Origin of the sequence: Agrobacterium tumefaciens, assembly GCA_025560025.1 — a bacterium.
Taxonomy (GTDB): domain Bacteria; phylum Pseudomonadota; class Alphaproteobacteria; order Rhizobiales; family Rhizobiaceae; genus Agrobacterium.
Genome location: CP048485.1, coordinates 2,647,501 through 2,705,171 on the forward strand (window position 1 = coordinate 2,647,501; position 57,671 = coordinate 2,705,171).

General features: G+C 58.9%; 49 protein-coding genes, 1 tRNA gene, 2 rRNA genes, 1 other RNA gene and 1 riboswitch (2 of these 54 only partly in view). Of the genes, 27 read left to right on the top strand and 26 right to left on the bottom strand.

The genetic code is table 11. The annotated features are described in order from the left end of the window. The 4 genes from FY152_12765 to recQ form a co-directional block, all read left to right on the top strand. Window positions 1-1,024 (top strand): 23S ribosomal RNA (locus FY152_12765) (it extends 1,779 nt beyond the left edge of the window). Between the two features lie 247 nt (window positions 1,025-1,271). Continuing rightward, window positions 1,272-1,386, top strand: a 5S ribosomal RNA gene (gene rrf / locus FY152_12770). 225 nt (window positions 1,387-1,611) lie between these two features. Continuing rightward, a tRNA-Met gene (locus FY152_12775) sits at window positions 1,612-1,688 on the top strand. Window positions 1,689-1,886: 198 nt separating this feature from the next. After that, window positions 1,887-3,695 carry a DNA helicase RecQ gene (gene recQ, locus FY152_12780; GenBank protein ID UXS33282.1) on the top strand — a complete coding sequence of 603 codons (1,809 nt, stop codon included), beginning with the start codon at window positions 1,887-1,889 and terminating at the stop codon, window positions 3,693-3,695. Between the two features lie 52 nt (window positions 3,696-3,747). On the opposite strand, the gene FY152_12785 is transcribed toward recQ, so the two are convergent. Next, window positions 3,748-4,980: an ROK family transcriptional regulator gene (locus tag FY152_12785; protein ID UXS32925.1), complete on the bottom strand. Its 1,233-nt coding sequence runs from the start codon at window positions 4,978-4,980 to the stop codon at window positions 3,748-3,750. 263 nt (window positions 4,981-5,243) lie between these two features. Here FY152_12785 and FY152_12790 point away from each other — a divergent pair, with 263 nt between their 5' ends. The 8 genes from FY152_12790 (at window position 5,244) to nrdF (ending at window position 13,392) form a co-directional block, all read left to right on the top strand. Continuing rightward, entirely contained in the window at window positions 5,244-6,266 is a 1,023-nt protein-coding gene (locus tag FY152_12790) for a sugar ABC transporter substrate-binding protein (GenBank protein UXS32926.1), read from the top strand. Window positions 6,267-6,490: 224 nt separating this feature from the next. Then, a complete protein-coding gene (locus tag FY152_12795) occupies window positions 6,491-7,573 on the top strand; it encodes an ABC transporter permease (GenBank protein UXS32927.1) in 1,083 nt (360 codons plus the stop codon). Beyond that, window positions 7,573-8,355 (top strand): sugar ABC transporter ATP-binding protein, encoded by a 783-nt coding sequence (locus FY152_12800; protein UXS32928.1) that lies wholly within the window; start codon window positions 7,573-7,575, stop codon window positions 8,353-8,355. The genes FY152_12795 and FY152_12800 overlap by 1 nt, the downstream gene beginning before the upstream one ends. After that, a complete protein-coding gene (locus tag FY152_12805) occupies window positions 8,352-8,981 on the top strand; it encodes a nucleoside triphosphate hydrolase (GenBank protein ID UXS32929.1) in 630 nt (209 codons plus the stop codon). Before FY152_12800 ends, FY152_12805 begins: the two co-directional genes overlap by 4 nt. Before the next feature lie 133 nt (window positions 8,982-9,114). After that, a riboswitch (cobalamin riboswitch) is annotated at window positions 9,115-9,339 on the top strand. Window positions 9,340-9,594: 255 nt separating this feature from the next. After that, entirely contained in the window at window positions 9,595-9,816 is a 222-nt protein-coding gene (gene nrdH, locus FY152_12810; protein ID UXS32930.1) for a glutaredoxin-like protein NrdH, read from the top strand. A 12-nt stretch (window positions 9,817-9,828) separates the two neighbouring features. After that, window positions 9,829-10,227 (top strand): class Ib ribonucleoside-diphosphate reductase assembly flavoprotein NrdI, encoded by a 399-nt coding sequence (gene nrdI, locus FY152_12815; GenBank protein UXS32931.1) that lies wholly within the window; start codon window positions 9,829-9,831, stop codon window positions 10,225-10,227. Next, the gene (gene nrdE, locus FY152_12820; protein UXS32932.1) at window positions 10,215-12,401 is read left to right on the top strand and encodes a class 1b ribonucleoside-diphosphate reductase subunit alpha; all 2,187 of its coding nucleotides are present in this window, start codon (window positions 10,215-10,217) and stop codon (window positions 12,399-12,401) included. Before nrdI ends, nrdE begins: the two co-directional genes overlap by 13 nt. Before the next feature lie 16 nt (window positions 12,402-12,417). Continuing rightward, entirely contained in the window at window positions 12,418-13,392 is a 975-nt protein-coding gene (gene nrdF / locus FY152_12825) for a class 1b ribonucleoside-diphosphate reductase subunit beta (GenBank protein ID UXS32933.1), read from the top strand. Between the two features lie 29 nt (window positions 13,393-13,421). Here the strand turns inward: nrdF and FY152_12830 are convergent, their stop codons facing one another. Continuing rightward, the gene (locus FY152_12830) at window positions 13,422-14,525 is read right to left on the bottom strand and encodes an alpha/beta hydrolase (GenBank protein UXS32934.1); all 1,104 of its coding nucleotides are present in this window, start codon (window positions 14,523-14,525) and stop codon (window positions 13,422-13,424) included. Window positions 14,526-14,677: 152 nt separating this feature from the next. Between FY152_12830 and recF the strand changes: the two genes are divergently transcribed. From recF to FY152_12845, 3 genes are read left to right on the top strand one after another with little or no spacing between them, the layout of a single operon-like run. Next, the gene (gene recF, locus FY152_12835; GenBank protein UXS32935.1) at window positions 14,678-15,805 is read left to right on the top strand and encodes a DNA replication/repair protein RecF; all 1,128 of its coding nucleotides are present in this window, start codon (window positions 14,678-14,680) and stop codon (window positions 15,803-15,805) included. A gap of 22 nt (window positions 15,806-15,827) precedes the next feature. Then, on the top strand, window positions 15,828-16,595 hold the full coding sequence (locus FY152_12840; protein UXS32936.1) for a molybdopterin-synthase adenylyltransferase MoeB: 768 nt from the start codon (window positions 15,828-15,830) through the stop codon (window positions 16,593-16,595). After that, window positions 16,592-17,068 (top strand): GNAT family N-acetyltransferase, encoded by a 477-nt coding sequence (locus FY152_12845; GenBank protein UXS32937.1) that lies wholly within the window; start codon window positions 16,592-16,594, stop codon window positions 17,066-17,068. The genes FY152_12840 and FY152_12845 overlap by 4 nt, the downstream gene beginning before the upstream one ends. Window positions 17,069-17,139: 71 nt before the next feature. On the opposite strand, the gene FY152_12850 is transcribed toward FY152_12845, so the two are convergent. Both FY152_12850 and FY152_12855 read right to left on the bottom strand, forming a co-directional pair. Continuing rightward, on the bottom strand, window positions 17,140-17,829 hold the full coding sequence (locus tag FY152_12850) for a hypothetical protein (protein UXS32938.1): 690 nt from the start codon (window positions 17,827-17,829) through the stop codon (window positions 17,140-17,142). A gap of 48 nt (window positions 17,830-17,877) precedes the next feature. Next, complete coding sequence (locus tag FY152_12855; GenBank protein UXS32939.1) at window positions 17,878-18,882, bottom strand: D-glycerate dehydrogenase; 1,005 nt, start codon at window positions 18,880-18,882, stop codon at window positions 17,878-17,880. 174 nt (window positions 18,883-19,056) lie between these two features. On the opposite strand from FY152_12855, the gene FY152_12860 reads away from it, so the two are divergent. After that, on the top strand, window positions 19,057-19,596 hold the full coding sequence (locus tag FY152_12860; GenBank protein ID UXS32940.1) for an SH3 domain-containing protein: 540 nt from the start codon (window positions 19,057-19,059) through the stop codon (window positions 19,594-19,596). On the opposite strand, the gene FY152_12865 is transcribed toward FY152_12860, so the two are convergent. Beyond that, on the bottom strand, window positions 19,589-20,581 hold the full coding sequence (locus FY152_12865) for an adenosine kinase (GenBank protein UXS32941.1): 993 nt from the start codon (window positions 20,579-20,581) through the stop codon (window positions 19,589-19,591). The two genes, FY152_12860 and FY152_12865, sit on opposite strands and share 8 nt — an antisense overlap. Window positions 20,582-21,069: 488 nt before the next feature. On the opposite strand from FY152_12865, the gene FY152_12870 reads away from it, so the two are divergent. Continuing rightward, entirely contained in the window at window positions 21,070-22,014 is a 945-nt protein-coding gene (locus FY152_12870) for an AEC family transporter (GenBank protein UXS32942.1), read from the top strand. 17 nt (window positions 22,015-22,031) lie between these two features. On the opposite strand, the gene FY152_12875 is transcribed toward FY152_12870, so the two are convergent. The 9 genes from FY152_12875 to rimP form a co-directional block, all read right to left on the bottom strand. Continuing rightward, window positions 22,032-23,048 carry a class I SAM-dependent methyltransferase gene (locus tag FY152_12875; protein UXS32943.1) on the bottom strand — a complete coding sequence of 339 codons (1,017 nt, stop codon included), beginning with the start codon at window positions 23,046-23,048 and terminating at the stop codon, window positions 22,032-22,034. 176 nt (window positions 23,049-23,224) lie between these two features. After that, the gene (pnp, locus tag FY152_12880; GenBank protein ID UXS32944.1) at window positions 23,225-25,372 is read right to left on the bottom strand and encodes a polyribonucleotide nucleotidyltransferase; all 2,148 of its coding nucleotides are present in this window, start codon (window positions 25,370-25,372) and stop codon (window positions 23,225-23,227) included. Window positions 25,373-25,639: 267 nt separating this feature from the next. Continuing rightward, window positions 25,640-25,909, bottom strand: a complete 270-nt coding sequence (gene rpsO / locus FY152_12885) for a 30S ribosomal protein S15 (protein UXS32945.1) — start codon at window positions 25,907-25,909, stop codon at window positions 25,640-25,642. A gap of 224 nt (window positions 25,910-26,133) precedes the next feature. Further along, window positions 26,134-27,081, bottom strand: coding sequence for a tRNA pseudouridine(55) synthase TruB (gene truB, locus FY152_12890; protein UXS32946.1), 948 nt, complete (start codon window positions 27,079-27,081; stop codon window positions 26,134-26,136). 3 nt (window positions 27,082-27,084) lie between these two features. Continuing rightward, a complete protein-coding gene (rbfA, locus tag FY152_12895; protein ID UXS32947.1) occupies window positions 27,085-27,501 on the bottom strand; it encodes a 30S ribosome-binding factor RbfA in 417 nt (138 codons plus the stop codon). 275 nt (window positions 27,502-27,776) lie between these two features. Then, on the bottom strand, window positions 27,777-30,524 hold the full coding sequence (infB, locus tag FY152_12900) for a translation initiation factor IF-2 (protein ID UXS32948.1): 2,748 nt from the start codon (window positions 30,522-30,524) through the stop codon (window positions 27,777-27,779). Between the two features lie 102 nt (window positions 30,525-30,626). Then, on the bottom strand, window positions 30,627-31,328 hold the full coding sequence (locus FY152_12905) for an RNA-binding protein (protein UXS32949.1): 702 nt from the start codon (window positions 31,326-31,328) through the stop codon (window positions 30,627-30,629). Then, window positions 31,325-32,941 carry a transcription termination/antitermination protein NusA gene (gene nusA / locus FY152_12910; protein ID UXS32950.1) on the bottom strand — a complete coding sequence of 539 codons (1,617 nt, stop codon included), beginning with the start codon at window positions 32,939-32,941 and terminating at the stop codon, window positions 31,325-31,327. Before nusA ends, FY152_12905 begins: the two co-directional genes overlap by 4 nt. A 63-nt stretch (window positions 32,942-33,004) precedes the next feature. After that, complete coding sequence (gene rimP / locus FY152_12915) at window positions 33,005-33,601, bottom strand: ribosome maturation factor RimP (GenBank protein UXS32951.1); 597 nt, start codon at window positions 33,599-33,601, stop codon at window positions 33,005-33,007. Window positions 33,602-33,889: 288 nt separating this feature from the next. Here rimP and FY152_12920 point away from each other — a divergent pair, with 288 nt between their 5' ends. Beyond that, entirely contained in the window at window positions 33,890-35,518 is a 1,629-nt protein-coding gene (locus FY152_12920) for an MFS transporter (GenBank protein ID UXS32952.1), read from the top strand. Window positions 35,519-35,702: 184 nt separating this feature from the next. On the opposite strand, the gene FY152_12925 is transcribed toward FY152_12920, so the two are convergent. Further along, entirely contained in the window at window positions 35,703-36,968 is a 1,266-nt protein-coding gene (locus FY152_12925; GenBank protein UXS32953.1) for a lytic murein transglycosylase, read from the bottom strand. Between the two features lie 34 nt (window positions 36,969-37,002). Further along, complete coding sequence (gene recR, locus FY152_12930; protein UXS32954.1) at window positions 37,003-37,608, bottom strand: recombination protein RecR; 606 nt, start codon at window positions 37,606-37,608, stop codon at window positions 37,003-37,005. A 37-nt stretch (window positions 37,609-37,645) separates the two neighbouring features. On the opposite strand from recR, the gene FY152_12935 reads away from it, so the two are divergent. Beyond that, window positions 37,646-38,281 (top strand): MOSC domain-containing protein, encoded by a 636-nt coding sequence (locus tag FY152_12935; protein UXS32955.1) that lies wholly within the window; start codon window positions 37,646-37,648, stop codon window positions 38,279-38,281. A 57-nt stretch (window positions 38,282-38,338) separates the two neighbouring features. On the opposite strand, the gene FY152_12940 is transcribed toward FY152_12935, so the two are convergent. The 3 genes from FY152_12940 to ffs all read right to left on the bottom strand — a co-directional run bounded on the left by FY152_12940 (window position 38,339) and on the right by ffs (window position 40,738). Further along, on the bottom strand, window positions 38,339-38,662 hold the full coding sequence (locus FY152_12940) for a YbaB/EbfC family nucleoid-associated protein (protein UXS32956.1): 324 nt from the start codon (window positions 38,660-38,662) through the stop codon (window positions 38,339-38,341). Between the two features lie 24 nt (window positions 38,663-38,686). After that, window positions 38,687-40,561: a DNA polymerase III subunit gamma/tau gene (locus FY152_12945; GenBank protein ID UXS32957.1), complete on the bottom strand. Its 1,875-nt coding sequence runs from the start codon at window positions 40,559-40,561 to the stop codon at window positions 38,687-38,689. An 80-nt stretch (window positions 40,562-40,641) separates the two neighbouring features. Beyond that, window positions 40,642-40,738, bottom strand: an RNA gene (ffs, locus tag FY152_12950) — signal recognition particle sRNA small type. A gap of 65 nt (window positions 40,739-40,803) precedes the next feature. On the opposite strand from ffs, the gene FY152_12955 reads away from it, so the two are divergent. Both FY152_12955 and nudC read left to right on the top strand, forming a co-directional pair. Then, the gene (locus tag FY152_12955; GenBank protein ID UXS32958.1) at window positions 40,804-41,232 is read left to right on the top strand and encodes an HIT domain-containing protein; all 429 of its coding nucleotides are present in this window, start codon (window positions 40,804-40,806) and stop codon (window positions 41,230-41,232) included. Next, the gene (gene nudC / locus FY152_12960; protein ID UXS32959.1) at window positions 41,232-42,194 is read left to right on the top strand and encodes an NAD(+) diphosphatase; all 963 of its coding nucleotides are present in this window, start codon (window positions 41,232-41,234) and stop codon (window positions 42,192-42,194) included. Before FY152_12955 ends, nudC begins: the two co-directional genes overlap by 1 nt. 15 nt (window positions 42,195-42,209) lie before the next feature. On the opposite strand, the gene FY152_12965 is transcribed toward nudC, so the two are convergent. Beyond that, on the bottom strand, window positions 42,210-43,073 hold the full coding sequence (locus FY152_12965; GenBank protein ID UXS32960.1) for a prephenate dehydratase: 864 nt from the start codon (window positions 43,071-43,073) through the stop codon (window positions 42,210-42,212). An 11-nt stretch (window positions 43,074-43,084) separates the two neighbouring features. Further along, window positions 43,085-43,840 carry a 3-deoxy-manno-octulosonate cytidylyltransferase gene (locus FY152_12970; protein ID UXS32961.1) on the bottom strand — a complete coding sequence of 252 codons (756 nt, stop codon included), beginning with the start codon at window positions 43,838-43,840 and terminating at the stop codon, window positions 43,085-43,087. Between the two features lie 151 nt (window positions 43,841-43,991). On the opposite strand from FY152_12970, the gene FY152_12975 reads away from it, so the two are divergent. After that, window positions 43,992-44,567, top strand: coding sequence for a cytochrome c family protein (locus FY152_12975; GenBank protein UXS32962.1), 576 nt, complete (start codon window positions 43,992-43,994; stop codon window positions 44,565-44,567). Window positions 44,568-44,646: 79 nt separating this feature from the next. On the opposite strand, the gene FY152_12980 is transcribed toward FY152_12975, so the two are convergent. The 3 genes from FY152_12980 to FY152_12990 form a co-directional block, all read right to left on the bottom strand. Continuing rightward, window positions 44,647-45,375, bottom strand: a complete 729-nt coding sequence (locus FY152_12980) for a sugar transferase (GenBank protein UXS32963.1) — start codon at window positions 45,373-45,375, stop codon at window positions 44,647-44,649. Window positions 45,376-45,664: 289 nt separating this feature from the next. Next, window positions 45,665-47,965: a penicillin-binding protein gene (locus FY152_12985; GenBank protein ID UXS32964.1), complete on the bottom strand. Its 2,301-nt coding sequence runs from the start codon at window positions 47,963-47,965 to the stop codon at window positions 45,665-45,667. Window positions 47,966-48,113: 148 nt separating this feature from the next. Further along, entirely contained in the window at window positions 48,114-48,572 is a 459-nt protein-coding gene (locus tag FY152_12990; GenBank protein UXS32965.1) for a YbaK/EbsC family protein, read from the bottom strand. Window positions 48,573-49,051: 479 nt separating this feature from the next. Between FY152_12990 and FY152_12995 the strand changes: the two genes are divergently transcribed. Next, complete coding sequence (locus tag FY152_12995) at window positions 49,052-49,261, top strand: cold-shock protein (protein UXS32966.1); 210 nt, start codon at window positions 49,052-49,054, stop codon at window positions 49,259-49,261. A gap of 414 nt (window positions 49,262-49,675) precedes the next feature. Here the strand turns inward: FY152_12995 and FY152_13000 are convergent, their stop codons facing one another. Then, entirely contained in the window at window positions 49,676-51,067 is a 1,392-nt protein-coding gene (locus FY152_13000) for a dipeptidase (GenBank protein ID UXS32967.1), read from the bottom strand. Window positions 51,068-51,283: 216 nt separating this feature from the next. Continuing rightward, window positions 51,284-51,718, bottom strand: coding sequence for a MarR family transcriptional regulator (locus FY152_13005; GenBank protein UXS32968.1), 435 nt, complete (start codon window positions 51,716-51,718; stop codon window positions 51,284-51,286). A gap of 414 nt (window positions 51,719-52,132) precedes the next feature. On the opposite strand from FY152_13005, the gene polA reads away from it, so the two are divergent. The 4 genes from polA to FY152_13025 form a co-directional block, all read left to right on the top strand. Continuing rightward, a complete protein-coding gene (gene polA, locus FY152_13010; protein UXS32969.1) occupies window positions 52,133-55,132 on the top strand; it encodes a DNA polymerase I in 3,000 nt (999 codons plus the stop codon). Between the two features lie 90 nt (window positions 55,133-55,222). Beyond that, complete coding sequence (locus tag FY152_13015; protein ID UXS32970.1) at window positions 55,223-55,948, top strand: DUF1868 domain-containing protein; 726 nt, start codon at window positions 55,223-55,225, stop codon at window positions 55,946-55,948. A 186-nt stretch (window positions 55,949-56,134) separates the two neighbouring features. Next, complete coding sequence (locus FY152_13020; protein UXS32971.1) at window positions 56,135-56,320, top strand: 50S ribosomal protein L32; 186 nt, start codon at window positions 56,135-56,137, stop codon at window positions 56,318-56,320. A 181-nt stretch (window positions 56,321-56,501) separates the two neighbouring features. Continuing rightward, window positions 56,502-57,671: the 5' portion of a sensor histidine kinase gene (locus FY152_13025; protein UXS32972.1), read on the top strand. 633 nt of this gene lie beyond the right edge of the window; only the first 1,170 of its 1,803 coding nucleotides appear in the window; its start codon is at window positions 56,502-56,504; the stop codon falls past the right edge of the window.

A 57,671-nucleotide genomic window follows, 5' to 3' on the forward strand; every position in this document is an offset into this window, starting at 1 on the left:
GTGCAAGCTCTGAACTGAAGCCCCAGTAAACGGCGGCCGTAACTATAACGGTCCTAAGGTAGCGAAATTCCTTGTCGGGTAAGTTCCGACCTGCACGAATGGCGTAACGACTTCCCCGCTGTCTCCAACATAGACTCAGTGAAATTGAATTCCCCGTGAAGATGCGGGGTTCCTGCGGTCAGACGGAAAGACCCCGTGCACCTTTACTATAGCTTTACACTGGCATTCGCCAAGGCATGTGTAGGATAGGTGGTAGGCTTTGAAGCAGGGACGCCAGTCTTTGTGGAGCCATCCTTGAAATACCACCCTTATCTTCGTGGATGTCTAACCGCGGTCCGTTATCCGGATCCGGGACAGTGTATGGTGGGTAGTTTGACTGGGGCGGTCGCCTCCGAAAGAGTAACGGAGGCGCGCGATGGTGGGCTCAGACCGGTCGGAAATCGGTCGTCGAGTGCAATGGCATAAGCCCGCCTGACTGCGAGACTGACAAGTCGAGCAGAGACGAAAGTCGGTCATAGTGATCCGGTGGTCCCGTGTGGAAGGGCCATCGCTCAACGGATAAAAGGTACGCCGGGGATAACAGGCTGATGACCCCCAAGAGTCCATATCGACGGGGTTGTTTGGCACCTCGATGTCGACTCATCGCATCCTGGGGCTGGAGCAGGTCCCAAGGGTATGGCTGTTCGCCATTTAAAGCGGTACGTGAGTTGGGTTCAGAACGTCGTGAGACAGTTCGGTCCCTATCTGCCGTGGGTGTAGGAATATTGACAGGATCTGTCCCTAGTACGAGAGGACCGGGATGGACGTATCTCTGGTGGATCTGTTGTCCTGCCAAGGGCATAGCAGAGTAGCTATATACGGAATGGATAACCGCTGAAGGCATCTAAGCGGGAAACCAACCTGAAAACGAGTGTTCCCTATCAGAGCCGTGGAAGACGACCACGTTGATAGGACGGGTGTGGAAGCATGGCAACATGTGAAGCTTACCGTTACTAATAGCTCGATCGACTTCTTCGTTCCCATTGAATATGTTCATCAAGCAAAGCTTGATGACATCATCTTCTGTCCTCACGGGCCACAAGGCCCTGCGGACGGCGCGCCAAACGATTGGCGACGGACTAGCGTCCTGTATGGCTGCCAAACTCAACATCGAGCAAGGCAGGCAAGCGGACCAGTCACAGAAAGACGTGTAAATTAAAACGAAGCGCAAGCTTCCCAGCTTCTCGAAACAACACGCATGTGAAAACATGTTCAATGTTGCGTTTTGCCGACCTGGTGGTTATCGCGGGGCGGCTGCACCCGTTCCCTTTCCGAACACGGCCGTGAAACGCCCCAGCGCCAATGGTACTTCGTCTCAAGACGCGGGAGAGTAGGTCGCTGCCAGGTCTGCAAAACGCAACATTCTATCTTCTCTAAACAAACTTCGGCCCAGCCGATACATAGGGCCGCTTACGCGGCCTTTTTGCATTCCGGGACTTAAAACCATAAGGCAAACGCCTCGTGCGTCCCTAACAGGAGACAAATCGCCTTCCGCAATTTGCTCCGGCACTAGCCATCACAGCTTCCCTGTGATGCAGTCGCGATAAATCCAATAGGGATTTACGCTGGTAACGCGGGGTGGAGCAGCCCGGTAGCTCGTCAGGCTCATAACCTGAAGGCCGCAGGTTCAAATCCTGCCCCCGCAACCAAATTCAACAAAACTCCCGTAGCAATCGCTCCGGGAGTTTTTTCGTTTTAAGCTCCGCGTGCTCTGCCCCACCAACAAAGGATGAGGGTGATGGCCCAATCCCAATCGTGTTTCTGCGTCAATTCCGTCTTTCGACATTGCGATGAAACCGGATTTGGCCATGATGCGCGAACCGCCGCCAAACTCGGAAGAAATCGTCGTGACCGCAGATCCGTTGCAGATTCTCAAGACCATTTATGGCTACGATACGTTCCGTGGACGGCAGGCGGAGATCATCCGGCATGTAATGGCAGGCAATAATGCTTTCGTCTTGATGCCGACAGGCGGCGGAAAGTCGCTGTGTTACCAGATCCCGGCGCTCGCCCGTGACGGGATGGGGCTGATCGTATCGCCGTTGATCGCGCTGATGGTCGATCAGGTGGCGGCATTACGCCAGGCCGGTGTGCGGGCGAAGGCTCTTAATTCCGATCTTTCGCCGGAAGAGCGCCGGGCGCTCTGGCAGGCCATGCGGGCCGGTGAGGTAGATATTCTTTATGCCGCGCCGGAAACCCTTCTCAAACCCGATGTTCTCGACGCGCTTCAATCGATTGATCTGTCGCTGATCGCGGTCGATGAGGCTCATTGCCTGTCGCAATGGGGACATGACTTCCGCCCGCCCTATCGCCAGCTCGACATGCTGATCGAGCGTTTCCCGAATACCCCGCGCATGGCGCTGACGGCGACGGCCGACGAGCCCACCCGCACCGAGATTCTCGGCCATCTGGGCATTGATGAAAAGGATGCTTTCATTGCTGGGTTCGATCGCCCGAACATCCGCTATGCGATTATGGAGAAGGATAATCCCCGCGCACAGCTGAAGCGTTTTCTTGAGGGCCGTGAAGGCGAAAGCGGTATCGTTTATTGCCTCTCCAAACGCAAGGTCGATGAAACGGCGGCATGGCTTCGGGAAGAGGGACGTGATGCGCTGCCCTATCATGCCGGCATGGACAAATCTGCCCGCGAGGCGAACCAGACCCGTTTCCAGCACGGTGAGGCTGTCATCATCGTCGCGACGGTGGCTTTCGGCATGGGCATCGACAAGCCGGATGTTCGCTTCGTGGTTCATATCGATCTGCCCGGCAGCATCGAGGCCTATTATCAGGAAACCGGGCGTGCCGGCCGTGATGGTCTGCCGTCCGAGGTGTTGATGCTTTATGGTTATGAAGATATCGCTTTGCGTAACCGATTTATCGAAGAGTCGGACGCAGCGGACCAGCGCAAATATATGGAGCGCCAGAAGCTTGATGCGCTGCTCGGCCTGGCGGAAACCGCTGGTTGCCGGCGGCAGGTACTACTGTCCTATTTCGGCGACCGATGCGAACCCTGCGGCAATTGCGACACCTGTGCGCAACCGCCTGCCCTGTTTGATGGAGCCATCGCCGCACAGAAGTTGCTTTCCTGCATTTATCGCACCGGCGAGCGTTTTGGCCAAGCCTATGTCATCCGTGTATTGCTTGGAATGGTGGACGAGCGAATTTCCAGTTTCGGGCACGATCAAATCACGACTTACGGCATCGGCAAAGAGCATGACAATCGCGCCTGGCGAGCCATCCTGCGCCAGCTGGTTGCGCTGCGCCTGATTGAGGTTGATCTGTCGGGGCATGGCGGCTTGTCAATTTCTGAGGAGGGAAGGCGTTTCCTGCGCGAAAAGCCTTCCCTGATGTTGAGGATACCGTCTGCTCCCCGTTCGACGCGGCAACAGACGCCCCGCACTCCGGCTGCCACGGCCTTGCCGGAGGCCGATCGTAGTCTCTTTGAAGCACTGCGTGCAAAGCGTATGGAGATCGCCCGCGCGCAGAACGTTCCGCCCTATGTGATTTTCCACGATAAGACACTCATTGAACTTGCAGCAGTAAAACCAGCCTCGGTGAAGGAAATGGCACAAATCCCCGGCGTTGGAGAGACCAAGCTGGAACGCTACGGTCCCGCCTTTCTGGAGGCGATCACGGAACATGCTGCCAGCGAGTGATCGTTTGAATCCGGCAAAGAACCTCAAAAAAATATGGAGGAAGCCGGAAGCCTCAACCCGTCGTGTCCTTGAACAGAACGTTCTGATCGATGAGGTAACGGGAAAACAGGGGCAGGCTTGCTCCCCCTATGGCCCGGGCCTGGCTACCGACCGCACCTTCGATGATCTCCGGCATTGTGACACCCTGAAGATCATGATGCTTGAGGGCAAGCCGGGTGGCGGAGACTATTCTCGCTCTGACCCAGTCGGGAAAACCGCCATCGATGATGACGCTGGAAAAATCGATGATGGAGGCTGCCGCGATAACGGCTTGCGCGAGCGCCGCAGCGGTTTTACCGATCCAGCTTTCCAACGGCTCGCCAAAATCGACCCACTCGTCCGGCGAAAACCACAGGGGGCGAGGATCGATGCCCCGCTCACGCAGCATGTTTTCCAGAACGAAGATGGAGGCGATTTTCAGAAGCTGCACCGTATTGCCATCCTGCCCCTGCACGGGCAGGGGGCCAATGGCGCCAGCAGTGCCTGTCTTGCCGGAAAACAGCGCCGAATTCAAAACGACGCCGCCGCCGATGAAGGATCCGATGAAGATATAGAGAAAATCGGCATAGTTCTGGCCGGCTCCGAAAACCAGTTCGGCGCCGCAGGCACTGGTCGCATCGTTCTGCAGAAAGACCGGATAGCTGATGCTTCCCGCAATTTCCGAACGAATATCAACATCCCGCCACCGTTCCATTTCGATTTGCGGTGCGCCCACCTCCTGCGCCCAGTTCCACAATTCGAACGGAGCGGCGATGCCGACGCCCGCGATTTTTTGCCGCTCGGCCGGAGACAGTTTTGCCTCGAGTTCCGCGATGCCCTCCACCACGAAAGGCAAGATCCATTCCGGCAGCGGATAGGGATAGGTTCTGCGAAGCTTGAGCCTGATGCGGCCAACAAAATCCATCAGCACAAGATCGACGCTGCGCCGGCCGATCTTCACGCCGAAAGAAAAGACCGCGTCGGGGTTGAGGCGCATCGGTGTTGATGGCTGTCCCACCTTGCCGCGCAGTCTTTCACCCCGAATGAGAAGCCCGTCTTTTTCAAGCGAGCGCATGATGACGGAGACAGTCTGTGCCGAGAGACCGCACAGCCTGGAGATTTCCGCTTTCGACAATCCGCCATGCCGGCGAACGAGCGACAGGACCAGCCGCTCATTATAGGCGCGCACTCCGATCTGGTTGGCGCCGCCGCTCATATCCATGATTGTGGGCGGCGCAGGCGGCGCCGTCTCGACAGATTGTCTCATAATATCATCCTCCCGCCCGCCCTATCCGTCGCGACCGATACAGCAGGCTTTATGGCAATCTTGCTATCGCAACGTTAAACGACGCGGCGATATTCCTCCCTGCCGCCTATTAGAATGCCATATGGAATTAATAATTCAATCGGATTTATTTATTGACAGCCGTTTCCTTTGGTGGTTCCATCTGTGCAACGGTCGCTGTTCTCGGAGGAGACGAGATCGTCGAGTAACCGTCACGGTGCTTAAATATCCATTGGGAGGATTAAATGAAGACCACTGTTTCCGCTCTTCTGGGCGCGCTCGCGCTTGGCGTTTCTTTCGCTTCCGTCGCGTCCGCCGCCGATACGTCGGTTTGCCTCATCACCAAGACCGATACCAATCCCTTTTTCGTCAAGATGAAAGAAGGCGCGACCGCCAAGGCCAAAGAGCTTGGCGTGACGCTGAAATCCTATGCCGGCAAGATCGACGGCGATTCCGAAAGCCAGGTTGCCGCCATCGAGACCTGCATCGCCGATGGTGCCAAGGGTATTCTGATTACTGCCTCCGACACGAAGGGCATCGTTCCGGCCGTGCAGAAGGCGCGTGATGCCGGTCTTCTGGTCATCGCCCTCGATACGCCGCTCGAACCCGTCGATGCCGCTGATTCCACCTTCGCCACCGACAACCTCCTGGCCGGTGAACTGATCGGCAAATGGGCTGCCGGCAGCCTCGGCGACAAGGCCAAGGATGCGAAAATCGCCTTCCTCAACCTCACCCCCTCCCAGCCGACGGTGGATGTGCTGCGCAACCAGGGCTTCATGAAGGGCTTTGGCATTGACGTGAAGGACATCAACAAGATCGGCGATGAAAACGATCCGCGCATCGTCGGCCATGATGTCACCAATGGTAACGAGGAAGGCGGCCGCGCGGCGATGGAAAATCTGCTGCAGAAGGACCCAACCATCAATGTCGTCCACACCATCAACGAGCCTGCGGCAGCCGGCGCTTATGAGGCGCTGAAGGCGGTCGGTCGTGAAAAGGATGTTCTGATCGTTTCCGTCGATGGCGGTTGCCCCGGCGTCAAGAACGTCGCGGAAGGCGTGATCGGCGCGACCTCGCAGCAATATCCGCTGCTGATGGCGGCTCTTGGCGTGGAAGCCGTCAAGAAGTTTGCCGACACCGGTGAAAAGCCGAAGCCGACTGAAGGCAAGAACTTCGTCGATACCGGCGTGACGCTGGTAACCGACAAGCCGGTCAAGGGTCTCGACTCCATCGATACGAAGGAAGGTCTCAACAAGTGCTGGGGCTGATGCCTCACCATTGAAACCCGCGGGGGCATTCGTGCCCCCGCCCTTGGACGAGAATGATTAAAGCACGATCCGGGGGATCGGACAAAGGAACAAACGAGCGCGTCACGCGTCCTGCGGGGATGGCATAGGCCGCTTCACAACACTTTGAAATCTACGCATCATTCTCTTTTGAGATAGACCCCGGTGTCAAGGCTGGTGCGATAGAGCGATCGGGAGGAAAATCCATGAGCGATCAGCCGGTGCGGGCTCAGCCGCATAATGAATTTGAAAAAGTGCTTTCGGGAAGTTCGACTCAGGTCGCTGCTTTCGATACGCACGACAAGAGCGTGCTGGAAAAACTACAGCACTTTCTACACTCCAGCCCGGCGGCCGTTCCGCTTATCGTTCTGGTGCTGTCGCTGATTGTTTTCGGCCTGCTTCTCGGCGGCAAGTTTTTCTCGGCCTTCACGCTGACCCTTATTCTGCAGCAAGTCGCCATCGTCGGTATTGTCGGCGCGGCGCAGTCGCTGGTCATCCTGACGGCGGGCATCGATCTGTCGGTTGGCGCGATCATGGTCCTGTCCTCCGTCATCATGGGACAGTTCACCTTCCGTTACGGTCTGCCGGCGGAACTCTCCATTCTCTGTGGCCTTGCCGTCGGCGCATTTTGCGGCTTCATCAACGGTATTCTGGTCTCGCGCATGCGCCTGCCGCCCTTCATCGTCACGCTGGGCATGTGGCAGATCGTACTGGCGACCAACTTCCTTTATTCCGCAAACGAGACGATCCGAGCCCAGGATATCGCCCAGCAGGCGCCGATCCTGCAATTCTTCGGCGCCAATATCCGTGTCGGCAGCGCGGTCTTCACCTATGGCGTCATCGCCATGGTCCTTCTCGTCGCCCTGCTCTGGTATGTGCTGAACCGCACCGCCTGGGGCCGCCATCTTTATGCTGTCGGTGACGATCCGGATGCCGCCGAACTTGCCGGTGTCAACGTCAAGCGCATGCTGACCACCGTTTACACGCTGTCCGGCCTCATCTGCGCCTTCGCTGGCTGGGCCCTCATCGGCCGCATCGGCTCGGTTTCGCCGACCGCCGGTCAATTCGCCAATATCGAATCCATTACCGCAGTGGTTATCGGCGGCCTGTCGCTGTTCGGTGGACGCGGCTCCATCATGGGCATGATTTTCGGTGCCCTGATCGTCGGCGTCTTTTCGCTCGGCCTCAGGCTTATCGGAACAGACCCGCAATGGACCTATCTGTTGATCGGCGTCCTCATCATCATGGCTGTCGCAATCGACCAGTGGATCAGAAAGGTAGCAGGCTGATGGCAAAAGAACCCATTCTCACAGCACGCAATCTCGTCAAGCGCTATGGTCGTGTGACGGCCCTGGACCATGCCGATTTCGATCTCTATCCGGGCGAAATCCTGGCGGTGATCGGCGATAACGGCGCCGGCAAATCCTCTCTCATCAAGGCGATTTCCGGCGCGGTGACACCCGATGAAGGGGAAATCCGGCTGGAAGGCCAGCCCGTCCAGTTCCGCTCGCCGATAGAGGCGCGCAAGGCTGGCATCGAGACGGTCTATCAGAACCTCGCCCTGTCACCGGCGCTTTCCATAGCCGACAATATGTTTCTCGGCCGCGAAATCCGCAAACCCGGTATTCAGGGCAGCCTGTTCCGGGCGCTGGACCGTCCGGCCATGGAAAAATTCGCCCGCGAGAAACTGTCGGAACTCGGCCTGATGACGATCCAGAACATCAATCAGGCAGTGGAAACCCTCTCCGGCGGCCAGCGTCAGGGTGTGGCCGTGGCGCGTGCAGCGGCCTTCGGCTCCAAGGTCGTCATTCTTGACGAGCCGACGGCGGCGCTTGGCGTCAAGGAAAGCCGGCGTGTTCTGGAGCTTATTCTGGACGTGCGTTCGCGCGGCCTGCCCATCGTCCTCATCTCGCATAACATGCCGCATGTCTTCGAGGTCGCGGATCGCATTCATATCCACCGGCTCGGCAAGCGCCTGTGCGTCATCAATCCCAAGGACTACTCCATGTCCGACGCCGTCGCCTTCATGACCGGCGCCAAGGAAGCGCCGAAGGAAACGCTTGCCGCATGACGCTGAAGCTTGAAACGATCGCCGAAGACGTTCTTCGGCGGGCAGAAGGTAAATCCCGTTTTATCGTCGCTATTGCCGGTCCCCCTGGGGCCGGCAAATCCACGCTGGCGGATGCCCTTTGTGATGCTTTGCTGGCACGGGGCGAAACGGCCGCCGTCCTGCCCATGGATGGCTTCCATATGGACAATGGCATCCTTGAAGAGCGGGGGCTGCTGCCGCGAAAAGGCGCACCTGAAACTTTCGACGTGCGCGGTTTCCTCGATATCGTCTCCGCCGTCCGCAAGGGCGGGCAGGAGGTGCTTGTTCCGGTTTTCGACCGCTTCCGTGAAATCGCCATAGCGTCTGCCCGAGCGATTGCGCCGGAAACACGCTTTATCCTCGCTGAAGGCAATTATCTGCTGCTGGACGAGGCGCCATGGACAACTCTTTCCAAAAGCTTCGACCTCACCATTTTTGTCGGGCCGTCCGTCGAGGTGCTGGAGGAGAGGCTGCGGAAAAGGTGGCAGGGCTATGGTCTGGACGAGGCCCAGATCCACGCCAAACTTTTCGAAAACGATCTTCCGAACGGAAAAAGGGTAATCGAAAACGCCCGTCCCGCTGATATTCACATCGATATCTGGGAATAGATTAACGCTTTTCTCTGTTTGAGCGGCGGCACGCATGTGCCGTTAAGCCTTTGTTGACTATGTGTTGAATCTTTTTGATCCACAGGGTGGGGCTTTTGTGTGTCTATTCATTGACGCGAAAATTTCCTCATATACTATATGTGGTGTTCGAGGTTCTTCCGATTCGCAAGGATTGGGAGCTAAGACGGGAATTCGGTGCGTAACGCCGTTATGGCGGAGCAAGGCCGAAACTGCCCCCGCAACTGTAAGCGGTGAGCATCGTTCCGATTTGGGTCACTGGGGTCAAAAGCTCCGGGAAGGCCGGAATAGATGTTGTGACCCGTAAGTCAGGAGACCTGCCTTGAGCGCAAACGTCCACGGGCGGGGTGTCCGGAGGAAGGTGTATGACGCAAATGATTTGCGTGCGCCCTTTTCTGCCCCCTCCAGAACAAGCTTCGGGGTGAAGTCATGCCAGTGCATTTGTTTGAGTTGCTGCGCTCGTCGGCGTAGAGAGTGATTTTACGCGGCTAAAAGCCGCGCGCGCCCACCCTAATGACAGAACCATCGCCGCCCGATTGCAATTGCAATCGGCAATGTTGAGCCGTGTCCGAAACCGGTTTCGAGAGAGGAAATTATGACCGTCACCGTTTACAGCAAGCCCGCCTGCGTCCAATGCACCGCCACCTATCGCGCCCTCGACCGCATCGGCGTCCCCTATGAGATCATCGATATCTCCGAAGATACGGATGCGCTCGATCACGTCCGCGGTCTCGGTTACATGCAGGTTCCCGTGGTCGTCGCCGGTGAGCGCCATTGGGCGGGTTTCCGGCCGGATATGATCGGCTCGATCAGCTGAGGCGGCGGGGCGATGGGCCTGATCGTCTATTATTCCAGCCGCTCTGAAAACACCCATCGTTTCCTTCTGAAACTGGGACGGCGTCTGTTTCGCTTGCCGCTTGGCGTTGAGGAAGATGTTCCCCATGTGTCCGAGCCCTATGTGCTGGTCACCCCCACCTATGGGGGCGGCGGCACCAAAGGGGCCGTGCCGAAACCGGTCATCCGGTTTTTGAACGAGCCCTCCAACCGAAATCTCATTCGCGGCGTCATTGCGGCGGGAAACACGAATTTTGGCGCAGCTTTCGCATCCGCCGGAGATATCGTCTCGCGCAAATGCGCAGTGCCGTTTCTCTATCGCTTCGAGCTTCTCGGCACGGAGGAAGATGTCGCCAACGTCAAACATGGATTGGAACGATTTTGGACACGCTGACCTCAGGCGCGCTGCGCAAGGACGCCAAACAGCCGGCAGCTGCAAGCCAGAAACCGCTCGATGCGGCTCTGGACTACCACGCGCTGAACGCGATGCTGAACCTTTACGACGAGAACGGGAAGATCCAGCTCGACAAGGATCGCCTGGCCGCCCGGCAATATTTCCTCCAGCACGTCAACCAGAACACCGTCTTTTTCCATAACCTCAGGGAAAAGCTCGATTATCTGGTGACGGAGGGATATTACGAACAGGAGGTACTGGACCAGTATTCCTTCAATTTCGTCCGCGACCTTTATGACGAGGCCTATGCCCGGAAGTTCCGCTTCCCGACCTTTCTCGGCGCCTTCAAATATTACACCTCCTATACGCTGAAGACCTTCGACGGAAAACGTTATCTGGAGCGTTACGAGGACCGCGTCTGCATGGTGGCGCTGGCCCTTGCGCGTGGCGATGAGCAGCTTGCCCGCGATCTGGTCGATGAAATCATTTCAGGCCGCTTCCAGCCGGCAACCCCGACCTTCCTCAACGCCGGCAAGAAGAGCCGCGGCGAGTTGGTCTCGTGTTTTCTGCTGCGTGTGGAAGACAATATGGAAAGCATCGGCCGCTCCATCAATTCGGCCCTGCAGCTGTCCAAGCGCGGCGGCGGCGTGGCGCTGTCCCTGACCAATATTCGCGAATTCGGAGCGCCGATCAAACAGATCGAAAACCAGTCGTCCGGCGTTATTCCAGTGATGAAACTGCTGGAAGATTCGTTTTCCTATGCCAACCAGCTTGGTGCGCGACAGGGTGCCGGCGCGGTCTATCTGCATGCCCACCACCCGGATATCATGCGCTTCCTCGATACCAAGCGCGAAAATGCCGACGAGAAAATCCGCATCAAGACCCTGTCGCTCGGCGTGGTGATCCCCGATATCACCTTCGAACTCGCCCGCAACAATGAGGATATGTACCTGTTCTCGCCCTATGATGTGGAGCGTGTCTATGGCGTGCCGTTGACCGAGATTTCGGTCAGCGAAAAATATCAGGAAATGGTCGCCGATAGCCGCATCCGCAAGAAGAAGATCAAGGCGCGCGAATTCTTTCAGGTGATCGCCGAAATCCAGTTCGAGAGCGGTTACCCCTATATCATGTTCGAGGACACGGTGAACCGCGCCAATCCGGTCGCCGGCCGCATCAGCATGAGCAATCTCTGCTCGGAAATCCTGCAGGTCAGCGAGGCAAGCGAGTTCAATGCCGATCTTTCCTACAGCCATATGGGCAAGGATATCTCCTGCAATCTCGGCTCGCTGAACATCGCCTCGGCGATGGATTCGGCCGATTTCGGCAAGACGATCGAGACCTCCATCCGGGCGCTGACGGCGGTATCGGACATGAGCCACATTTCCTCCGTTCCTTCGGTGGAAAAGGGCAATGATGCCAGCCACGCCATCGGGCTTGGCCAGATGAACCTGCACGGTTATCTGGCGCGCGAACGCATCTTTTATGGTTCCGAAGAAGGCGTCGATTTCACCAATATCTATTTCTACACCGTGACCTATCACGCCATCCGCGCCAGCAATCGGCTGGCCGTGGAACGGGGCCAGAGCTTCAGGGGTTTTGAGAACTCCAAATATGCTTCCGGCGACTATTTCGACAAATATACCGACCGGGAATGGTTGCCCGCGACGGAAAAGGTCCGTGAGCTCTTCGAAAAAGCCGGTATTGCCATTCCAACGCAGGAAGACTGGACGGCGTTGAAGCAGGACGTGATGGCATCGGGTCTCTATAACCAGAACCTTCAGGCCGTACCGCCAACCGGTTCGATCTCCTATATCAACCACTCCACCTCTTCCATTCATCCGATCGTCTCGAAGATCGAAATCCGCAAAGAGGGCAAGATCGGCCGCGTTTATTACCCGGCTTCCTATCTCTCTAATGACAATCTCGAATATTATCAGGATGCCTACGAGATCGGTCCGGAAAAGATCATCGACACCTATGCGGCCGCCACCCAGCATGTCGATCAGGGCCTGTCGCTGACTTTGTTCTTCCGCGATACGGCGACGACGCGCGATATCAATCGGGCGCAGATCTACGCCTGGAAGAAGGGCATCAAGACCATCTATTACATCCGTTTGCGCCAGATGGCGCTGGAAGGCACGCAGGTTCAGGGCTGCGTTTCCTGCACGCTCTGAATCGAGGGACAAGACAATGAACATCGCCGTAAAACCCGCGTCCCGCATCCGCGCGGTCAACTGGAACCGCATCGAGGACGACAAGGATCTCGAAGTCTGGAACCGCCTGACCTCGAATTTCTGGTTGCCGGAAAAGGTGCCGCTCTCCAACGATATCCCCTCGTGGGGAACGCTGAAGCCGGAAGAACAGAAACTGACGATCCGTGTCTTCACCGGGCTGACATTGCTCGACACGATCCAGAACGGTGTCGGCGCCGTGCGCCTGATGGAGGATTCGGCAACGCCGCATGAGGAGGCGGTGCTTTCCAACATCTCCTTCATGGAGGCCGTGCACGCCCGCTCCTATTCGTCGATCTTCTCGACGCTGTGCCTCACGCCTGACGTTGACGACGCCTATCGCTGGTCTGAGGAAAACGAGTTCCTGCAGCGTAAATCCGCGCTCATCATGCGGGAATATGACAGCGGTGATCCGCTGAAGAAAAAAATCGCCAGCGTGTTTCTGGAAAGTTTCCTGTTCTATTCCGGCTTCTATCTGCCGATGTTCTGGTCAAGCCGCGCCAAACTCACCAATACGGCGGATTTGATCCGCCTCATCATCCGTGACGAGGCCGTGCATGGTTATTATATCGGCTACAAGTTCCAGCGGGCGGTGGAGCGCCTCGGCGAAACGCAGAGACAGGAGATAAAGGATTTCGCCTTCGATCTCCTGCTCGAACTTTACGATAACGAGGCGAAATATACCGAAGACCTCTATGACGGCGTCGGCCTGACAGAGGACGTCAAGCAGTTCCTGCATTACAACGCCAACAAGGCCCTGATGAATCTGGGTTATGAGGCGCTGTTTCCGGCCGAGGCCTGCCGGGTCAATCCCGCAATCCTCTCGGCGCTTTCTCCGAATGCCGACGAGAACCACGACTTCTTTTCCGGTTCCGGCTCGTCCTATGTCATCGGCAAGGCGGTTGCGACCGAAGACGAAGATTGGGATTTCTGAAACCGGTTTGTCGGCAGGACCCGCAAAAGCTATTGCGGGTTCACCACCTGGCTCGCGAGGCGGAAGGGGCTGGCGACAGTGGCGCCGATCGCATCGAAAACAAAGGCTCCGGCGCTGTTGATATCACCCCCGCGCCTGCTTGCCTCAAGTTGCGGCACCATGGAGGCCAGCGCCGCATAGCGGTCGTGGTTGAGCGGGTCCGACGCCTTCAGATTGGAGATGTCGACGAATTGCACGCCCTCCTTGAGGGCGGCTTCCTGTACCTGCGGATCGGTGACGTCAAGCGCGCCGATACGGGTAACGTCGGCACCAAGGATGGAAGAGGCTTTAAGCGCACGGTCATCCTTGGAAACGAGAACGGTAAGCGGCGGGCTGAGCCGGCCGACAACCTCGATCTGCTTGCGGAAGACATCGGCGTCAATATCGGGCGCAGCCAGCACCACCTGCAGCTTGGCGATGACATCGTTTCTGCCCTGGAAGCGCAATTGCCGCAGCGCCTCCATGACCAGCCAGCCGCCCATGCTGTGCCCGAACACGACGACGCTCTTTTTTGGGGTCTGCCGGGTGAGATCGATCAACATCGCGGCGAGCGCATCGCGTGAAAAGGTCGCGGACTCCTTGTCGGCCACATAGCCGGCGACAGATGCCTGTGAGGGCCAGGAAAAGACCAGCGGCACGCCGTTCATATTGGCATCTGCGGCCATCTGCGCCGCGCGGAACAGGGCTTCCTGATAACTGTAATTATAGCCGTGTACGAAAAGTGCGATCTGCTTGCCGGAGTGGGCTATGTCGCCAAGATCGGCATTAAAGCGCGTTTTCGTCAGCATATCGGCCCTGGTAACGACGAAATCCTTTTTTGGGTCGGGCTTGCCGCTGGCCCATTCGATTTTTCCGCTTTTATGGGTGGGCGGAATGGAAATATCGAAACTGGCGTAGTTTGGCTCCATTGCCCGCGCCGTGCCGAAGCCCTTTTTTGCGTCCGTGTTTTTCTCCCGCGTGCTCGCCACGAAGGCGGTCACGATTTTCGTGTCCTGGGTCCTGGTGTTGACGGCTTCCAGCACATCCGCCCCCGGTCGGCCTGCGCAGGAGGAGAGAAGACCGAGAGCGAGAAAGAGAGAAAAGATCAGGCGCATGAGTGGGCTACCGATGATGAGGACCGGCTCATAAATAACCGGCGACTAAAAAAGTTGCTACTGAAGAATGAATTGCACTCTAGCGGCTGTCTTCGGTGCGAACGGACGTTCCCCACCTTGCTATCCGTCCATCTTCGTTTTAGGCCGTAAACATGACGAACAAGGTGTCGCTTTTACGGCTGAAACTCACGGACTTCCGCAATTATGCGGCGGCTGCGCTCACGCTCGATGAACGCCATGTGGTGCTGACGGGCGACAACGGTTCAGGCAAGACCAATCTCCTGGAGGCCGTCTCCTTTCTCTCACCCGGAAGGGGCCTGCGCCGCGCCACCCTGTCTGACGTGACGCGGGTAGGGGCCGAAGCCACCGGTTTCTCAATCTTCGCCGATGTCGAGGGTATGGATGGCGAAGTCGCCATCGGTACGGGAATTGAAGGCGATGGCGAGGTAGTGTCGCGTCGCCTGAGACTGAACGGGACGCCGGTGAAATCCGTCGATGAATTGACCGACCATCTGCGGGTATTGTGGCTGACGCCCGCCATGGATGGCCTCTTTACTGGCTCGTCCTCGGACCGCCGGCGTTTCCTCGACCGGCTGGTGCTGTCGCTCGATCCCGCTCACGGAAGGCGCGCAAGTGATTTCGAAAAGGCCATGCGCGGCCGCAACCGCCTGCTTTCGGAAGGCCGCTTCGACCCGGTCTGGCTGGACGGTATCGAAAAGCAGATGGCGGAACTCGGCATCTCCATGGCCGTTGCGCGTTATGAAATGCTTGGCCTTTTAAAGAACCTCATCGAAGGCAGAGCCGGCGACGCGGCCTTCCCCTCGGCGGCGCTTTCGCTTTCGGGTTTCATGGACGACATGCTCAACCGGCCGGCTGTCGATCTCGAAGACGAGTATGGGCTGATGTTGCGTGAGGGCCGCTATCGTGACGCCGCAGCGGGCCGCACGCTCGATGGCCCGCATCGCGTCGATCTCTTCGTGCGCCATGCGGAAAAGAACATGGAAGCCGAACGCTGCTCGACCGGGGAGCAGAAGGCGCTGTTGGTCGGTCTGGTGCTTGCACATGCGCAGCTCACAGCCAATATGACTGGCCACGCGCCGGTTCTGCTGCTGGACGAAATCGCCGCCCATCTGGACGAAGGCAGGCGCGCCGCCCTGTTCGATCTCATCCACGCGCTTGGCGGCCAGAGTTTCATGACGGGAACGGATGCGGCGATGTTTTCCGCCCTTGGCGAGCGGGCGCAATTCTTCAATGTTTCTCACGGGAGCATCATGGCATGACGGTAGAGAGATGGAGTGCGACATGGACCCGCTGAGCCCTGAAGAAATCGAACGCTACAAGCGCCACATTCTTCTGCCGGAAATCGGCGGTGCCGGCCAGCAGCGGCTGAAGGCGGCGCGCGTTCTGGTGATCGGGGCCGGCGGACTTGGCGCGCCCGTCCTTCATTATCTTGCCGCCGCCGGTGTCGGCACGCTCGGCATGATCGATGACGATGTGGTTTCCCTCTCCAATCTCCAGCGGCAGGTGATCCACGATACCGGCACGATCGGGGAGTTGAAGACGGAAAGCGCCCGCAAAGCCATCGCCCGGCTCAACCCGCATGTCCGTACTCTTGTTTATGAAGAGCGCTTTTCTGAGGTCTGGGCGCATGATCATCTGCCATCCTTCGATCTCCTCATCGATGGCTCGGATAACTTCGATACGCGTTATGCCGCAGCCGATGCCGCAGAAGCTGCAAAAAGGCCGCTGGTGACGGGTGCCGTCGGTCGCTTCGATGGTTCTGTAACGGTGTTGAAACCCTATGAGGCAAATGCTGATGGCAGTCTTTTGCCGGGTTACCGCGATCTGTTTCCTGAGCCGCCACCGCTGGGTCTTATTCCGAATTGCGCCGAAACGGGCATTGTCGGAGCGCTGACCGGGGTGATCGGCACAATCATGGCCATGGAGGCGATCAAGGTTATCACCGGTGCCGGTGAGCCGTTGATCGGCCGTCTGCTCCTCTACGACGCCCTGTCAGCCCGTTTCGAAACCGTCCGTTACAGGCGGCGGTCAACTGGAAAGAAACCATGATCGAGATCGCCAAGATCGGGGAAGAATTCAGTCGCTGGCAGGAATTACTGACACTCATCACGTCCTCCTTCGCCTATATGGATGGCGTCATCGACCCGCCATCCTCGGCCCATCGCCTGACGCTTGAAAATCTGGCGGAGAAGGCGAGGGTGGAGATCGCTTTCGTTGCGCTTGATGGCGATGAGATTGTGGGCTGCCTGTTTTGCCGGCCGGAGCCGCCGGCCTGTCTTTATGTCGGCAAACTCTGTGTTTCCCCGAAAGCCCAGGGAAAGGGCATCGGCAGGATGCTTCTGGAGCAGGCCGAAGCGCTGGCGCGCGAATTGGCGTTACCGGCGCTGCGGCTGGAAACTCGTATCGAGCTTATCGCCAATCATGCCAAATTCGCCGTCTGGGGTTTCGTCAAGACCGCCGAAAATGCCCATGCCGGTTATGACCGCACGACTTCGATCGAAATGACCAAATTTCTCGGCTGAGGTCGCCGAATTTCGCCCTGCAATCCGGTCGGGGACGGTCGAAAAAGACAGTCCATGGACGCATGACACGTCTATTGCAAAAGCCCGGACTTAAGCATTTGGGAGAGAAAGACAGAAGAGACGCGGTCAAGTCCCGTCTGTGGTTGAACTTCGGTCGATCCGACCTGCCAGACGCCTTTATCCGGACCTCTGACGAGCTGAATTTCCGTCGTAACCTTGTGGGTGAGCGGAGCCGACTTCGTGGCCTCGACCATCTGCTTCATGAGTTTTGCGGAAGGCATGCGGGTTTTATCGCCAATATCGTCTGCATTTGCGGCTGCCTTCAGCCGCTGGAATACAGGCCCGACATCCGGCAGGGAACAATTCATCTTTACCCGCGCCACAGAGAGACCGGTGGGCGATTGGGAGCCGATACGCGCAGGCTCGGCCTGGCAGCGCACCCGTTCCGTGCTGGCGACCCAGAGCCGTGCGAACTGGTCGGACTGCTCGTTCGTGGTTCCCTTGGGAGCGTGCATGCCCTTGTATTTGCGCTGCCATGCGACCGGGTTGGCAACCAGATCCATGTCGGTGTAGCGCTGCCCGCTACCCGACGATCCCCATTCCCTGCTGAGGCGAACCATGCTGGCGCGATCAAAATTCAGCCAGGCGCGATAATAGAGTTCCGCGGTCTCCTCGGGTGAGGGCGGGGCAGCACGGGCCGGGCCGCTGACCAGAACGAGCAGGACGGATATGAGCAGCAGAAACTTCGCCTGGATTCCCATTGATTGCTCCCTCCATGTGACGATCAGACAGGCCTTGTCTGAGCCGGTTCAGTTCCGCCCCGGCAGCACCCGGTTCGGCGGGCGGTGACCGTCGAACAGCGTGCGGATGTTGATGATGACCTTGTCCCCCATTTCGATACGGCCTTCGATCGTCGCAGAGCCCATATGCGGAAGCAGCACGACCTTGCCTTCCTTGGCGAGCTTGATGAGCTTGGGGTTTACGGCAGGCTCGTTCTCGTAGACATCGAGACCGGCGCCGGCGATCTTGCCTTCACGCAGGCACTGGATCATCGCCGCTTCATCGATGATGTCGCCACGCGCGGTATTCACGATGTAGCTGGTCGGCTGCATCAGCGCCAGCCGCCGTGCCGAGATCAGGTGATAGGTCGCGGGCGTCGAGGGGCAATTGACGGAGACGATATCCACCCGCGCCAGCATCTGGTCGAGGCTGTCCCAATAGGTCGCCTCAAGCTCCGTCTCGGTGGCCGGATTGACGCGTTTGCGGTTGTGATAATGAATGGAAAGCCCGAAGGCCTTGGCACGCCGCGCAACCGCCGTTCCGATGCGGCCCATGCCGACAATGCCGATGCGCTTGCCGGAAATGCGCCGCCCGAGCATCCAGGTCGGCGACCAGCCCAGCCATTCGTCCGCACCATTGGCGAGCACGCGTGTGCCTTCGATCATGCGGCGCGGCACGGCCAGCGCCAGCGCCATGGTAATGTCGGCGGTATCTTCGGTCAGCACGTTGGGGGTGTTGGTGACGGTAATGCCCTTTCGGGCGGCGGCGTCCACATCCACATGGTCGATGCCGTTGGAAAAGCTCGCAATCAGCTTCAGCTGCGATCCGGCCTTCTCGATCATGGCGGCGGTGATGCGGTCGGTGACGGTGGGCACCAGAACGTCGACCCGCTGCATGGCGGCCACAAGCTCGTCTTCGCTTCGCTGCGTATCATCGATGTTCAGTTCGGCATCGAACAGTTCACGCATTCTGGTTTCGACGACGTCAGGCAATTTGCGGGTGATATAGACTGTCGGTCTCTTCTTGTGGGTCATCGTTTGCCGCTGCCTTGTTCAGAAGTCATTAACCAGAAAGAGCGATAATTTCTTTCAATCAGGGCGTTTCTACCAGACCCACCGGCGAAGACAAACAAATCTCGCTGAAGCTTGAGGCATGTGGAAACGAGCCTCCTCGAATATCATCCGGTTTGCAGAAGGCGGGAAACGGAAATGGGCATGCGCAGTGTGGTTTCTATCGTTTGCATTGCATTGTCTTTGGGCCTCCTTGGCGCGGCGACCGAAGCCATGGCGCAGGGGGCTGCCAAGGGCGCAAGCGGCCTTCCCCTGCCGCGTTTTGTCAGCCTGAAATCCAAGCGTGTCAACATGCGCATCGGACCCAGCACGGACTATGCCGTATCCTGGATGTATATGAAATCGGGCATGCCGGTTGAAATCATCCAGGAATATGAAAACTGGCGGCGTATCCGCGATGCCGATGGCACGGAAGGCTGGGTCAATCAGGCCCTTCTTTCCGGTGAGCGCACGGCCGTTGCCGCCCCCTGGATGCGCGGCAAGGGCAAGGACGTCTATGTGAACATGCGTCGTGACGCGCAGTCAGGCGCTGCCGTCATCGCGCGGCTGGAGCCGGGCGTCGTCTTCAGGATTGGCGAATGTAATGGTGACTGGTGCCGCGCCGAGGCCGGTCAGGCCTCGGGCTGGGTGTCGCAGGGTGAAATCTGGGGCGCTTACCCGGGCGAGGCCTTTAAATAAGGCCGTGTTTTGCGCCCAGAACCTTCAGGGATGACATGGGGCGTGGCCCGACCTGTTGAATAACGGCGGCGGCTGCCAGGCAGCCGAGCTTGCCGCACTCTTCCAGAGACCGGTCCTGCGTGTAGCCGAACAGGAAGCCGGCGGCGAAAAGATCGCCCGCACCCGTCGTATCAACGACGTCATGCACCGGATAGGCGTCCACTTTCACGCGTTCCGTACCGCGCAGGATTACGGCGCCTTCTTCGCTCATCGTCACGGCTGCGATCTTGCAATCGGCTGCGATTTTCGTCAGCGCCAGCTCGAAATCCTCGGTTTCGTAGAGCGAAAGCGCTTCCTGCTTGTTGGCGAAAACAATGTCCACCGTGCCGGAGCGCATCAGATCGAGAAATTCTTCACGGTAGCGGCCAACGCAGAAACTATCTGACAGTGTCATCGAGACTTCGCGGCCGTTCTCATGCGCAATGCGGGCGCATTCGCGAATGGCGTCCTTGGCGCGCGGCGGATCCCACAGGTAACCTTCGAAATAGGTGACCTTGGTCTGCGCCACGACGTCGTCTTCCACGTCCTCCGGCCCGAGATCGACACAAGCGCCGAGATAGGTGTTCATCGAACGCTCGCCGTCTTCGGTCACGAAGATCATCGAACGGGCGGTCGGCGGAAACGTGCCTTCCGGTTTCGTTTCGAAATAAACGCCCTGCGCGCGGATGTCGTGCTGGAAGATTTCTCCGAGTTGGTCTTCGGCCACCTTGCCGAAATAAGCGGCCTTGCCGCCGAAATTCGCCACGCCCGCTGCCGTGTTGCCCGCACTTCCGCCGGAGGCTTCAAGCGCCGGTCCCATCAGCGAATACAGCAACTCGGCCCGTTCCGCATCGATGAGGTTCATTGCGCCCTTGGTAATGGCATTGTCATTCAGGAACTGATCATCGCAGCGGGAAATGATGTCGACAATGGCATTGCCGACAGTCAGTACGTCGAATTTCGTCATAGGCCTATCCGGTTGGCGGTGGGTATTTCCAAATGGTCTTAAACATTTCTGGCTTCAAGAAAAGCCCATGGGGGAAATATGCCGTTCTCCACGAGAGAAGGCGACGCGTCATTTGCCTGTAATATGGTTAAGCTATCACTCCGGTCAGAGCAAAAGGTGTGTGAATGCGTACCTGAATGGCAGACATGAGGTCTTCCGGCTCCACCGTTATCTCCGCCACGGATGTACTGGCGGCATATAACGGATATGACAAAAGGCGGGGGAAACCCCGCTTTTTCTTTTGGTCCATTGCTTCGGGACTAGAAAATCATACGAGGTAGCGGAGAGGCGCTTTAAGCAAAAAGCGCCCTACAATTTATGCTTCGATAGCATAAAGGTTCTGCCGTATTGCATGAAAACAAGGCGGCGTAACGTTTTCGCGATTCCATTCCCCCGGAAAACGCTCTAAAGCGGAGTATCTCCCGCAAAGCCGCGAAAGCTTTCCCTCCATGTCTGCCGTTGCCGCGAACGTCGCTCCCATTTTCATTCTCATCCTGATCGGCTGGCTTACCGTCAAGGCTGGTCTGTTCAGGGCCGATGCCGGCGAGATTCTCAGCGATTTCGTGTTCAAGATCGCCGTGCCGACCCTGATCTTCCGCACGCTCGCGGAAGCGAATTTTCACGGCGCATCGCCTTTTCGCCTATGGCTCACATATTTTGCGGGTGTCGCCGTGACCTGGACGGTCGGGCATATCGTCACGCGCTATGTCTTCAAGCAGGATGTCCGCATCGCCGTCATAGCCGGCATTTCCTCGGCCTTTGCCAATAATATCTTCATCGGCCTGCCGCTCGTCGGGCGCTCCGTGGGGGATGAGGGGCTGGTCGCCCTGTCCATTCTGCTTGCCATTCACCTGCCGGTCATGATGATCGCTGGCACGATCCTGATGGAGAACGCCACGTACAAGGCGGTTGGCGGCGAAAAGCGCAGCATGGTTGCGGTCTTCAAGCAGGTGGGCCGCAACCTCGTCACCAATCCGCTGGTGATCGGACTTTTCATCGGGCTTTCAACCAATGTTTCCGGTGTGACGCTGACGCCAATCCTCAAGACCGTGGTTGATCAGATCGCCTCCATGGCGGGACCGGCGGCACTCATCTCGCTCGGCATGGCGCTGACGAAATACACCATTCGCGGCAATCTCGGGATCGCCGTTACCATGACGGTTTTCAAGCTGCTGCTTCTGCCCGCCTGCGTGTGGGCCATGGGCCACGGGCTCGGTCTAAGCCGGGAATGGACGGCCGCACTGGTGCTCACCTCTTCCGTGCCGACGGGGGTGAACGCATGGCTGATCGCCAACCGCTTCGGTATCGGCCACAGCGTTGCGGCCTCCACCATCAGCATTTCCACGGCGACCGGTGTTCTTTCCGTGTCGCTGTGGGCATGGCTGTTGAGCTGATTAGTCCGCCGAACTGATTATTTCTGGGCGCTCAGGATCTTGAAGCGTGCGTTGCGGCATACCTCGCCACTGGTGCGGAACTCCGCCGCGAGCACCGGCTCATAGGGCATGCCGCGATTGGCAACCATCAGCAGCTTTCCACCGCTGCGAAGCGCGCCCGCCGCAGCCTTGATGAAGGCCTGACCAAGGGCGGGTTCCGCCGCCTGTCCCGCCGCGTGGAAAGGCGGGTTCATGATGATCAGGTCGTATTTTTCCTTCGGCGGTTCGTTTGCCAGATCCTGCCAGAAGAAGCGTGCCGTCAGCCGCGGATTATTCTCGAGAAGATTGGTCTTGGCGAATTCGAGCGCGTTCCAGTCGGCTTCGAAAAGATCGATGCGGGCCGTGCGCGGCGATTTTTCTGCCAGCATGACCGAGAGATAACCCCAGCCTGCACCGAAGTCGGCAGCATTGCCGTCAAAGTCGGTCGGCAGGCGCGATGCGAGAAGCTCCGAACCGTCATCCACCCGGTCATGGGAGAACATGCCAGGCAGGGCGGTGAAACGGCCCGCTACCGTGGCGGCATGCTGGGCAAGCTTTGACACGGCGGATGACACATCGTCCGGCCGTCTGAACCAGACGGCGACGCCGTGATATTTCGGCGTCGATTCCGCTTCGATGCCAAGCTTTGCAAGCGTCTTGCGCAGCGTCAGAATACCGTCTTCCTTCGATCCGGCAGCGACGATAAGGCCGCCGGCCTTCACGCGCGAAAGTGTTTCGGCGACGCGGTTTTCGTTCTCACCGCGATGTTTGCCGCACAGCAACAGCGCTGCATCGTAGTCCTCGCCCGAAACATCCGGGGTGACCTCTGCGCCCTGAGCCTGCAAGGCCCGGTAGAGCGGCCTCAGATGCTGGACCGCGACGATCTCCGCATCAAAACCCTCCAGCCGTGGGCCGGCTTCTGCTCCCAGAAACAGAACGCGTTCGCCCTCTTTCGGCATGTCGAGCATTTCTGCGGCAAAGGGATGGAAAAGGGTTTTGACGGCGTCACGGCTCATTGGAGCGTCCTTAAGATCGAGCATTTCCAGTAAAATTGCATCGCGGTTTTACGCCCGGAAAATGCGTAAAAACAAATAAGTAGAGCGCTTTCGCGTTTCGGAGAAAGACGGAAACGCTCCAATAGAAAAAAGGCGCGGGCAAAACCCGCGCCTCGATAGAATATGGCGGCGCGGCCTTATTCGGCAGCGGCTTCGCCGTCTTCCTTCTTCTTGTCGGCGGCGATTTCCTGGCCGGTTGCCTGGTCGACAACCTTCATAGACAGGCGAACCTTGCCACGCTCGTCGAAGCCCATCAGCTTCACCCAGACCTTGTCGCCTTCCTTGACGACGTCAGAGGTCTTGGCGACACGCTCGGAAGCGAGCTGCGAGATATGAACGAGGCCATCGCGGGCGCCGAAGAAGTTGACGAAAGCGCCGAAGTCAGCGGTCTTGACGACCGTGCCTTCGTAGATCTGGCCGACTTCCGGTTCTGCAACGATCGAGTGGATCCACTTGCGGGCCGCTTCGATTTCCTTGCCGGAAGACGAAGCAATTTTGACGGTGCCGTCATCCTCGATGTTGATCTTCGCGCCGGTCTTTTCGACGATTTCGCGAATGACCTTGCCGCCCGAACCGATGACTTCACGAATCTTGTCGACCGGAATGTTCATCACTTCGATGCGCGGTGCGAATTCGCCGAGCTGGCCACGGCTCTCGGTGATGGCGTTGGCCATTTCGCCGAGGATGTGCTTGCGGCCACCCTGTGCCTGCTCCAGAGCGATCTTCATGATCTCTTCGGTGATACCGGCGATCTTGATGTCCATCTGCAGCGAGGTGATGCCGTCGGCAGTACCGGCGACCTTGAAGTCCATGTCGCCGAGGTGATCTTCGTCACCGAGGATGTCGGAGAGAACCGCAAAGCGCTCGCCTTCAAGGATAAGGCCCATGGCGATACCGGCAACCGGCTTTGCCAGCGGAACGCCGGCGTCCATCAGTGCAAGCGAGGTGCCGCAAACCGTTGCCATCGACGAGGAGCCGTTGGACTCGGTGATTTCGGAAACGACGCGCAGCGTGTAGGGGAACTGTTCCGCAGTCGGCAGCATCGGGCGGATAGCGCGCCATGCGAGCTTGCCGTGACCGATTTCGCGACGACCCGGGGAGCCCATGCGGCCTGTTTCACCGACCGAGTAGGGCGGGAAGTTGTAGTGCAGCAGGAAGCGTTCCTTGTACATGCCGGTGAGGCTGTCGACATACTGCTCATCTTCGCCGGTGCCGAGGGTCGCAACAACGATCGCCTGGGTTTCGCCGCGGGTAAAGAGTGCCGAACCGTGGGTGCGCGGCAGAAGGCCGACTTCCGAGATGATCGGACGAACGGTCGACAGGTCGCGGCCGTCGATGCGGCTCTTGGTGTCGAGAACGTTCCAGCGAACGATCTTGGCCTGAAGGTGCTTGAAGACGGCGCCGATTTCTTCCGGGCTGTACTTTGCTTCGCCTTCTTCCGGCAGGAAGTGCGCCTTCACCTTTGCCTTGACCGCGTCGACGGCGGCGTAGCGGGCAGCCTTCTCGGTGATCTTGTAGGCATCGCGCAGTTCGGCTTCGGCGAGCGCCAGCATTTCGTTTTCGAGCGCGGAGAAGTCTTCCGGTTCGAATTCGCGGGGTTCCTTGGCGGCAACTTCGGCGAGCTTGATGATCGCGTCGATAACCGGCTGGAAGCCCTTGTGGCCGAACATGACGGCGCCGAGCATGATGTCTTCGTTGAGTTCCTTGGCTTCCGATTCAACCATCAGAACAGCGTCGGAGGTGCCGGCGACAACCAGATCGAGCGTGGATTCTTCCATCTCGTCGAGATGCGGGTTCAGAACATATTCGCCGTTGATGTAGCCAACGCGCGCGCCGCCGATCGGACCCATGAACGGGATACCGGAAAGGGTCAGCGCAGCCGAAGTGGCGACCATCGACAGAATGTCCGGGTTGTTTTCCAGATCGTGCTGGATAACGGTAACGACAACCTGCGTGTCGTTCTTGTAGCCCTCAGGGAAAAGCGGGCGGATCGGGCGGTCGATCAGGCGCGAAACCAGCGTTTCGTTTTCGCTCGGACGGCCTTCGCGCTTGAAATAACCGCCGGGGATCTTGCCAGCCGCGTAGGTCTTTTCCTGATAGTTGACGGTCAGCGGGAAGAAGTCCTGGCCGGGCTTCGGAGACTTTGCGGAAACCACGGTCGCGAGAACCATCGTCTCGCCGTAGGTTGCGATGACGGCGCCGTCAGCCTGACGGGCAACCTTGCCGGTCTCGAGCTTCAGCGGGCGGCCTGCCCATTCGATTTCCACGGAGTGTTGATTGAACATATCTTGTCCTTGTTTGTACTTGCCCGCCTTGTGGGGGCAAAGAACGACGCAATCACGGGCAAGACAGCCGGAGGCTTTCAACGTGCAAGCATCCGGCAATCCTGCCCCATGACAGGTCTGCGGTTGAAAAGGTCGCTCCGGCCCATCCGGGGCTGCCTTATCGTCCGGGGGCCATAGCTGTGGCAAACGCCCGGAAATTATGATGACCTTGAAAAGGTCAGATATAAAAACCGGCGGGTATCTTTGCGAAACCCGCCGGATAAGGTTTTAGCGGCGAATGCCGAGAGCACCGATCAGCTTGCTGTAACGGGCTTCGTCCTTCTTCTTCAGGTAGTCGAGAAGCGAACGACGGCTCGAAACCAGCGTCAGAAGGCCACGACGGGAGTGGTTGTCCTTCTTGTGGTCCTTGAAGTGACCGGTGAGGTTGTTGATCCGCTCGGTCAGGATAGCGACCTGAACTTCCGGAGAACCGGTGTCGCCTTCCTTCGTTGCATATTCCTTGATGAGGGCGGCTTTGCGCTCTGCAGTAATCGACATCGGACGATCCTTTCTATTTTAAGGAAAATGGGACGCCTGGAGCCGGGATGTCGTCCAGCTCAGGCCATTCGGCAGCAAAGGCAAAGCCCAAGCTGGCGCTGCCTATAAACTATTCCGGGTACAATTGAAAGAGGCGATTGACTGCGCCTCCCCGAGCGTTTCCCGCAAAAGTGTGAAGCGGATTTCCGCCCGGAAACGCGTAAAACAAATAGATGGAGCCCGTTTCAGCCGAAAACCCGCTTCGGCCGGAACTCGCCTTCACCGATCTCGCCGATGGCGACCAGCTTGCCATGTGCGGTCGCATAGGCTTCCGGATGATTGGCCGGCGCATCACGCCCGCGCAGCAGGATGGGGTTGCCCATCTTCAGCCGGTGGGCCTGATCGTCATTGATGATGAGGCGGGGAAGGGCGGAAAGCGCCTCAGCCGTGTCGATCAGATAGGCATCCAGCGCTTCCAGTCGCTCGTCGCGATCCTCCACGGCTTCAAGCGCCTTCAGGGTTTCGAGAGGCACCATCATGTCTTCGCCGAAGGGGGCGACCATGGTGCGACGCAATTGCGAAATATGGCCGTAGCAACCGAGATCATGGCCCATGTCGCGCGCCAGCGCCCGCACATAGGTGCCCTTACCGCATTCCACTTCGAAATGCGCGGTATTGGCGTCCGGGCAGGCAAGCAGCGTCAGACGGTGGATTTCCACTTCGCGTGCTGGAATTTCCACCGTCTCGCCGTCGCGCGCCAGATCATAGGCGCGCTCGCCGGCGATCTTGATGGCGGAGAATTGCGGCGGTGTCTGCTGGATCACGCCGGTATAATTGGGCAGAAGATCGCGGATCGCCTGTTCATCCGGGCGTTGATCGGAAGAGTTGACCACCTCGCCTTCGAGATCGTCAGTTGAGCGCTGCTCGCCCCAGGTGACGGTAAATTCGTAGATTTTCCGGCCGTCCATCACATAAGGCACGGTCTTGGTCGCATCGCCAAGCGCAATCGGCAGCATGCCAGACGCCAGCGGATCGAGCGTGCCGGCATGGCCCGCCTTCTGGGCGTTGAACAGCCATTTGATCTTGGAAACGGCCTCGGTGGAGCCAAAATCCAGCGGCTTGTCGAGAATGAGCCAGCCGGAAATCGGGCGGCCCTTGGGTTTGCGGTTTTGCTGTTTGCGTGGTTTGGACATGCTTCAGTTCTGTTCGTCGTCTTTTTCGTTTGAAGGTCCGAGATCGCGCTGCACCTCCGGTGACCGCAGGAGTGCGTCGATCTTCTGGTAATTGTCGAAACTCGTATCATCACGGAAACGCAGTTCCGGCATGTATTTCATCTGCCGAAGCTGCGGGCCAAGGCGGCCGCGCATGAACTTGGCATGACGATTGAGTGCATCGATGATGCCGGTGTGATCGGCAACGCCAAGCGGCGTTACGTAGGCCGTCGCGATCTTCAAATCGGGCGACATACGCACTTCCGATATCGAAATGACGGTCTTTTCAATAAGATCGTCGCGAACTTCGCCGCGTTGCAGGACTTGCGTCACGGCCGCGCGAACCTGTTCGCCGACGCGCAGCATACGCTGCGAGGGAGCCGATGATGTTGCTTTTGCCATTTCTTTTGCCCCTGCACATCTCCCCCCAATCTTTTTCTGTCGAGGAGGGTGTGTGCAAATCTAGCGCATAGGTCCGAAAATCGAAATCGATTTCCGATGCGAACGATGCGCAGTTTCAAAGTGTTAGAGCGTCCTGACTGCGTCTGAGACGACCAGCGGCGCTCTGGTGTTACGGCGACCTTTGCACGCTTCGAGTGATTGAGGGCGCTATAAACAATCGAGCGCCGGCTTGCCGGCGCCCAATTGCGATTTTTATGTATGTTTCAACCGGACGCTTAGAGCGTTCTGGTGATGTGCTCGACGCGGAAGCACTCGATGATATCGCCTGCGCGGATATCTTCGTAGTTCTCGAACGCCATACCGCATTCCTGACCGACCGGCACTTCTGCCACTTCGTCCTTGAAGCGCTTGAGCGTCTTGAGCTTGCCTTCGTGAATGACGACGTTGTCGCGAATGAGACGGACGCCTGCACCACGTTCCACCTTGCCTTCGGTGACGCGGCAACCCGCGACCTTGCCGACCTTGGTGATGTTGAACACTTCGAGGATTTCCGCGTTGCCGAGGAAGGTCTCGCGACGCTCCGGCGACAGCAGGCCCGACATCGCTGCCTTCACGTCATCCACCAGATCGTAGATGATGTTGTAGTAGCGGATCTCGATGCCGGCGCGTTCGGAAGCCGTACGTGCCTGTGCGTTGGCGCGAACGTTGAAGCCGATGATCGCGGCGTTGGATGCCTCGGCAAGCGAGATATCCGATTCCGTGATGGCGCCAGCGCCCGAGTGAACGATACGAGCGCGGACTTCGTCGGTGCCGAGCTTGTCGAGCGAAGCGATAATGGCTTCGACCGAACCCTGCACGTCCGCCTTGATGACCAGCGGGAATTCCTTCATTCCCGAAGTCTGCAACTGGCTCATCATCTGTTCCAGCGAACCGCGCTGGCCCGTCTGACGTGCGACAGCCTTGTCGCGTGCCAGACGCTGGCGGTACTCGGAAATCTCGCGAGCACGGCTTTCGTTTTCGACAACCGCGAAACGGTCACCGGCAGACGGCGTACCGGAAAGACCGAGAACCTCGACAGGCATGGCCGGACCGGCTTCCTTGACGTGTTCACCCTTGTCGTTGACGAGGGCACGAACGCGGCCCCACTGGTCGCCAGCCACGATGATCTGACCAGGCTTCAGCGTACCCTTCTGCACGAGAACGGTGGCAACGGCACCACGGCCGCGGTCGAGTTCCGCTTCGATGACGGTACCTTCTGCGGTACGGTTCGGATCCGCCTTGAGGTCGAGAATTTCAGCCTGCAGCAGGATCGCTTCAAGCAGTTTGTCGAGACCGAGCTGTTTCTTGGCGGAGACTTCCACGTCAAGCACTTCACCGCCCATGGATTCCACGAACACTTCGTGCTGCAGAAGCTGCTGGCGAACCTTTTCAGGGTTTGCTTCGTGCTTGTCGATCTTGTTGATCGCCACGATGATCGGCACGTTGGCCGCCTTGGCGTGATTGATCGATTCAATCGTCTGCGGCATCACGCTGTCGTCAGCGGCAACCACCAGAATGGCGATATCCGTCGCCTGTGCGCCGCGGGCGCGCATTGCCGTAAAGGCGGCGTGGCCGGGGGTGTCGATGAAGGTGATCTTCTGGCCGTTCTTTTCGACCTGATAGGCACCGATATGCTGGGTGATGCCACCGGCTTCGCCAGCAACAACATTTGCCTGACGGATGGCGTCGAGCAGCGAGGTCTTGCCGTGGTCGACGTGACCCATGATGGTGACCACCGGCGGACGGGAAACCATCTCACCTGCGTCGTCAGCCTGGTTGAAGATACCTTCTTCAACGTCGGACTCGGACACGCGCTTGACGGTGTGGCCGAACTCGACGGCGATCAGTTCCGCCAGATCGGCGTCGATCACGTCGCCCGGCTTCATCATCTGGCCTTCCTTCATCAGGAACTTGATGACATCGACGGCGCGCTCGGACATGCGCTGCGACAGTTCCTGAATGGTGATGGTTTCCGGCAGGATCACTTCACGCATGACCTTTTCGCGGGTTTCCTGCATCTGGCTGCGGCGGAATTTCTCCTGACGGCGGCGCATGGATGCCATGGAGCGGCCACGCGGCGTGCCGTCTTCATCCAGATTGGACGAGGTGACGGTGAGTTTGCCACGACGGCGTTCTTCTTCCGTCTTCAGGCGGGCAGCGGGCTTGGCCGGAACCGGAGCCGCAACCTTGCCGCGGGCCGGAAGGCTGCTGCCGCGACGCGCACCACGATCGTCCTCGTCGTCACCACCGGTACGCCGCCCGCGCGGAGCGACAGCGTCAGGCGTGCCAGGAGCGGAACGGGGAGCGGCGGCTGCAGGCTGAGGACGGGCATCGGCGCGTGGCGCCGGTGCTGCGGCCTGTGCCGGCTTTTCATCGGCCGGTTCGGATTTTGCTTCAGCGGCCGGCTGGCTTGCCGCCACCTTTGCGGCTGCAGCTTCCTCGATGGCGCGGCGTGCTGCCTCTTCCTTTTCGGCGGCGATGCGCTGTTCTTCCTCGACCTTGCGGCGTGCTTCATCTTCAGCGCGCTGCTTGGCTTCCACGACATCGCGGGCTTGCGCTTCCATCAGAGCGCGGCGACGGGCTTCCATCTCGCCGGCGGACAGGTCGTGCAGAACGTTGCCGCGCGGGCGGTCAGGCTGACGCTGCTGAGGTGCTGACGAGCCGGGACGCTGCTGCGACTGGGACGAACCCGGACGCTGCTGCTGGCCGCCTGGCTGGTGAATACGCGGCTGGGGAGCCTGCGGACGCGGTGCCGAAGGCGCCGGAGCTGCTGCTACCGGCTTCGGTGCTGCCACGACAGGCTGAACCGGCTTCTCGTCTTCAGGACGTAAGGGGCGGCGCTTGCGTGTTTCCACGACAACCGCGTTTGTGCGACCTCGACCCATGTCCTGCCGCACGGTGCCCTGATTCATCCCGCCCGGTTTCAGGGTAAGAGTCTTCTTGGCCGGCGCATTGAGTGTCTTGTCGTCGTTGTTGTCGGTCATTCCGTTCCCGTTCCTTCGGACGAAAACCGGATGACGTCCATCAGGCCTCGTCGTTCAATTGCTGCATCGGAACGCGGCGACCGTTCATGTTCGGTAACCGCGTCATTGTTCTGTCCGGGCAGCGTCGCGTTCCGCCTGAGATCGACCGCCAAGACGGTACTGCTCAAGCATCTTTGCGCGCTTCACTACACCCTCACCCGCCTGCCCCGCAAGCGCGCAAGCATGGATAAAAGCATTCTGGCCCATCAACTCGTCCATTTCGGCTCCGCTGAAGAGCCGGAAGGACGGAATTTCATTGCCGGCATCGCTGCCGAGCGCCCAGGCCTTGCGAGCCTGGTCCAGTTTTCTCACGCCGTCGGCCGCAGCATCGGTGGCGTGGAACACGGCAATCGCGTTCCCGGACCGGACGGCGGCATCGACCTTCGTTGCGCCGCTGATGAACTGGCCCGCCTTGCGTGCCATGTTCATCATTCCCGCAACCTGCTGCGCCATCAGCCGGTCAAGAAGAGCAAGAAGCTCCGGCCCGGCCTTGACGTCACGTTTGAGCGCCCGTGCGAAGAGCTTCTTCGCAATGGCTTTCTCGATCAGGGCGCGCTCGGGTGTTACCCAGCAGCCGCGCCCCGGCAATTGGCGTTTCAGATCCGGAACGACGTTACCATCCGGCCCTGCGACAAAGCGGATCAGCTCGTCCGGCGATCCGCTTTGCCGTGTCGCAATGCACATACGTCCATTGACGTCGCCCTTGAGCCGCCCGTCCTCATCGGTTTCGGGCAGCTCGTCAGGCTCATGCGCCTGCGATATCATTCCTGTTCGGCGGTATCCGCCTCCTCGGCAGCTTCGAGATCAGCTTCCTCTTCGGAAGCGAGCTCCTCGGCGGTGATCCAGCCTGCCAGAAGACGGGCCTGCACCACCATGTTCTCGGCTTCGACGCGCGATACGTCGAGCTTGGAGAAGATACCTTCGAACTTCTTCGTCTCGCCGTCCTTGCGCTCGCTCCAGCCGACCAGATCGTCCGCAGCGCAGCCGGCAAAGTCTTCGATGGTCTTGATGCCGTCTTCACCCAGCGCAACCATCATCTGCGAGGTCAGTCCGTCGATCTGGCGAAGCTCGTCGGTAACGCCGAGTTCCTTGCGCTTGGCATCCATTTCGGCTTCCAGGCGTTCCAGATATTCGCGAGCGCGGGTCTGGATTTCATCGGCGGTGTCTTCGTCGAAGCCGTCGATCGAGGAAATTTCGTCGAGATCGACATAAGCAAGTTCTTCGACCTGCGCGAAGCCCTCGGAAGCCAGAACCTGGCCGACCATCTCGTCGACGTCGAGAGCGTCCATGAAGAGGGCCGTGCGCTCGTTGAATTCCTTCTGGCGGCGCTCGGATTCTTCCTGCTCGGTCATGATGTCGATATCCCAGCCGGTCAGCTGCGATGCCAGACGAACGTTCTGGCCGCGGCGGCCGATGGCGAGCGACAGCTGCTCGTCGGGAACCACCACTTCGATACGCTCGGATTCTTCATCCAGAACGACCTTGGCGACTTCCGCCGGCTGCAGGGCGTTGACGATGAAGGAAGCCGGCTCCTGGCTCCACGGAATGATGTCGATCTTTTCGCCCTGCAATTCGCCGACGACGGCCTGAACGCGCGAACCGCGCATACCGACGCAGGCGCCAACCGGATCGATCGACGAGTCGTTCGAGATAACCGCGATCTTGGCGCGCGAACCGGGGTCACGGGCAACCGACTTGATCTGGATGATGCCATCGTAGATTTCCGGCACTTCCATGGTGAAGAGCTTCACCATGAACTGCGGGTGGGTACGCGACAGGAAAATCTGCGGGCCGCGCTGCTCGCGGCGAACGTCGTAGACGTAAGCGCGAACGCGGTCGCCGTAGCGCATGTTTTCCCGCGGGATCATCTCGTCACGACGGATGATGCCTTCGCCACGGCCGAGATCGACGATGACATTGCCATATTCGACGCGCTTGACGGTGCCGTTGACGATTTCGCCGATGCGATCCTTGAACTCGTCATACTGACGGTCACGCTCGGCTTCACGAACCTTCTGCACGATCACCTGCTTGGCGGACTGTGCAGCGATACGGCCGAAATCCATCGGCGGCAGCGGGTCGGCGATGAAGTCGCCGAGCTTGGCGTCCGGGTTGCGGTCGCGGGCAAGCTCAAGCGGGATCTGGGTCGAATAATCTTCGGCTGCCTCGACCACTTCCAGAAGACGCTGCAGGCGGATTTCGCCGGTCTTGGAGTTGATGTCGGCGCGAATATTGGTTTCCGAACCATAGCGCGAGCGGGCGGCTTTCTGGATAGCGTCGGCCATTGCGGCAAGCACGATTTCGCGGTCGATGACCTTTTCGCGCGCCACAGCATCGGCGATCTGCAGAAGCTCAAGCCGGTTAGCACTCACTGCCATTTTTCTGTCTCCGTAAGTCGCAAGTTGCGTTGGTGGCCCTTATTGTCGGGCTTTGCGTTGGAATTAGTCTTCGTCTGCTTCGTTTTCGTCGTTCTGGTTTGCGGCGGCGGCCTTGGCCGCCTTGTCTGCCCGCAGCGCATCACGAATAAGATCGTCCGTCAGAATGAGCTTCGCATCGGAAAGCGCGCTGAACGGAATGATGACTGTCGGTTCTTCGCCATAGGCGATCTGGTCGCGTTCCAGCTTGAAGCCGTCCGCATTGACCTCGACGATCTTGCCGCGAAACCGCTTGCGGTTCTCGACCAGAATGGAGGTTTCGACCTTCACCAGATGACCCTGCCAGCGGGTGAAATCCGATTTACGAACCATCGGCCGGTCGATGCCGGGCGAGGAAACTTCGAGATGATACGCTTTATCGACCGGATCTTCCACATCAAGAACCGGTGAAATCGCCATGGAGATGGCTTCGCAGTCCTGAACGGTCATGGTGCCGTCTTCGCGCTCGGCCATCACCTGAAGCGTCATGCCGTTCTGGTTTGAGAGCCGCACGCGCACCAGAAGATATCCCATGCCCGTCAAAACGGGCTCGATGATCTCGGCGATACGCTGGTCGATGCCCGTTTCGGTTATCAGTCGCGGTTCATATGCGGTGTCTGCCATCTGGCCTTCCGGTCTTTGATTTTCACCGGGCGCTGAAGCCCGTGGTTTCCGGTTCGCCTAACGAAAAAGAGCGGAGCCTTGCGGCCCCACTCTTCATCAAGCGATCAAGAATTTCAGTGGTCATATAGACCCATCGGGGCAGGATTGCAAGGTTTTCGCAGGCAGCCCCGCCTCAGGAATGCCCGCGGCCATATTTTCACCCTTACCGTGTCGGAAAGGCTGGCATGATTGTCGGCACTGTCTATAGTTGCCGTCTGATAAATCGCAGTTGCATTAAGTGGACTGATCGTGCCTGACCGTAAATCGCCACTCGCGCCTTTAAGGCATTTGACTTACAGACGAATCTGGATCGCCAGCCTTGCCTCGAATTTCGGCGGACTGATCCAGGCGGTGGGCGCCGCTTGGATGATGACGTCGCTGTCGAGTTCCGAAAACATGATCGCGCTGGTGCAGGCCTCCACCTCGCTGCCGATCATGATGTTCTCGCTGATTTCAGGCGCGCTGGCCGATAGTTTTGATCGTCGCCGCATCATGATTTCCGCCCAGCTGCTCATGCTGACGGCTTCGATCCTTCTTACGGTTTTTGCATGGTCTGGTTGGCTCACGCCCTGGCTGCTGCTCTTCTTCACCTTCATGATCGGCTGCGGTACCGCGCTCAACAATCCTTCATGGCAGGCTTCCGTCGGCGAAATGGTGCCGCGAGAGGATTTACCCGCCGCCGTGACGCTGAATAGCGTCGGCTTTAACATCACCCGCAGCGTCGGCCCGGCCATCGGCGGTATCATCGTTGCGGCCGCAGGCGCCGCCGCTGCATTTTTCGTGAATGCGCTCAGTTATTTCACCCTGATCTACGCGCTGTTTCGCTGGCAGCCGCCCAAATATGCCTCAACATTGCCGCGCGAACAGCTTCTCGCCGCCATTTCGGCTGGCATGCGTTACGTGGCCATGTCGCCCAATATCGGCAAGGTGCTGGTGCGCGGCTTTCTCTTCGGTCTCTCCGCCAGCGCCATCCTCGCTTTGATGCCGATCGTCGCCCGAGATCTTGTGGAAGGTGGCCCGTTGACCTACGGCGTCATGCTGGGTGCATTTGGTGTTGGCGCCATCGGCGGTGCGCTCATCAGCGCCCGGCTGAGGGAAGTCATGTCCAGCGAATGGATCGTGCGCGTCGCCTTTTTAGGCTTCGCCTTCAGCTCCGGCGTGACGGCAATCAGCACGAGCGCGATCATTACGTCCCTTGTCCTGACGGTTGCCGGTGCCTGCTGGGTTCTGGCGCTTTCGCTGTTCAACACCATCGTCCAGCTCTCCACCCCGCGCTGGGTGGTTGGTCGCGCGCTCTCGCTTTACCAGACGCTGACCTTTGGCGGCATTGCGGTGGGCAGCTGGCTGTGGGGTGAACTCGCGGAAGATTACGGCATTTCCTACTCGCTTCTCTGTTCCTGCGCGCTGATGCTGCTTGGCGTGGTCGTCGGCCTCAAGCTCGCCATGCCCGCCTTTGCCTCGCTCAATCTCGATCCGCTCAACCGCTTCGTGGAGCCGCCGCTGAGGCTGGATATCAAGCCGCGCAGCGGACCCATCGCCATTCTGATCGACTATGAAATTCACGACGAGGATCTTGGCGAATTCCTGCCGCTGATGGCCGAGCGCCGCCGTATCCGCATCCGGGATGGTGCCCGCAACTGGAACCTGATGCGCGATCTGGAAAACCCCGATATCTGGACCGAAAGTTATCATGTGCCGACATGGGTGGAATATGTTCGCCATAACCATCGCCGCACCCAGGCGGATGCCGAAGCCTGGGACCGGTTGCTCGAGCTTCACCGCGGCAAGACACGGCCACGTGTGCACCGGATGATCGAGCGGCAGACCATTCCGCCGACCGACGATATCTTCCACAAGCCCCATACCGACCAGCATTAAGAGGCTGGGAGAGGCAGAAACGGGCCAGGTAAAAAGGCTATTGGGTCCTTGCCATAACCCTCGACGTCATCCTCGGGCTTGTCCCGAGGATCCAACCACGTATCGTTAAATCAATCGGTTGCAGATGCTCGGGACAAGCCCGAGCATGACGTCGGAGAGGTTTTCCGACGTCGCCGGTAACGTGCTATTTCAGCTTAGCCTTCAGGCCTGCATCTGGAAAACACGTCGGTGAGAGCCCGTTCTTGGCCTGCCAGTCGCCGAGTGAGCGGCGCGTCTTGAAACCGGCCAGCCCGTCCGCCTTGCCGACATCGTAACCCTTGGCCACGAGCGCCTTCTGCATGGCGAGAACATCGGAGCGCAACATCGATCCAACATTGCCCCATTCACCCTTGAACGGGCCCGCCCCATGGGCGATGCGGTCGGCGAGATTGCCGATGAACAGCGCATAGAGGTCGGAATTATTATATTCCTTGATGACGTAGAAATTTGGCGTCACCACGAATTCCGGCCCGTGCCGTCCGGCCGGCACCAGCATCATGCCATCGGCGGATAGGTCATTGGACGGAAAGGCTTTTCCGGAAATGCGGGTAATGCCCATCTTCGCCCAGTCTGCCACCGGCCGGGCAAGATCAGGGCCCTCCTGTGCACAGGAGACATTGGCCGGGATCGAGACTTCGAAACCCCAGTCGCGATTGCGCTGCCAGCCGCGCTGGGAAAGATAGTTCGCTATGGATGCCAGCGCGTCCGGCACGGAATTCCAGATATCGCGATGGCCGTCGCCATCGAAATCCACAGCATATTTGAGATAGCTCGACGGCATGAATTGCGGCTGGCCGAGCGCACCGGCCCAGGAACCCATCATGCGCGAGGCTGCGATATCGCCGCTTTCGACGATCTTCAGCGCATCGATCAGCTCGGTGCGGAACATCTCCTTGCGGGTGGACATATAGGCTTTCGTTGCCAGAACATCGACCACCGAATGCGGCAGTTTTGCCCGGCCGAAACCGGATTCGCGGCCCCAGATCGCAACGATGATATCGCCGGGCACGCCGTATTTCGCCTCGATCCTGCGCAGCGTCGCCGCATGGGTGGCGGCAAGCGAACGACCGGTGCCGGCCAATCCCTGCAGCCGTTTTTCGGAGAAATAGGCGCCCGGCGAGGAGAATTCCGCCTGACTCTGGCTCTGCTCCTTCGGGGGCTTCTGGCCGGGAATGACGAGATCAGGCAGGTTCCAGCTAATGGAAAGACCGCTGAGAGTGGCCTCAAGTGTTTTCTGCGATATGCCGGCTTTGCGGGCTTCCGGCCAGATTTCCTTTTTCAGCCAGACGTTAAATTCGGCGTCGTATCGGGCTGCGGCTGCACCTGTCGGTACCGACTGCGCAAAAGCCGTCGTCGCTGAAAAAACGGAAAGAAGTGCAGCCAGTGCCTTCGGGGCAAAATGGTTTCGCATTCGGTCTCCTCTTTGAATGACGGGGAGGGAGGCTTCAGATCGTCGTGCGGGCCCTGAGTGCCGCCGTTAACGTGCCCTCGTCGAGATAATCGAGCTCACCGCCCACCGGCACGCCATGCGCAAGCCGGGTGATCTTGATACCGAGATCGGAGAGGCGGTCGGTAATGTAATGGGCGGTCGCCTGTCCTTCCACCGTCGCATTGACGGCGATGATGAGCTCGCGGATGCCGCCGACGCTGACGCGGTCGATCAGGCCCTTGATGTTCAAATCCTCCGGCCCGACGCCGTCGAGCGGCGACAGCGTGCCGCCGAGAACGTGATAGGCGGTGTTCATCGCGCCGGCCCGCTCCAGTGCCCACAGATCCGACACGTCTTCCACCACGATGATGACCGACTGGTCGCGCCGCTCGTCGGTGCAGACAGTGCAGGGGTCGATTGTATCGACATTGCCGCAGCAGGAGCAGATCTTCACCTTGTCATAGGCCTCGCCCATCGCATGGCCGAGAGGCCCAAGAAGCTGTTCCTTCTTCTTGATGAGATGCAACGCCGCCCGCCGCGCCGAGCGGGGGCCAAGCCCCGGCACTTTTGCCAGAAGCTGGATCAGTTTTTCGATTTCGGGACCGGTGACTCGTTTTGCCATGAGCGTTTTCTACTGCATAAATCGGGAAACGGGAATCATGAAGCGCAAAGGGCAGTCCATGAAAATACGGGCGGTGTGCCGGGGCGAGGCAAAAAGCCTGCCGGGAAAGACGATGAAGACGGGTATCTTCAAGCATCCCGTTCACGGCCCGGTCATGGTTGACGCGGAAGGCATCGTCAGCGACGCCGTCTGCAATCGCAAACATCACGGCGGCCCGGATCAGGCGATTTACGTTATGGGGTCCGTCGATCTCTATTTCTGGTCGCACTCGCTGGGCTTTGTCGTCGAAGCCGGGTTTTTTGGCGAAAACCTTGTTCTTGATGGCGTCGACAGCGCAAAACTCCATGTCGGCGACAGGTTCTTGGCCCAGGAAGTCGTGCTGGAGGTAACCGCCGCCCGCATTCCCTGCGCCACTTTGTCGGCCCGCATCGGCGATCCCGATTTCGCACCGCGTTTCCGGCAGGCGGGCCAGCCGGGTTTTTATTGCCGGGTGCTGAAAGGCGGAATGTTCGCCGCCGGGGAGGATATCGCCTTCGAACCCTATCAGGGAACGAAACTGCCGATACCGACCATTCTCCAGCGCTTCCGTCCCATGCAGCTCACCATGGCTGAACGCGCGGCCTATCTCGAAACGCCGCTTGCAAGCCGGTTCCGCGCGATGCTGGAAGCCTAGACCCTGTCTTGACGCGAGGACGGCGTGCGTCACGCCATCCTCTTCGGTCGGATTATATCAGAATGGGAATTTCATGCCGGGCGGCAGCGGCAGACCCGCGGTCAGGCCGGCCATCTTTTCCTGCGCCTGTGCTTCGCCCTTTTCCTTGGCGTCCTTGTGGGCAGCCACGATCAGGTCTTCGAGGATTTCCACCTCGTCTTCCTTGAACAGCGAAGGATCGATTTTCAGGCCGCGCATTTCGCCCTTGCCATTGAGAATGACGGTCACGAGACCGCCGCCAGCCCTGCCTTCGACTTCAAGGGCGGCGATTTCTTCCTGCACCTTCTCCATCTTGGACTGCATTTCCTTGACCTTGCCCATCATGCCCATGATGTCACGCATGTGCCAAACTCCTGTTCTTTTTGTTTAAAACTCGATGTCGTCGCCGGGAAGGATGTCGCCTTCGCTCGATTCGGCAACCGATGGCGGCGCGATTTCTTCCGCCTCATCCTGTACGGCGGCGCGAATGCGCACGTCAGTGATTTTTGCGCCGGGAAACTGCGCCAGAATGGCGGCCACGTCGGGGTCCTGACGCGCATCGACAAGACGGGCATCCCGGGCATTGCTTTCGGCTTCAACAAGGGTCGGCTCGCCCTGTTCCTTGCTGAGGCTGACGATCCAGTGGATACCGGTCCATTCCTTGAGCTTCACGCCAAGCTCACCCGGCAGAGAGCCCGGCGCGCCATCGCCGAGGCGCATATCAAGCCGGCCGGGTTCCAGCCGCACCAGACGTACAAAGCCGCGTACCTTCGCCCGCATGACGGGATCGCGGTTCTTCTGGCAGAGATCGGCAATATCCTGCACCGAATTGACGGGAACCTTCGGCTCCGGCCGCTCTTCGGTTTTTGGTGCCGCGACCTGCATCTCCTGCGGGCGGCTGTCCGGAACGGCGCGCAGCACGGCGGAGGTTTGCGGTGTCGTCTGGCGCTGGGCGGGAAGATCGAGAGGTCTTCCCGCGGCCACGGCCTGTCCTGACGAATAGGCGCGCGCACCGCCGCCATTGCCGCCGCCCGAAGGTCCGCCATTGGCGTAACCGCCGTCGCCGTTCGAGAGCTCCAGCAGGCGCCGGGCAGCATCTTCCGGAGCCGGCAGATTGGCGGCATGCGAAAGCCGGATCAGCACCATTTCGGCCGCACCGGCCGGGCGCGAGGCATTTTCCGTTTCCGGAATGCCTTTCAGCAGCATCTGCCAGATGCGCGAGAGTGCGGTTACCGCAATCGTCTCGGCAAATTCGGCGCCGCGCACGCGTTCGATCTCGGAAAGCGAGGGGTCTTCCGCCGCGTCCGGCACATATTTCATGCGGGTGACGAGATGGGTGAAATCGGCAAGGTCGTTGAGCACAACGACAGGGTTTGCACCCGCCTCATATTGCCCGTTGAATTCCGAAAGGGCGGCCGCGACATCGCCTTTGACGACGTGCTGGAAAAGATCGACGATACGTGCACGGTCGGCAAGGCCGAGCATGCCGCGCACCGCTTCCGCCTCCACGCGCCCGCCGCCGTGGGCAATCGCCTGATCGAGCAGGGAAAGGCCGTCACGCGCAGAACCTTCGGCAGCGCGGGCGATCATCGACAGCGCCTGCGGATCGGCTTCGAAACCTTCCTTGCCGGCAATGGCGGTGAACAGGCCGACCAGATCGGCGGCGCTGATGCGGCGCAGGTCAAAGCGCTGGCAGCGCGACAAAACGGTGATCGGAACCTTGCGGATTTCGGTGGTTGCGAAGATGAATTTCACATGCTCCGGCGGCTCTTCCAACGTCTTCAGAAGACCGTTGAAGGCCTGCGTCGAGAGCATGTGCACTTCGTCGATGATATAGACCTTGTAGCGCGCCGAGACCGGGCGATAACGCACCTGTTCGATGATCTCGCGAATATCGTCGATGCCGGTATGGGAGGCGGCGTCCATCTCGATCACGTCGACATGCCGGCCTTCCATGATCGCCTGACAATGTTCGCCGGGGATACGCAGGTCGATGGTCGGCTTGTCGATGATGTCGGTCTTGTAATTCAGCGCGCGGGCGAGAATGCGCGCCGTGGTCGTCTTTCCCACGCCGCGAACGCCGGTCAGCATATAGGCCTGCGCGATACGCCCGGTCTCAAACGCATTGGTCAGCGTGCGGACCATCGGCTCCTGGCCGACCATCAGATCGGAAAAATCCTTGGGGCGATATTTGCGCGCCAATACCCGGTAGCCGGTCCCGACCTGGGATTCGCTTGATGTGGTGGGTACGGTGTCGCTCATTGCCTCGCCAGTTTGTTTTGCCAGTTGTCTTGGGGCGCTGAACTGGCCCGGCGAAAGCTGAGCACGTCTTTTAAAAAAGGGTGGGAGGCTGGCACGGCGACCCGTGCCGGGCTCGTTAGGGCTGCTTCCTTCCGGACCTGACCCGGTTGGCGAGTGGCTCGTCCACCACCAACCTCCCGGGGCCACATATCGGCAATATCGAAAGCAAATGCAAGCCAAGCCTTCAAAAAACTGCTATCACAATGAAAACAAACATGGAGGACACCTTGGAGACATTCCGGCTGGACGACAGACTGGCGCGCGACAGCGTGCTTGTGACGCGTTTGGGACTATGTGAACTGCGTTTGCAAAACGACAACCGCTGGCCCTGGCTGGTGCTGGTGCCGCAGCGAGACGGCGTCAGTGAACTATTCGATCTCACCCCGCTTGATCAGGCCGTGCTGACATTCGAGACCAATCTCGTCGCGTCTGCCTTGAAAGAAATCACCGGAGCCACCAAGATCAATGTCGGTGCTTTGGGCAATATCGTCCGGCAGCTTCATGTCCACATTATCGCCCGCAATGAAGGCGACACCTGCTGGCCGGGTCCCATCTGGGGTCACGGAACGCCTGTGCCCTATGCCGCGGGCGAAAAGGAAAGTTTGATGAAAAAAATCTCCGGCGCGCTCTGATGATATCAATGAAAATTTTTGAAACCACTGCCCCCCATCCCGAAGCAAGCCTGCTGACAGCCTTTTCCAAGAACGCCCTCGACCGTTTTGCCGAAAAACGGTCGGAAGAGTGCGTTGCCGATGCGCTGAAGGTCGATGGCACCCATATTTTCGCTTTCGCTGGCAACCGGCTTGTCCTGAAGCATGACGAACAGGTCATCGACCCCCTGTTTTCCGCTTATGAGCTGGCTGAACTGCAGCCGGATTTCGACAATGCCGTGCTGCTCGGATATCGCGAAACCGGCGAGCCGAGAATTGCGGTGCCGGTCGCCGTTGCCGAGGATCAGCTGGCGAGCCACTACAAGCTTGCCGACGCCCGCACGCTTTATCGCGACCATCTTCTCGATGAGGAATTGCTGAGCGAGGTTGCCCAGGCCGTCAGCCTTACCCACTGGAACGCCGACAATCGCTTTTGTGGAAAGTGCGGCGGCACCATGGAACTGCGCATCGGCGGCTACAAGCGTATCTGCGCCGCCTGCAACCACACGATTTTTCCCCGCACCGATCCCGTCGTCATCATGATGACGATCGATATCGAGCGTGATCTTTGCCTGCTTGGCCGTGGTGCGCATTTTGCGCCGGGCATGTATTCGTGCCTTGCCGGTTTTGTGGAGCCGGGCGAAACCATCGAGCAGGCCGTCCGCCGCGAAACGCATGAGGAATCCGGTGTCGAGATCGGCCGCGTGCGTTACCACGCCTCGCAGCCCTGGCCGATGCCGCACACGCTGATGATCGGCTGTTATGCCGAGGCACTGTCTTTCGATATTGCCCGCGATGAGATCGAACTGGAGGATTGCCGCTGGTTCACACGGGCGGAAGTCGCCAAGATGCTGGAGACGGCAACGGGTGAGGGCTTTTCCGCGCCTCCCGGCGGCGCAATCGCGCACCGTCTGATGCGCGACTGGGTGGAATGGACGAAATAATCGCGTTCGGCAGGCTCAACCCTGGTTGAGCTTGCCGCGCATCGCATGGCCCTTGTAGACGCCGAGAATGCGGACTTTTTCGGAGAAGAAGCGCAACTCGTCCAGCGCATGCCGCACCGGCTCGTCGTCGGGATGGCCTTCAATATCGGCATAAAACTGCGTTGCTACGAATTTGCCGCCGAGCTGGTAGCTTTCCAGCTTCGTCATGTTGATGCCGTTTGTCGCAAAGCCACCCATGGCCTTGTAGAGCGCAGCCGGAATATTGCGGACGTTGAATACGAAAGTCGTGACGATGATTTCGTCAGGGGATTGACGCTTGGCCCAATTCTCATCGCGGGAAAGCACGACGAAGCGGGTGACGTTGTTTTCCGAATCCTCGACATTTTCAGCCAGAATATCGAGACCGTAAAGATCGGCGGCAAGACGCGGCGCCAAGGCTGCCATGCTGCGGTCGCCCTTTTCGGAAACCTGCTTGGCGGCGCCCGCTGTATCGCCGGCAATAACCGGCTTCCAGCCGTTGGAGCGGATGATCTTGCGGCACTGGCCAAGCGCGTGGATGTGGCTGTGGACGGTGCGGATCTCGTCTTTTTTCACGCCCGGCATCACCATCAGCTGGAAGCGGATCGGCATGAAATATTCACCGATGATGTGAAGGCGCGATTCCGGCAGCAGGTGATGAATATCCGCAACGCGGCCGGCCAGCGTGTTCTCGATCGGGATCATGCCAAGATCGGCTTCGCCGTTTTCAATGGCGTTGAAGGCGTCCTCGAAGGTCGGGCACGGCAAAGGCTCCATGTCCGGGAACATGTCGCGGCAGGCCATGTCGGAATTCGCGCCGAATTCGCCCTGAAAGGCAATGCGTTTTGTGCTCAAGGTCATGGGACTGTCCGTTAGAGGGGTCTGCTTGCAAGAATGGTACGGGCTTTTTCCAGATCGTGCGGCGTATCGACGCCAAGCGGCACGGAGCGGACGATTTCAGCATCGATGCGCATGCCGGCTTCCAGTGCGCGCAGCTGTTCCAGCCGCTCGCGTTTCTCCAGCGGCGATGGCGGAAGGCTCACGAATGTCTCGAGTGCTGCGCGGCGATAGGTGTAAAGCCCGATATGGTGATAAAGCGGCCCGTCACCGTAAGGCGCGGTCGCGCGGGTAAAATAAAGCGCGCGCAATCGCGTCTCGGAAAGCGGGCTGCCGACGACTTTCACGACGTTCGGATTGGTTTTTTCTTCCTCGTCGGTGATTTCGACCGTCAGCGTCGCAATGTCGACGGCAGGATTTTCCAGCGGGCGCAGCGAAGCGCGGATTGTTTCCGCCTCAATCGTCGGAAGGTCGCCCTGAACATTGATGACATATTCGGCCTTGCCATAGGGGTCGGCCTTCTGCAAAGCCTCGAAAATGCGGTCAGAACCGGACTGGTGGTCGTCGCGCGTCATCATCACATCGAAACCGGCATTTTTCACGGCCGAAAAAACCTGTTCGTCATCCACCGCGACGACGATTCGCTCGGCCCCTGCTTCACGTGCCCTCAGCGCAACCTGCACGATCATCGGCTTGCCGCCAATGTCCGCGAGCGGCTTGCCGGGCAGGCGTGTGGATGCCATCCGCGCCGGTATGAGGACGACAGCTTTCTCGAAATCCCGATTCTTCATCCGACACCCTTCAAATCCCGCCCGAAAAGTGTCAAAACGTCACGGTGTGGGGAGCATTATTCAAGTTGCGCAGGCTGTGCAAAAGCCATAGCTTTCGAGCAATTTCAAGATGCCCGTTATATATAGAGCGGATGCGAGGGAGCGCGTTTAGATGAATTCTTATGTAAATATGGGCGTTGGGGCGCTTTTGGGCACGGTTTTCGTCCTGATGTCGGTGTCAATTGCGTCTGAGGGCATTTTCCATGCGCCCGCGCCCGAAAAGGAAGGTTACGCCATTGCTGCGGCAGAGGGTGGCGGCGAAGCAGGTGGCGGAGAAACCGCTGCCGCGGCGACGCCGATCGCACAATTGCTTGCGAACGCCGACGCCGCCAAGGGCGAGACGGTCTTCAAGAAGTGTACGAGCTGTCATACCGGAGAGAGTGGTGGTGCAAACAAGGTCGGCCCCAATCTCTTCGATATCGTCAACCGGCCGATCGCCAGCCATGAAGGTTTCAGCTACTCCGCGGGGATGAAGGATTTCTCCAAGGGCGGTTCCGTGCATTGGGACTACGATCATCTCAGCTTCTTCCTCGAAGCTCCCAAGAAACACGTTCCCGGCACGGCCATGGGCTTTGCGGGTGTGAAGAAGGAAACGGAACGCGCCGATCTCATCGCCTATCTGCGCACGCTGTCGGCAAACCCGGCGCCGCTGCCGGATCCGGCTGCCGCTCCCGCGCCGACGAACTGACGAATTCATGTTTCATGAAAAAAGCCCGGCAGCGATGCCGGGCTTTTTTGCTTCTGGCGTGCATCCGGCGTTTGAAAGGTCAGAAACCCTTGCCGCCGCGCAATTCGGAAATGACCGTCCCGACCATGATCTTGATATCCAGCCAGACCGAAAAATTCTCGACGTAATAAAGATCGGAAACGATCCGTGCGCGCGCCTTGTCACTGCGGTCGGTCGGGCCGCGCAATCCCCGCATCTGGGCAAGACCGGTAATGCCCGGCCGCACCCGGTGCCGCATGTGGTAGTGGGGAACAAGGTCCTCATAAAGACGGCCAGCCGCCAGCATGCCGATGGCATGGCAGCGTGGGCCGACCAAAGACATGTCGCCTTTCAGCACGTTAATGAGCTGCGGCAGCTCATCGATATTCGTACGGCGGAGAACGGCGCCGATACGTGTTATCCGCGGATCGTTCTTCACCGTTTGTGCCACGCCGGTGGCGTCGCCCAGCTCGGTTCTCATCGAGCGAAATTTATAGACGCGGATTTTCCGGCCGTTCATGCCCCAGCGGACCTGCGAGAACAGGACCGGCCCCTTGCTGTCGAATTTCACCAGAACCGCAACGGTCAGCAGGACCGGGGCGAGTGCAACAAGGGCGATGGACGCCCCTGCAATGTCGATTGTTCTTTTGAGTGCGAACTGGCCGCGCTGGAACGCCGAGATATTACTTTCCAAAACGGAAGGTTGCGTTTCCGAAGCTTCAAAAGTGGCTGCCGTGGAATAGGGAGCGCCGTAAAAAACGGCATGCGATGAGCCTTTAGTACCCAGCATAATATAGAGCCCTGAAAAGTTATTCTGAAACAAGAAAATTAATTTATATGAACGATTAATAATTCATTTACCGTAAAAAGTCATCCGAAATGTAACCGTCTTTGCGCAAATGGCAATCTACGGTTAATGCGTCTGCACGCATATGTTGCGAGCCGAGCGCCATCGCCGCCCGTGGCTGCGGATCGGATGTCATCAAGCCTTTGGAAAGGGTGAGTGGCCAGCCGGCGGTGAGATCATCGATACCGCTCGCCGTCCCAGGAAATCGGTCTGCCGGTGACCTGAAAAGTGGTCAGTTCCCCATCAATATATCAAGCAGGGTCGTCTGCTTCGGCCCGGATGTGGCGGGCGCCTGACCGCCGATATCTGCGGGCGGCACGGGTCCATTTCCGGCTGAGTAGCCGGGTTCCATGTCGCGTGAGGGAATGTTTGTCGGCGGCATGGGCGCACCCGGCTGACCGGCGTTTGGCGAAACGGGTGCCTCGGGATAGGCGCGGCTATTTGTGGAGCCTCCGCCAAGCGCATTGGAAATGATGTCGCCGATAGAGGAGGGCGCGTTTTCAGGTGCCGGCTGCTGCATTTCCCCAAGCGATGGTACATTGCCAGCGCCAAGCCCGAAGAGGGGCGACGGCGAGAGCCCGGAATGGGCGGCAGTCATGAAATCCTTCCAGGCCTTTGCCGGCAACCCGCCGCCGGTGACCTTTTTCATCGACGTGCCATCGTCATTGCCGAACCAGACGCCGGTGGTCAGGTTGCTTGTATAACCGACAAAAAGTGCGTCGCGGAAAGACTGCGTCGTGCCGGATTTTCCGGCCGCCTGCCAGCCCTGCAGGCGCGCGGCCTTTCCGGTGCCTTCGGTGATGACGCGCGACAACATGCCATTCATGGTCGCGGCGATCTCTTCGCTCAGCACGCGCGGCGGATTGTCGTATTTGTTTTCATAGAGCACCTTGCCGTCTGCGTCGGTGATGCGCTTGACGATATGGGGTGTTGCCTTGTAGCCGCCATTCATGAAGGGGGCGTAGGAGGCGGTCAGCTCCATCAGCGATACTTCCGAGGTGCCGAGCGCGATGGAAGCATTGTTCTGCAGCTCCGATTCGATGCCCATGCGATGTGCCACCTGGGTCACGCGATCAGGACCGACTTCCATCACCAGCTGCGCGGCAATGGTGTTCAGCGAGTTGGCGAGCGCCGTGGCAAGCGTGACTTCGCCACGATATTTCTTCTCGTAGTTTTCCGGTGTCCAGTTTCCGATGCGGACCGGGCCGTCATTGCGAATGGTGTAAGGTGTAAGCCCCGATTCGAGCGCGGCGACGTAAACGAAAGGCTTGAATGCCGAGCCGGGTTGCCGTTTCGCCTTGGCGGCGCGGTTGAACTGGCTTTCGGCATAATCCGCCCCGCCCACCACGGCCCGGATCGCGCCTGTACCATCGATGGAAACCAGAGCTGCCTGCGAGGCGCCCTGCTTCTTGCCGTCGCCCTGCAGAACATGGCTCAGCGCTTTTTCCGCGTCGCGTTCGAGATTGGGGTCGATGGTCGTGTCGACGACGATGTCCTGCTTGACGTCGCCAATCAGGCCGCGAACTTCCTCCAGCACCATATCGGCGGCATAATGCTCGGCGCCGGACCAGAAACGTTTGGCCTTGGTCGGCGGCTGCGACATGGCGGTCTTGATCTCGTCATCGGTGATGAAGCCGACATCGCGCATGGATTGCAGAACGACCTGCGCCCGCTGTTCCGCTGCCTGCGGGTCGCGCGCCGGTGAAAGGCGCGAAGGCGCTTTGAGAAGCCCGGCAAGTGTTGCGGCTTCACCAAGATTAACGTCGCGTGCGGATTTGTTGAAGTAGCGCCGGGAGGCGGCTTCAACACCATAGGCGTTGGACCCGAAATAGACGCGATTGAGATACATCGCGAGGATCTGGTCCTTGGTGTATTTATGCTCCAGCCAGAAGGACAACAGCACTTCCTGAACCTTGCGCTCAAGCGTTCGGTCGGGCGAAAGGAAGAGGTTTTTCGCCAGCTGCTGCGTCAGCGTCGAGCCGCCCTGCACGGTCCGCCCCGTCAGCACATTGGTGACGATGGCGCGCCCAAGACCAAGGGGATCAACCCCGAAATGCGAATAGAACCGCCGGTCCTCGATCGCCATCACCGCTTGCGGTATGTACGGCGACATGTCTTCGAGCGCGAGGGCCTCGCCACCCGTGGTGCCGCGATTGGCAAGCACGCTGCCGTTCACTGACACAATCTTCACATTCGGCGGGCGTTCGGGAATGGACCAGCTGCTGGCGCTCGGCATGCGCGCGCCATAATAAAAGACCAGACCGGCAATGCCGATCCCACCCCAGATGCCAAGCACGATGCACCAGTAAATCAGGGAACGGATCATGCCCGTCGGGCCACGGCCGGAACTGCGGCTGCGCTTCTCCCTTTTTTGCGATTTGGCGCGACCGCTGGCCGGCTTTGATTTCTTGGCAGGCTGTTTCGCTGTTCCGCTGATACGCTCGCTGGCATCGAGGCGCAGGTCATCGCCGGACTCGTGGAAATCCCCGAAGGAAGGTTCTACCCGTTCGCGTGATTTGCCCTTGCCTGCCATTCAGCCGAAGTCGCTCCTTATTCGCGAAACCGCGCGCATCCCACCATGGATTTGAGGCTTCTATGCCTGCGCGATCCTTAATCCAGGATGAAGAGTTTAAATGCGGCAATTTAAGGCGGGGTTAAGTCCTGAAAGGATCAAATCGGCGTCATTGGCAGACGTCGACCCATTCCGCCCGCGTCAGTCGCGCCATCACGTCAGGTGAAATCCGCACCGCCGCATTGGTGGCGCCGGCTGCCGGAACCACCTCGGTGTAGTTTTTGAGAGAGATGTCGCAAAACACCGGAAGCGGCGAGGGCAACCCGAAAGGGCAGACGCCACCAACGGGATGGCTGGTTACCGCAACCACCTCTTCAGGTCCGAGCATGCGCGGTTTGGCGCCGAAATGATCGCGGAATTTGCGGTTGTCCAGCCGTTTCGTGCCGGCGGCGACCACGAGAAGAATGGTGTCGCCCGCTTTCAGGCAAATCGTTTTGGCGATCTGGTCTGGATCGACGCCGTGTGCTTCGGCAGCCAGCGCAACCGTCGCCGAACTCGCTTCGGTTTCGATCACGGCCACTTCAGGTGACTTCTCGGTGAAAAAGGCTCGGACGGATTCTATAGTCATGCGTATTTATTAGGCGGTAAGCGGAGAGGCTTCAAGATGCCACCAGATAGCTATGCATTTTGCGCAATGCTGCGCTGCAATGAATCGTCTGTTTTTTGAGCGGGTATCCTGTAAATTCAAATCATCGAAGCGACGCACTCCTCCTCCCAGCGTCGCCCGATTGGACTGACAATACTCCTCCTCCCAATTGTCAGTCAGTTTCAAGAACCCGGCGCACCTCCTCCCGCGCCGGGTTTTTGCTGTTTAAGGGCTTGTTTCCCGCGCCTTTCATTTTCCGTTGGTTCACAAAGCTCGTCCGGTTTTTCAAAGAAACTTGACTTTTCGCCCCTGCCAACCTAGGTGTTCGCCCATCGATATTTGTTTGACGACCAGAGCTTCGGCACCTTTTTGAGGTGCGCACGACGATCTTTCCTTCAAATTCGACCCAAGACCGCACTGCGTGCAGTGCAAATACAATTTGCCAACGGAAGGAAATCGTTATGGCGACTGGTACAGTAAAGTGGTTCAACGCAACCAAGGGCTACGGCTTCATTCAGCCTGACGACGGTTCGCAGGACGTCTTCGTTCACATCTCCGCAGTTGAGCGCGCTGGTCTGACCGCCCTCAACGACGGTCAGAAGCTCTCCTACGAGCTGATGCAGGATCGTCGCTCGGGCAAGATGTCCGCAGGCAACCTCGTTGCTGCCTGATTAAGCGCTCTGGCCCTGAGGGGCCATTGACATCAAATGAAAGGCCGGATTTTTCCGGCCTTTTTCTTTTGCGGAGACCACCTGCAACCGACCGGTCTTGAAAAAGGCAGGTCGCATACCAATATAGGGTTCAACGGTGTTCCGGACAGGAACCGTCAGGCTGGCATGTCTAAAAGTGCCGCTGTTGTCGCGTTAACCAAAGATTAACCGAAACAGCTGATCCTGATGGTGAAAGCAGCGTCGACACGATCGACGCGCTCAGGAACATCAGACCGTTTGAACGCTTTGACCACGGATGTACTGGCACTGACGAAAAAACGGATGGAAAGGTCGGGCTTGCCCGGCCTTTTTGTTTTTGGCGTCCAAAAACAAAATGAGGAGGCGTCGGATAGCCGGCGCCCCCTCTCTATTTGATTACTTCGCTGCGAGCGCGTCGAGAATGCGCACCCAAGAGCGGATGCCCTTGTGGAAAGACTGCAGGTCGTATTTTTCATTCGGCGAATGAATGCGGTCATCGGTAAGGCCAAAACCGACGAGCAGCGAATCCATGCCCAGCATCTTCTGGAAATCGCCGACGATCGGGATCGAGCCCCCCATGCCGATCACGACGGCGGGTTTGGGCCACTCTTCCGAAAGCGCATTCTTGGCCTTCGTCAGGACGGGTGAATCATAGGAAAGCTGGATGGCCGGCGATGCGCCGTGCTCATGAAACTCTACCGAGCAATCCGCCGGGATTTTCGAGCGGACATAGGCCCGGAAACTCTCACGGATGGCTGCCGGGTTCTGCTCTCCAACGAGGCGGAAAGAAATCTTGGCGGAGGCCTTGGCGGCGATCACGGTCTTGAAGCCGTCGCCGGTATAGCCGCCGATAATGCCGTTTACCTCCGCCGTCGGACGCGCCCAGGTCTGCTCCAGCACGGAGCGACCCTTTTCGCCGGAAGGTACTGAAAGGCCGACCTCACCGAGGAAGGCCTCTGCACTGCGGCCCAGCGTTTCCCAGGAGGCCTTGATATTGGCAGGGGTTTCCTCCACGCCATCGTAGAAGCCGGCAAGTGTCACCCGGCCGGTCTCGTCATGCAGGCCGGCGAGAATATCGGTCAGGATGTGGATGGGATTTGCGGCAGCGCCACCGAAAAGGCCGGAATGCAGATCGCGGTCGGCTGCAGTGATGACGATCTCCTCGCCGACCAGGCCACGAAGGGCAGCGGCAATGGCGGGCGTATCGCGGTCCCACATGCCGGTATCACACACTAGCGCGTAGTCGGCCTTCAATTCATCGGCATTGGCTTCAAGAAACGGCTTCAGGGACGGTGAGCCGGATTCTTCCTCGCCTTCGAAAAGAATGGTGACGCGCACCGGCAGGCCGCCATTGACCGCCTTATAGGCGCGGCAGGCTTCCACGAATGTCATGAGCTGGCCCTTGTCGTCAGCCGTCCCGCGCCCGGTGATCACCTGCCGGCCAGCGCCGATATCCTTCACGGCAGGCTCGAACGGATCATTTTCCCAGAGATTGAGCGGATCGACCGGCTGCACATCGTAATGGCCGTAGAAAAGCACATGTGGTGCGTCTTTCGTGGCTGCGTCGTGATGCGCCACCACCATCGGATGGCCGGCCGTATCGCGAACGGAGGCTTCAAAACCCAATGAGGAAAGGCTTCTCACCAGCCATTCCGCCGCCTTGCGGCATTCCGCCTTGTAAGCAGGGTCCGTGGAAATCGACGGAATGCGTACGAGTTCGAACAGCCGCTCGAGGCTGGAGGTAAGGTTGTCGTCCGCCGTGGAAAGAATGGGGGAAACGTCTGTCATCGCTGATCCTGTCATGTCTGTCGTGACCCGGCGATAAGACGAAACATCCGGGCATCGCGCATCGCGGGAAACAAGGGGCAGGCGTGCCGTGAATCGGCAAACGCGCAGCCGCCGGAACGATAGAGCAGTTCGAGAAAACTGCGAAGCGGTTTTCCGCCCGGAACCCGGCTATCTCGGCGACGGAAGGCTCGGCAGCAGGGAGGCGAATTTGGGGCGCTATTTCGCTTTCTTGGCGCTGTCGATCGCCCGGCGCATATATTCCAGCAGAAGCTGTTTTTCAAAACGCCGGAAATCCTTAAGCAGCGCGTCCTCTGTCGCCTCTGAGGCGGCGATGGCGTTCGCCTCCAGATCCCGGCCGCGCTGCGTCAGTTCGATGATCTGGGCACGGCGGTCGCTTGGATGGGATTTGCGGATGATCAGCCCGTCACGCTCCATGCGCGCAAGCGTATTGGCGAGTGTTGCCTGTTCGATGTCGATTCTATCAAGCAATTGCCGCTGCGTCAGGCCTTCCTCATGCCAAAGCTCGATGAGAATCGGGAATTGCCCGGGAGAGAAACCCAGCGCGGCGGCTCGCTTCTGGAGCGCCATGGTGAATTCCCTTGCCATTCTCGCAGCGAGATAGATCGCCGATTCGTCCCGGGAAAAACCCATTCGTCTGTCCGTAAACTTCGTAGCCGGCGCATTCCGCGCGATTTCGATAGTGCGATATATATCGCATGATATGTTTAGGCCAGTCCGAAACACGGCACAAAATAAAACCGCCATGGCCGGGAGGGGTCGGCCATGGCGGTCATATTGGAGGACAAAGGCCCGGAGAGGGGGAAAGGCCTTTGTCCGGTCTGATGCGGCGGGGGACGAGCCTACAATCAGACTACGGCGTGATCAGGCGCCGTCCCCTAAGAAATGTGTCTGCAAATGCGGCTTTTCAAGGGAAAATCCATTACAAATCGGTAACGTTCGGGTGAATTTCACGGGCTTTTCCAGACGCTTCGCTTCATACGCTTTGCGGTGCGTTATGCGAAGTTTCTATGGACGTCAAAACAGCCCCGCGTTATCCATATCGCCATGAAAAAAGGCGATCATCTCTTCCTCGTTGACGGTTCCGGTTTCATTTTCCGGGCGTTCCATGCCATTCCGCCGCTGAACCGCAAGTCGGACGGGCTGCCGGTCAACGCCGTTTCCGGCTTCTGCAACATGTTGTGGAAGCTCCTGAAGGATGCGCGCAATACCGATGTCGGTGTCACCCCCACACATTTCGCGGTCATATTCGATTATTCGTCGAAGACATTCCGCAATGAGCTTTATGATCTCTACAAGGCCAACCGCAGCGCGCCACCGGAAGACCTTGTTCCGCAATTCGGCCTGATCCGCGAAGCGACACGCGCCTTCAACCTTCCCTGCATCGAGACGGAGGGCTTCGAGGCGGACGATATCATCGCCACCTATGCCCGCCAGGCGGAGGCCGTCGGCGCCGATGTCACCATCATCTCGTCCGACAAGGATCTGATGCAGCTCGTCACGGCCAATGTGCACATGTACGACGCCATGAAGGACAAGCAGATCGGCATTCCCGATGTCATCGAAAAATGGGGCGTAGGTCCCGAAAAGATGATCGACCTTCAGGCGATGACCGGCGACTCCACCGATAATGTCCCCGGCATTCCCGGCATTGGCCCGAAGACGGCGGCGCAATTGCTGGAGGAATACGGCGATCTCGATACCCTTCTGGCGCGTGCGGATGAAATCAAGCAGCAGAAACGCCGGGAAAATATCATTGCTAATGCGGAGCTTGCCCGCCTTTCCAGACAGCTTGTAGCGCTCAGGACCGATGTGCCGCTGGAACAGTCTCTTGAGGCCTTGGTGCTCGAACCGCAGAACGGCCCGAAACTCATTGCCTTCCTGAAGGCCATGGAATTCACGACGCTGACGCGCCGGGTTGCCGAAGCGACCGAAACCGATGCCTCGGCCATCGACCCCGCCAATGTGCCGGTGCAATGGGGTGCCGATGCCCATGGTCCCGATCTCGATGCGCCTGCCCCTGCCGTCTCTGCCGGTGAAGCGGTCGCTGATGCGAAAAATGCGCCGGCTTCCCCGGCAGCGACAGCAAGAAAGGCGACGGGGGAGGGCAGTGCGCCCGCCGATCTCGCCACGGCACGGCAAACGGTGTTCGCTGCCGCCAGGATCGACACGACCGCCTACACGACGATCAGGGATCTGGCGGCGCTGGACCGCTGGGTTGCGGCGGCCCGCGAAACCGGTGTCGTCGCCTTCGATACGGAAACGACCTCGCTCGACCCCATGCAGGCCGAACTCGTCGGATTTTCGCTGGCGATTGCCGATAATGGCAAGGATGCCTCGGGCGCGGATATCCGTGCTGCCTATGTTCCCTTGACACACAAGACCGGCTCCGGCGGCGATCTTTTCAGCGATGGCATCAAGCTCGCCGAAGGGCAGGTGCCCTTTAAGGAGGCGATGGAGCGTCTGAAGAGCCTGCTTGAGGACCCGGCCGTTCTGAAAATCGCTCAGAACCTCAAATATGATTACCTGCTGATGAAACGCCATGGCGTCGTCATGCAGAGTTTCGACGACACGATGCTGATTTCCTATGTTCTGGAGGCCGGCAAGGGCACACATGGCATGGATTCGCTGTCCGAACGCTGGCTCGGTCACAAGCCGATCGCCTACAAGGACGTGACGGGGTCGGGCAGGTCGAGCGTCACCTTCGATTTCGTCGATATCGACAAGGCGACGGCTTACGCGGCGGAAGATGCGGATGTCACATTGCGCCTCTGGATGGTGCTGAAGCCCCGGCTTGCCGCCGAGCGTCTGACCAAGGTCTATGAGCGGCTGGAACGCCCCTTGGTGCCGGTTCTGGCGCATATGGAGGAGCGTGGTATCACCGTGGACCGGCAAATCCTGTCGCGTCTCTCCGGCGAACTGGCCCAGAAGGCGGCTGCCTTCGAAGAGGAAGTTTATCAGCTGGCGGGCGAGCGTTTCAATATCGGATCGCCCAAGCAGCTTGGTGATATCCTGTTCGGCCGGATGGGCCTGCCGGGCGGCTCGAAAACCAAGACCGGCCAATGGTCGACATCGGCGCAGGTGCTGGAAGATCTGGCCGCGGAAGGTGCCGAACTGCCGCGCAAGATCGTCGACTGGCGTCAGCTGACCAAGCTGAAATCGACCTATACGGATGCGCTGCCCGGCTATATTCATCCAGAGACGAAGCGGGTGCATACGTCCTACGCGCTTGCCTCCACCACGACGGGGCGTCTGTCGTCTTCGGAGCCCAACCTCCAGAACATCCCGGTGCGCACCGCCGAAGGCCGCAAGATCCGCACGGCCTTCATCTCCACGCCCGGTCACAAGCTGCTGTCGGCCGATTACAGCCAGATCGAATTGCGCGTGCTTGCCCACGTTGCGGATATTCCGCAGCTTCGCAACGCGTTTGAAAACGGCATCGACATTCATGCGATGACCGCATCGGAAATGTTCGGTGTGCCGGTGGAAGGTATGCCGTCGGAAGTGCGCCGCCGCGCCAAGGCCATCAACTTCGGCATCATCTACGGTATTTCCGCTTTCGGGCTGGCCAATCAGCTCAGCATCGCCCGCTCTGAAGCGGGCGAATATATCAAGAAATATTTCGAGCGGTTCCCCGGCATTCGCGACTACATGGAAGCGACCAAGGCTTTCGCCCGCGAAAACGGTTATGTCGAAACGATTTTCGGCCGCCGCGCCCATTATCCGGAAATCCGCTCCTCCAACCCTTCCGTAAAAGCCTTCAACGAGCGTGCGGCCATCAACGCGCCGATCCAGGGTTCCGCAGCCGATATCATCCGCCGTGCGATGGTCCGTATCGAGCCGGCGCTGGAGGCGGAAAAACTTTCCGCCCGCATGCTGCTGCAGGTGCATGACGAACTCATCTTCGAAGTTGAGGAAGCGGAAATCGAAAAGACCCTGCCTGTCGTCGTCTCCGTGATGGAAAATGCGGCGATGCCGGCGATATCCATGAAGGTGCCGTTGCAGGTGGATGCCCGCGCGGCCGACAACTGGGATGAGGCGCACTGAAAGGTCGCAGGACCTGCAAAATCCACCGGTTGATGTCATTGATCTGTTGCGTATCGGGACTAGGGGAAACGTCTCAAAAGGAGTTTCCCCATGCACGCCCCGCTCGTCTCGAAAGATCTTGAGTATATTTCCGCTGCCAACCACGATCAGCCGCCGCGCCATCTCGGCAGCCGCTTTAACGCCGAGCGCGAATTCCTGCCCGAGCCAGGTAACACGGTCGTCTGCCACCTCGTTGAAGGCTCGCAAACCGAGAGCGCGATCATCACGACACGCCAGCGTTTTCTGGACATGCCCGAGGCATCGCTGCTTGCCTTCACGCCGGTTTCCAGCCTGCATATGACGGTGTTTCAGGGCATCATCGAGTTCCGGCGCATGGCTCCCTACTGGCCCGAGAAGATGCCGCTCGATACGCCGATCGACACGATGACCGAATATTATCGTGACCGTCTTTCGGCCTTTCCCGCCCTGCCGGGCTTCAACATGCAGGTGACGGGTCTTAAACCGACGGGACTGGTGATGAAGGGGGCGACCGCTGGAGACGACCGGATCGTCGCTCTGTGGCGCGATGCATTTGCCGAAGCCTTCGGTTACCGCCATCCCGATCACGAAAGCTATGAGTTTCATATCACGCTGTCCTACATCACACGCTGGTTTGCGCCGGAAAGCCTGCCGCGGTGGCAGGCAATGCTGGACGAAGAGCTGGAAAAACTACGCGCAACAGCCTCTGTCATCGAGATGCGCCCGCCTGCTTTCTGTGAATTCATGGATATGAACCACTTCAAGGAACTCATCGTTTTTGATAGAAGTGAGACCTGATTTGCGTGCACCTCCAGCCTGCTCGTCGTCCCTATTCCGCTGAATCGGAAAAAATGCGCGTCAGGGCTGGTCAAAGCCCGTTAGGGCATGTATAAGCGCGCCAAATTTCCGATATCGAGACACCCGACATTCGGCCTTTGGTTCTGGCCGGTTCCGTTGTTTCGCCGCTAAAGTGGAGTAACAAAAATGGCTGTACCAAAAAGAAAAACAAGCCCGTCCAAGCGCGGTATGCGCCGCTCGGCTGACGGTCTCAAGTCTGCAACCTATGTTGAAGACAAGAACTCCGGCGAACTGCGCCGTCCGCACCATATCGATCTGAAGACCGGTATGTATCGCGGCCGTCAGGTTCTGACGCCGAAGGAAAGCGCATAAGCTTTTCCGACATCGTAATTACAAAAAACCGGCCCTCGTGGCCGGTTTTTTGTTTTCAGGACCGTTTGGCTGTCTTTTCCACTCACTTGGAAAATTCGGCCACTCCTCCTACACTCTGCTCGGGAGAGCAGTTTGGTGCGCGTTAGGGGGAGTTTCGGTGAAATATCGCTGGATTTTGTTGATGCTTCTCAGCCTCGGTCTCGGTTATGGCGCCGTGACGAAGGGTGGCGGCATCATCGCGGAAAGCTATTTCGGCGAAGTATCCGATCAGGGCCGCACCACCCTCAGGCTGGCCGTCTCTGCCCTCGGTGGGCTTTTGAGCCGTTACGAACCGCTGCCGGCTCTGATCGCCGATCACGACGACATTGAGGAGCTGGTCGCGCATCCGAAAGATGAGGCGCTGCGTCAGCGCGCCAATGTCTATCTCAAATCCATCAACACCCTCTTGGAATCCTCCGATATCTACATCATTACGCTGGATGGAGAGACGATCGCCGCCAGCAATTACGATGGACCCACGAGCTTCGTCGGCGAGAATTTCAGCTACCGGCCCTATTTCCAGGATGCCGCCAGGGGCTTCAAGTCGCGTTTCTTCGCGCTTGGCACCACCTCTCACAAACGTGGCTATTATTTCTCCGCCCCCATCCTCTTCAACGAGGAGATCAAGGGCGTCATCGTCTTCAAGGTCGATATTGAAGGCATAGAGGCATCCTTCGGCGATGGCGAGAACCGCATCCTCGTATCGGATCCGGAAGGCATCATCTTCATGACGGGAACGCCGCAATGGCTTTATTCCGGCCTGATGCCGCTGACACCCGAAAGGCTTGCACGCACGGAGGCATCCCGCCGTTACGCGAACGCCACCCTGAAGGAACTGCCGCTGAAAAATGGCAGTTTCGGCTCCCATCAATTGATGACGATCACCCAGGATGACGGTGAGAGGGAATATCTCGTCCTGTCGCAGCCGATGCCGGATGCGGGCTGGACCGTCAGCGTGCTGATGGATACGGGCTCACTCAGAACGCAGGTCAAGACGGCAATGATCGCCATCATTCTCTGCCTGTGTCTTGCCGCTGCCGTTATCGCGGCCATGCTGCAAAGACGCCGGCGTCTGCGTGAACGTCTGACCCACCAGGCGGAAGCGCAGGCGGAACTGGAACGCCGGGTGGAGGAACGCACTGCCGATCTGGCGCGCGTGAACCAGGAGATCGAACACGAAATCGCCGAACGTCGCCAGACGGAAAAACAGCTGCGCAGGATGCAGAACGATCTGGTGCAGGCGGGCAAGCTTGCGGCACTCGGGCAGATGTCGGCGGCCCTGTCGCATGAGTTCAATCAGCCGCTTGCCGCC

Excerpts from the sequence above, each read along its gene's own strand:
- FY152_12860 (UXS32940.1), top strand. The coding sequence starts at position 19,057 with ATGGGCATGCGCAGTGTGGTTTCTATCGTTTGCATTGCATTGTCTTTG.
- rimP (UXS32951.1), bottom strand. The coding sequence starts at position 33,601 with ATGGCAGACACCGCATATGAACCGCGACTGATAACCGAAACGGGCATC.
- rpsO (UXS32945.1), bottom strand. The coding sequence starts at position 25,909 with ATGTCGATTACTGCAGAGCGCAAAGCCGCCCTCATCAAGGAATATGCA.
- FY152_12980 (UXS32963.1), bottom strand. The coding sequence starts at position 45,375 with ATGCTGGGTACTAAAGGCTCATCGCATGCCGTTTTTTACGGCGCTCCC.
- FY152_12805 (UXS32929.1), top strand. The coding sequence starts at position 8,352 with ATGACGCTGAAGCTTGAAACGATCGCCGAAGACGTTCTTCGGCGGGCA.
- FY152_13015 (UXS32970.1), top strand. The coding sequence starts at position 55,223 with ATGCACGCCCCGCTCGTCTCGAAAGATCTTGAGTATATTTCCGCTGCC.
- FY152_12870 (UXS32942.1), top strand. The coding sequence starts at position 21,070 with ATGTCTGCCGTTGCCGCGAACGTCGCTCCCATTTTCATTCTCATCCTG.
- nudC (UXS32959.1), top strand. The coding sequence starts at position 41,232 with ATGATATCAATGAAAATTTTTGAAACCACTGCCCCCCATCCCGAAGCA.
- FY152_12845 (UXS32937.1), top strand. The coding sequence starts at position 16,592 with ATGATCGAGATCGCCAAGATCGGGGAAGAATTCAGTCGCTGGCAGGAA.
- polA (UXS32969.1), top strand. The coding sequence starts at position 52,133 with ATGAAAAAAGGCGATCATCTCTTCCTCGTTGACGGTTCCGGTTTCATT.
- truB (UXS32946.1), bottom strand. The coding sequence starts at position 27,081 with ATGTCCAAACCACGCAAACAGCAAAACCGCAAACCCAAGGGCCGCCCG.
- FY152_12850 (UXS32938.1), bottom strand. The coding sequence starts at position 17,829 with ATGGGAATCCAGGCGAAGTTTCTGCTGCTCATATCCGTCCTGCTCGTT.
- FY152_12840 (UXS32936.1), top strand. The coding sequence starts at position 15,828 with ATGGACCCGCTGAGCCCTGAAGAAATCGAACGCTACAAGCGCCACATT.
- nrdI (UXS32931.1), top strand. The coding sequence starts at position 9,829 with ATGGGCCTGATCGTCTATTATTCCAGCCGCTCTGAAAACACCCATCGT.
- FY152_12875 (UXS32943.1), bottom strand. The coding sequence starts at position 23,048 with ATGAGCCGTGACGCCGTCAAAACCCTTTTCCATCCCTTTGCCGCAGAA.
- pnp (UXS32944.1), bottom strand. The coding sequence starts at position 25,372 with ATGTTCAATCAACACTCCGTGGAAATCGAATGGGCAGGCCGCCCGCTG.
- nusA (UXS32950.1), bottom strand. The coding sequence starts at position 32,941 with ATGGCAGTGAGTGCTAACCGGCTTGAGCTTCTGCAGATCGCCGATGCT.
- FY152_12945 (UXS32957.1), bottom strand. The coding sequence starts at position 40,561 with ATGAGCGACACCGTACCCACCACATCAAGCGAATCCCAGGTCGGGACC.
- FY152_12935 (UXS32955.1), top strand. The coding sequence starts at position 37,646 with ATGAAGCGCAAAGGGCAGTCCATGAAAATACGGGCGGTGTGCCGGGGC.
- FY152_13000 (UXS32967.1), bottom strand. The coding sequence starts at position 51,067 with ATGACAGACGTTTCCCCCATTCTTTCCACGGCGGACGACAACCTTACC.
- FY152_12970 (UXS32961.1), bottom strand. The coding sequence starts at position 43,840 with ATGAAGAATCGGGATTTCGAGAAAGCTGTCGTCCTCATACCGGCGCGG.
- infB (UXS32948.1), bottom strand. The coding sequence starts at position 30,524 with ATGACCGACAACAACGACGACAAGACACTCAATGCGCCGGCCAAGAAG.
- FY152_12955 (UXS32958.1), top strand. The coding sequence starts at position 40,804 with ATGAAAACAAACATGGAGGACACCTTGGAGACATTCCGGCTGGACGAC.
- FY152_12795 (UXS32927.1), top strand. The coding sequence starts at position 6,491 with ATGAGCGATCAGCCGGTGCGGGCTCAGCCGCATAATGAATTTGAAAAA.
- FY152_12790 (UXS32926.1), top strand. The coding sequence starts at position 5,244 with ATGAAGACCACTGTTTCCGCTCTTCTGGGCGCGCTCGCGCTTGGCGTT.
- FY152_12855 (UXS32939.1), bottom strand. The coding sequence starts at position 18,882 with ATGACCCACAAGAAGAGACCGACAGTCTATATCACCCGCAAATTGCCT.
- FY152_12785 (UXS32925.1), bottom strand. The coding sequence starts at position 4,980 with ATGAGACAATCTGTCGAGACGGCGCCGCCTGCGCCGCCCACAATCATG.
- nrdH (UXS32930.1), top strand. The coding sequence starts at position 9,595 with ATGACCGTCACCGTTTACAGCAAGCCCGCCTGCGTCCAATGCACCGCC.
- recF (UXS32935.1), top strand. The coding sequence starts at position 14,678 with ATGACGAACAAGGTGTCGCTTTTACGGCTGAAACTCACGGACTTCCGC.
- recR (UXS32954.1), bottom strand. The coding sequence starts at position 37,608 with ATGGCAAAACGAGTCACCGGTCCCGAAATCGAAAAACTGATCCAGCTT.
- FY152_12830 (UXS32934.1), bottom strand. The coding sequence starts at position 14,525 with ATGCGCCTGATCTTTTCTCTCTTTCTCGCTCTCGGTCTTCTCTCCTCC.
- FY152_13005 (UXS32968.1), bottom strand. The coding sequence starts at position 51,718 with ATGGGTTTTTCCCGGGACGAATCGGCGATCTATCTCGCTGCGAGAATG.
- FY152_12925 (UXS32953.1), bottom strand. The coding sequence starts at position 36,968 with ATGCGAAACCATTTTGCCCCGAAGGCACTGGCTGCACTTCTTTCCGTT.
- FY152_12985 (UXS32964.1), bottom strand. The coding sequence starts at position 47,965 with ATGGCAGGCAAGGGCAAATCACGCGAACGGGTAGAACCTTCCTTCGGG.
- FY152_12990 (UXS32965.1), bottom strand. The coding sequence starts at position 48,572 with ATGACTATAGAATCCGTCCGAGCCTTTTTCACCGAGAAGTCACCTGAA.
- FY152_12865 (UXS32941.1), bottom strand. The coding sequence starts at position 20,581 with ATGACGAAATTCGACGTACTGACTGTCGGCAATGCCATTGTCGACATC.
- FY152_13020 (UXS32971.1), top strand. The coding sequence starts at position 56,135 with ATGGCTGTACCAAAAAGAAAAACAAGCCCGTCCAAGCGCGGTATGCGC.
- FY152_12965 (UXS32960.1), bottom strand. The coding sequence starts at position 43,073 with ATGACCTTGAGCACAAAACGCATTGCCTTTCAGGGCGAATTCGGCGCG.
- FY152_12940 (UXS32956.1), bottom strand. The coding sequence starts at position 38,662 with ATGCGTGACATCATGGGCATGATGGGCAAGGTCAAGGAAATGCAGTCC.
- FY152_12905 (UXS32949.1), bottom strand. The coding sequence starts at position 31,328 with ATGATATCGCAGGCGCATGAGCCTGACGAGCTGCCCGAAACCGATGAG.
- nrdF (UXS32933.1), top strand. The coding sequence starts at position 12,418 with ATGAACATCGCCGTAAAACCCGCGTCCCGCATCCGCGCGGTCAACTGG.
- FY152_12995 (UXS32966.1), top strand. The coding sequence starts at position 49,052 with ATGGCGACTGGTACAGTAAAGTGGTTCAACGCAACCAAGGGCTACGGC.
- FY152_12975 (UXS32962.1), top strand. The coding sequence starts at position 43,992 with ATGAATTCTTATGTAAATATGGGCGTTGGGGCGCTTTTGGGCACGGTT.
- rbfA (UXS32947.1), bottom strand. The coding sequence starts at position 27,501 with ATGGCAAAAGCAACATCATCGGCTCCCTCGCAGCGTATGCTGCGCGTC.
- FY152_12800 (UXS32928.1), top strand. The coding sequence starts at position 7,573 with ATGGCAAAAGAACCCATTCTCACAGCACGCAATCTCGTCAAGCGCTAT.